The sequence below is a fragment of the Streptomyces sp. NPDC048295 genome, assembly GCF_040652135.1.
Classification (GTDB): Bacteria; Actinomycetota; Actinomycetes; order Streptomycetales; family Streptomycetaceae; genus Streptomyces.
In genome coordinates this window covers 171246-227407 of sequence record NZ_JBEZLL010000002.1, presented here as the reverse complement: position 1 = coordinate 227407, position 56162 = coordinate 171246, and the positions used below count along the sequence as shown (strand labels likewise).

General features: G+C 70.8%; 53 protein-coding genes, 1 tRNA gene and 2 pseudogenes (2 of these 56 cut by a window edge). 29 read left to right on the top strand and 27 right to left on the bottom strand.

The window, feature by feature from the left end; genetic code table 11:
* The 5 genes from AB0D53_RS03425 to AB0D53_RS03405 all read left to right on the top strand — a co-directional run.
* A protein-coding gene (locus tag AB0D53_RS03425) for an alpha/beta hydrolase (protein ID WP_362439400.1) crosses the window boundary here: on the top strand, nt 1–221 show its 3' portion. It extends 1360 nt beyond the left edge of the window; the window shows 221 of its 1581 coding nt (coding positions 1361–1581); its start codon lies beyond the left edge, outside the window; it ends in the stop codon at nt 219–221.
* Between the two features lie 119 nt (nt 222–340).
* Nucleotides 341–414 (top strand) — tRNA-Ala (locus AB0D53_RS03420).
* 286 nt (nt 415–700) lie between these two features.
* The gene (locus AB0D53_RS03415; RefSeq protein ID WP_362439397.1) at nt 701–1906 is read left to right on the top strand and encodes an FAD-dependent oxidoreductase; all 1206 of its coding nucleotides are present in this window, start codon (nt 701–703) and stop codon (nt 1904–1906) included.
* Between the two features lie 187 nt (nt 1907–2093).
* On the top strand, nt 2094–2990 hold the full coding sequence (locus tag AB0D53_RS03410; RefSeq protein WP_362439962.1) for an RNA polymerase sigma-70 factor: 897 nt from the start codon (nt 2094–2096) through the stop codon (nt 2988–2990).
* A 96-nt stretch (nt 2991–3086) separates the two neighbouring features.
* The gene (locus AB0D53_RS03405; RefSeq protein WP_362439394.1) at nt 3087–4283 is read left to right on the top strand and encodes a hypothetical protein; all 1197 of its coding nucleotides are present in this window, start codon (nt 3087–3089) and stop codon (nt 4281–4283) included.
* Between the two features lie 45 nt (nt 4284–4328).
* Here the strand turns inward: AB0D53_RS03405 and AB0D53_RS03400 are convergent, their stop codons facing one another.
* From AB0D53_RS03400 to AB0D53_RS03385, 4 genes are all read right to left on the bottom strand, one after another.
* On the bottom strand, nt 4329–5252 hold the full coding sequence (locus AB0D53_RS03400; protein WP_362439391.1) for a carbohydrate ABC transporter permease: 924 nt from the start codon (nt 5250–5252) through the stop codon (nt 4329–4331).
* On the bottom strand, nt 5249–6397 hold the full coding sequence (locus tag AB0D53_RS03395) for a sugar ABC transporter permease (protein WP_362439388.1): 1149 nt from the start codon (nt 6395–6397) through the stop codon (nt 5249–5251). Before AB0D53_RS03395 ends, AB0D53_RS03400 begins: the two co-directional genes overlap by 4 nt.
* Before the next feature lie 5 nt (nt 6398–6402).
* Complete coding sequence (locus AB0D53_RS03390) at nt 6403–7647, bottom strand: extracellular solute-binding protein (protein WP_362439385.1); 1245 nt, start codon at nt 7645–7647, stop codon at nt 6403–6405.
* Between the two features lie 150 nt (nt 7648–7797).
* The gene (locus AB0D53_RS03385; RefSeq protein WP_362439382.1) at nt 7798–8847 is read right to left on the bottom strand and encodes a LacI family DNA-binding transcriptional regulator; all 1050 of its coding nucleotides are present in this window, start codon (nt 8845–8847) and stop codon (nt 7798–7800) included.
* Between the two features lie 221 nt (nt 8848–9068).
* Here AB0D53_RS03385 and AB0D53_RS03380 point away from each other — a divergent pair, with 221 nt between their 5' ends.
* Complete coding sequence (locus tag AB0D53_RS03380) at nt 9069–11096, top strand: glycogen debranching N-terminal domain-containing protein (protein ID WP_362439379.1); 2028 nt, start codon at nt 9069–9071, stop codon at nt 11094–11096.
* A 79-nt stretch (nt 11097–11175) separates the two neighbouring features.
* Here AB0D53_RS03380 and AB0D53_RS03375 read toward each other — a convergent pair whose 3' ends face one another.
* A complete protein-coding gene (locus AB0D53_RS03375) occupies nt 11176–12396 on the bottom strand; it encodes an AI-2E family transporter (protein ID WP_362439376.1) in 1221 nt (406 codons plus the stop codon).
* Nucleotides 12397–12834: 438 nt separating this feature from the next.
* Here AB0D53_RS03375 and AB0D53_RS03370 point away from each other — a divergent pair, with 438 nt between their 5' ends.
* Nucleotides 12835–14118 carry a phosphatase PAP2 family protein gene (locus tag AB0D53_RS03370; protein WP_362439959.1) on the top strand — a complete coding sequence of 428 codons (1284 nt, stop codon included), beginning with the start codon at nt 12835–12837 and terminating at the stop codon, nt 14116–14118.
* 254 nt (nt 14119–14372) lie between these two features.
* Here the strand turns inward: AB0D53_RS03370 and AB0D53_RS03365 are convergent, their stop codons facing one another.
* On the bottom strand, nt 14373–14696 hold the full coding sequence (locus AB0D53_RS03365) for a hypothetical protein (protein ID WP_362439373.1): 324 nt from the start codon (nt 14694–14696) through the stop codon (nt 14373–14375).
* Nucleotides 14697–14862: 166 nt separating this feature from the next.
* On the bottom strand, nt 14863–15711 hold the full coding sequence (locus tag AB0D53_RS03360) for a MurR/RpiR family transcriptional regulator (protein WP_362439370.1): 849 nt from the start codon (nt 15709–15711) through the stop codon (nt 14863–14865).
* Between the two features lie 58 nt (nt 15712–15769).
* Here AB0D53_RS03360 and AB0D53_RS03355 point away from each other — a divergent pair, with 58 nt between their 5' ends.
* Nucleotides 15770–16618 (top strand): EamA family transporter, encoded by an 849-nt coding sequence (locus AB0D53_RS03355; RefSeq protein ID WP_362439367.1) that lies wholly within the window; start codon nt 15770–15772, stop codon nt 16616–16618.
* A 267-nt stretch (nt 16619–16885) separates the two neighbouring features.
* On the opposite strand, the gene AB0D53_RS03350 is transcribed toward AB0D53_RS03355, so the two are convergent.
* From AB0D53_RS03350 to AB0D53_RS03320, 7 genes are all read right to left on the bottom strand, one after another.
* On the bottom strand, nt 16886–17767 hold the full coding sequence (locus AB0D53_RS03350) for an alpha/beta hydrolase (protein ID WP_362439364.1): 882 nt from the start codon (nt 17765–17767) through the stop codon (nt 16886–16888).
* A 308-nt stretch (nt 17768–18075) separates the two neighbouring features.
* Nucleotides 18076–19158, bottom strand: a complete 1083-nt coding sequence (locus AB0D53_RS03345; RefSeq protein WP_329815769.1) for a response regulator — start codon at nt 19156–19158, stop codon at nt 18076–18078.
* Nucleotides 19151–19390, bottom strand: a complete 240-nt coding sequence (locus tag AB0D53_RS03340) for a hypothetical protein (protein ID WP_362439360.1) — start codon at nt 19388–19390, stop codon at nt 19151–19153. The genes AB0D53_RS03345 and AB0D53_RS03340 overlap by 8 nt, the downstream gene beginning before the upstream one ends.
* 302 nt (nt 19391–19692) lie before the next feature.
* On the bottom strand, nt 19693–20238 hold the full coding sequence (locus AB0D53_RS03335; RefSeq protein ID WP_362439357.1) for a TetR family transcriptional regulator: 546 nt from the start codon (nt 20236–20238) through the stop codon (nt 19693–19695).
* Nucleotides 20239–20248: 10 nt separating this feature from the next.
* Nucleotides 20249–20830: a sugar O-acetyltransferase gene (locus AB0D53_RS03330; RefSeq protein WP_362439353.1), complete on the bottom strand. Its 582-nt coding sequence runs from the start codon at nt 20828–20830 to the stop codon at nt 20249–20251.
* Between the two features lie 255 nt (nt 20831–21085).
* Entirely contained in the window at nt 21086–21610 is a 525-nt protein-coding gene (locus tag AB0D53_RS03325; protein WP_362439349.1) for a hypothetical protein, read from the bottom strand.
* A 201-nt stretch (nt 21611–21811) separates the two neighbouring features.
* Nucleotides 21812–22210 (bottom strand): hypothetical protein, encoded by a 399-nt coding sequence (locus tag AB0D53_RS03320; RefSeq protein WP_362439346.1) that lies wholly within the window; start codon nt 22208–22210, stop codon nt 21812–21814.
* On the opposite strand from AB0D53_RS03320, the pseudogene AB0D53_RS03315 reads away from it, so the two are divergent.
* The 3 genes and pseudogenes from AB0D53_RS03315 to AB0D53_RS03305 all read left to right on the top strand — a co-directional run.
* Nucleotides 22198–22476 (top strand): annotated as a pseudogene (locus AB0D53_RS03315) (nucleotide disphospho-sugar-binding domain-containing protein); the annotation flags it as partial. The gene AB0D53_RS03320 and the pseudogene AB0D53_RS03315 sit on opposite strands and share 13 nt — an antisense overlap.
* 191 nt (nt 22477–22667) lie before the next feature.
* Nucleotides 22668–22796, top strand: a complete 129-nt coding sequence (locus AB0D53_RS03310; RefSeq protein WP_362439343.1) for a hypothetical protein — start codon at nt 22668–22670, stop codon at nt 22794–22796.
* 11 nt (nt 22797–22807) lie between these two features.
* Nucleotides 22808–23758 (top strand): peptidoglycan recognition family protein, encoded by a 951-nt coding sequence (locus AB0D53_RS03305; protein ID WP_362439340.1) that lies wholly within the window; start codon nt 22808–22810, stop codon nt 23756–23758.
* Between the two features lie 106 nt (nt 23759–23864).
* On the opposite strand, the gene AB0D53_RS03300 is transcribed toward AB0D53_RS03305, so the two are convergent.
* Nucleotides 23865–24404, bottom strand: coding sequence for a CGNR zinc finger domain-containing protein (locus AB0D53_RS03300; protein ID WP_362439337.1), 540 nt, complete (start codon nt 24402–24404; stop codon nt 23865–23867).
* A gap of 182 nt (nt 24405–24586) precedes the next feature.
* Between AB0D53_RS03300 and AB0D53_RS03295 the strand changes: the two genes are divergently transcribed.
* Nucleotides 24587–26176: an FAD-dependent monooxygenase gene (locus AB0D53_RS03295; protein ID WP_362439334.1), complete on the top strand. Its 1590-nt coding sequence runs from the start codon at nt 24587–24589 to the stop codon at nt 26174–26176.
* A gap of 327 nt (nt 26177–26503) precedes the next feature.
* Here the strand turns inward: AB0D53_RS03295 and AB0D53_RS03290 are convergent, their stop codons facing one another.
* A complete protein-coding gene (locus AB0D53_RS03290) occupies nt 26504–28609 on the bottom strand; it encodes a PBS lyase (RefSeq protein WP_362439331.1) in 2106 nt (701 codons plus the stop codon).
* A 163-nt stretch (nt 28610–28772) separates the two neighbouring features.
* Between AB0D53_RS03290 and AB0D53_RS03285 the strand changes: the two genes are divergently transcribed.
* The 3 genes from AB0D53_RS03285 (at nt 28773) to AB0D53_RS03275 (ending at nt 32339) form a co-directional block, all read left to right on the top strand.
* Nucleotides 28773–29777 (top strand): helix-turn-helix domain-containing protein, encoded by a 1005-nt coding sequence (locus tag AB0D53_RS03285; RefSeq protein WP_362439956.1) that lies wholly within the window; start codon nt 28773–28775, stop codon nt 29775–29777.
* 199 nt (nt 29778–29976) lie between these two features.
* A complete protein-coding gene (locus AB0D53_RS03280) occupies nt 29977–30687 on the top strand; it encodes a C39 family peptidase (RefSeq protein WP_362439328.1) in 711 nt (236 codons plus the stop codon).
* A 563-nt stretch (nt 30688–31250) separates the two neighbouring features.
* Nucleotides 31251–32339: a protein kinase family protein gene (locus tag AB0D53_RS03275; protein ID WP_362439325.1), complete on the top strand. Its 1089-nt coding sequence runs from the start codon at nt 31251–31253 to the stop codon at nt 32337–32339.
* Between the two features lie 161 nt (nt 32340–32500).
* On the opposite strand, the gene AB0D53_RS03270 is transcribed toward AB0D53_RS03275, so the two are convergent.
* The 6 genes from AB0D53_RS03270 to AB0D53_RS03245 all read right to left on the bottom strand — a co-directional run bounded on the left by AB0D53_RS03270 (nt 32501) and on the right by AB0D53_RS03245 (nt 36960).
* Nucleotides 32501–32980, bottom strand: a complete 480-nt coding sequence (locus tag AB0D53_RS03270; protein WP_362439322.1) for a PaaI family thioesterase — start codon at nt 32978–32980, stop codon at nt 32501–32503.
* Between the two features lie 224 nt (nt 32981–33204).
* On the bottom strand, nt 33205–34464 hold the full coding sequence (locus AB0D53_RS03265; protein WP_362439319.1) for an MFS transporter: 1260 nt from the start codon (nt 34462–34464) through the stop codon (nt 33205–33207).
* A complete protein-coding gene (locus AB0D53_RS03260; RefSeq protein WP_362439316.1) occupies nt 34461–35069 on the bottom strand; it encodes a helix-turn-helix domain-containing protein in 609 nt (202 codons plus the stop codon). Before AB0D53_RS03260 ends, AB0D53_RS03265 begins: the two co-directional genes overlap by 4 nt.
* Nucleotides 35070–35186: 117 nt before the next feature.
* Nucleotides 35187–36317: a hypothetical protein gene (locus tag AB0D53_RS03255; protein ID WP_362439313.1), complete on the bottom strand. Its 1131-nt coding sequence runs from the start codon at nt 36315–36317 to the stop codon at nt 35187–35189.
* A 156-nt stretch (nt 36318–36473) separates the two neighbouring features.
* A complete protein-coding gene (locus tag AB0D53_RS03250; protein ID WP_362439310.1) occupies nt 36474–36665 on the bottom strand; it encodes a hypothetical protein in 192 nt (63 codons plus the stop codon).
* 19 nt (nt 36666–36684) lie between these two features.
* Complete coding sequence (locus AB0D53_RS03245; protein WP_362439307.1) at nt 36685–36960, bottom strand: hypothetical protein; 276 nt, start codon at nt 36958–36960, stop codon at nt 36685–36687.
* A gap of 364 nt (nt 36961–37324) precedes the next feature.
* Between AB0D53_RS03245 and AB0D53_RS03240 the strand changes: the two are divergent.
* The 3 genes and pseudogenes from AB0D53_RS03240 (at nt 37325) to AB0D53_RS03230 (ending at nt 39522) form a co-directional block, all read left to right on the top strand.
* A pseudogene (locus tag AB0D53_RS03240) lies at nt 37325–38358 on the top strand (hypothetical protein).
* A 68-nt stretch (nt 38359–38426) separates the two neighbouring features.
* On the top strand, nt 38427–38786 hold the full coding sequence (locus AB0D53_RS03235; RefSeq protein ID WP_362439304.1) for a nuclear transport factor 2 family protein: 360 nt from the start codon (nt 38427–38429) through the stop codon (nt 38784–38786).
* 115 nt (nt 38787–38901) lie between these two features.
* On the top strand, nt 38902–39522 hold the full coding sequence (locus AB0D53_RS03230; RefSeq protein WP_362439301.1) for a dihydrofolate reductase family protein: 621 nt from the start codon (nt 38902–38904) through the stop codon (nt 39520–39522).
* 217 nt (nt 39523–39739) lie between these two features.
* Here AB0D53_RS03230 and AB0D53_RS03225 read toward each other — a convergent pair whose 3' ends face one another.
* On the bottom strand, nt 39740–40663 hold the full coding sequence (locus tag AB0D53_RS03225; RefSeq protein ID WP_362439298.1) for a hypothetical protein: 924 nt from the start codon (nt 40661–40663) through the stop codon (nt 39740–39742).
* A gap of 293 nt (nt 40664–40956) precedes the next feature.
* Between AB0D53_RS03225 and AB0D53_RS03220 the strand changes: the two genes are divergently transcribed.
* Both AB0D53_RS03220 and AB0D53_RS03215 read left to right on the top strand, forming a co-directional pair.
* Entirely contained in the window at nt 40957–41316 is a 360-nt protein-coding gene (locus AB0D53_RS03220; RefSeq protein WP_362439295.1) for a hypothetical protein, read from the top strand.
* 81 nt (nt 41317–41397) lie between these two features.
* Nucleotides 41398–41934, top strand: a complete 537-nt coding sequence (locus AB0D53_RS03215) for a GNAT family N-acetyltransferase (RefSeq protein ID WP_362439292.1) — start codon at nt 41398–41400, stop codon at nt 41932–41934.
* A gap of 23 nt (nt 41935–41957) precedes the next feature.
* Here the strand turns inward: AB0D53_RS03215 and AB0D53_RS03210 are convergent, their stop codons facing one another.
* Nucleotides 41958–42536, bottom strand: a complete 579-nt coding sequence (locus tag AB0D53_RS03210; RefSeq protein ID WP_362439289.1) for a hypothetical protein — start codon at nt 42534–42536, stop codon at nt 41958–41960.
* 514 nt (nt 42537–43050) lie between these two features.
* Here AB0D53_RS03210 and AB0D53_RS03205 point away from each other — a divergent pair.
* Together AB0D53_RS03205 and AB0D53_RS03200 are read left to right on the top strand one after the other, a co-directional pair.
* The gene (locus AB0D53_RS03205; protein WP_362439285.1) at nt 43051–43857 is read left to right on the top strand and encodes an SDR family NAD(P)-dependent oxidoreductase; all 807 of its coding nucleotides are present in this window, start codon (nt 43051–43053) and stop codon (nt 43855–43857) included.
* Nucleotides 43858–43922: 65 nt separating this feature from the next.
* Nucleotides 43923–45005 carry a DUF4419 domain-containing protein gene (locus AB0D53_RS03200; RefSeq protein WP_362439282.1) on the top strand — a complete coding sequence of 361 codons (1083 nt, stop codon included), beginning with the start codon at nt 43923–43925 and terminating at the stop codon, nt 45003–45005.
* A 22-nt stretch (nt 45006–45027) separates the two neighbouring features.
* Here the strand turns inward: AB0D53_RS03200 and AB0D53_RS03195 are convergent, their stop codons facing one another.
* The gene (locus AB0D53_RS03195) at nt 45028–46920 is read right to left on the bottom strand and encodes an ABC transporter ATP-binding protein (protein ID WP_362439279.1); all 1893 of its coding nucleotides are present in this window, start codon (nt 46918–46920) and stop codon (nt 45028–45030) included.
* A gap of 388 nt (nt 46921–47308) precedes the next feature.
* On the opposite strand from AB0D53_RS03195, the gene AB0D53_RS03190 reads away from it, so the two are divergent.
* A complete protein-coding gene (locus AB0D53_RS03190) occupies nt 47309–47734 on the top strand; it encodes an ankyrin repeat domain-containing protein (protein WP_362439276.1) in 426 nt (141 codons plus the stop codon).
* A gap of 29 nt (nt 47735–47763) precedes the next feature.
* On the opposite strand, the gene AB0D53_RS03185 is transcribed toward AB0D53_RS03190, so the two are convergent.
* Both AB0D53_RS03185 and AB0D53_RS03180 read right to left on the bottom strand, forming a co-directional pair.
* A complete protein-coding gene (locus AB0D53_RS03185) occupies nt 47764–48285 on the bottom strand; it encodes a GNAT family N-acetyltransferase (protein WP_362439273.1) in 522 nt (173 codons plus the stop codon).
* Between the two features lie 120 nt (nt 48286–48405).
* A complete protein-coding gene (locus tag AB0D53_RS03180) occupies nt 48406–49413 on the bottom strand; it encodes a GNAT family N-acetyltransferase (RefSeq protein ID WP_362439270.1) in 1008 nt (335 codons plus the stop codon).
* Nucleotides 49414–49595: 182 nt separating this feature from the next.
* Between AB0D53_RS03180 and AB0D53_RS03175 the strand changes: the two genes are divergently transcribed.
* From AB0D53_RS03175 to AB0D53_RS03150, 6 genes are all read left to right on the top strand, one after another.
* Nucleotides 49596–50696: a helix-turn-helix domain-containing protein gene (locus AB0D53_RS03175; protein WP_362439267.1), complete on the top strand. Its 1101-nt coding sequence runs from the start codon at nt 49596–49598 to the stop codon at nt 50694–50696.
* A gap of 247 nt (nt 50697–50943) precedes the next feature.
* Nucleotides 50944–51897, top strand: coding sequence for an alpha/beta hydrolase (locus tag AB0D53_RS03170; protein WP_362439264.1), 954 nt, complete (start codon nt 50944–50946; stop codon nt 51895–51897).
* Between the two features lie 28 nt (nt 51898–51925).
* Nucleotides 51926–53560 carry an NAD(P)/FAD-dependent oxidoreductase gene (locus AB0D53_RS03165; protein ID WP_362439261.1) on the top strand — a complete coding sequence of 545 codons (1635 nt, stop codon included), beginning with the start codon at nt 51926–51928 and terminating at the stop codon, nt 53558–53560.
* On the top strand, nt 53557–54468 hold the full coding sequence (locus tag AB0D53_RS03160; protein ID WP_362439258.1) for an SDR family NAD(P)-dependent oxidoreductase: 912 nt from the start codon (nt 53557–53559) through the stop codon (nt 54466–54468). The genes AB0D53_RS03165 and AB0D53_RS03160 overlap by 4 nt, the downstream gene beginning before the upstream one ends.
* A gap of 92 nt (nt 54469–54560) precedes the next feature.
* Nucleotides 54561–55166, top strand: coding sequence for a TetR family transcriptional regulator (locus AB0D53_RS03155; protein WP_329815746.1), 606 nt, complete (start codon nt 54561–54563; stop codon nt 55164–55166).
* A 100-nt stretch (nt 55167–55266) separates the two neighbouring features.
* Nucleotides 55267–56162, top strand: the 5' portion of a protein-coding gene (locus AB0D53_RS03150; protein ID WP_362439254.1) for an MDR family MFS transporter. The gene runs 712 nt beyond the window's last position; the window shows 896 of its 1608 coding nt (coding positions 1–896); the start codon lies at nt 55267–55269; its stop codon lies beyond the right edge, outside the window.

The following is a 56162-nucleotide window of genomic DNA, read 5'->3' as shown; positions in this document are numbered from 1 at the left end:
TGATCGTGGCCGCCACGGGCGACCCGCGTACCCCGTACTCGGGCAGTGTGGCACTGCACGAGCTGCTGCCGAGCTCCAGGCTGCTCACCCTCAAGGGTGCCAACCGGCACGCGCTCTACGGCCAGTACGGCAACGCCTGCGTGGACGATGCGGTCAACCGGTACCTGGCCACCGGAAAGCTGCCCGCGCGGGACCAAACCTGTGTGAAGCGGAGCCGCTGACGCCCCTGCGCCGCATCGAAGGGTAGCGGCCCGGGGACGGGCCCGGACGGAGCCGTCGTTCCCCTTCGACAATTCAGGAGTGCTGGAATACGGGCGACTTGTAAGATCGTCAGTGGGATGGGGCTCGTAGCGCAGTGGTCGTCGCGCCTTCACGGCATGTAGGAGGACGCCGGTTCGAATCCGGTCGGCCCCATCCCGTTCCGGTCGCCGTACTTCGATGAGTCAGCCATGAGAAGTCTTCGGCCCCCGATGCGGCGAGTATGCCGAGCCTGGCCGAAGAGCCGCACCTGATCAGGTCGGTCAGCCGGTCAGGGCCTGCCGCCCGTCCTTCTTCACGGGGGTCGGCCTTCTGCGGTGCCGGACGCCGTCGCTCTCCGGGCGCCCCGGTCACACCCTCGAAGTGACCTGCCTCACACGCTGTCACAGGCGTCGACCAGCCGGTGTCTTGAGGCCGAACGCCCGGAACCGGAGGAGACATCATGGCCGAGAACACCGAAGTGATCGTCATCGGCGGCGGATACGCCGGCGTCATGGCGGCCAATCGCCTGACACAGCGCGACGACGTGACCGTCACCCTGATCAACCCTCGCCCGTCCTTCGTGCATCGGGTCCGCCTGCACCAACTGGTCGGCGGGACCGACGACGCGGTGGTCGACTACCGGGCCGTCCTGGGCGAGCGCGTCCGTCTGGTGGTCGACACCGTGACCCGGATCGGCGCGGCCGAGGGCAACGTGGCGCTGGCGGCCGGCGGAACCGTCGACTACGACTACCTGGTCTACGCGGTGGGCAGTGGCAGCGCCGAGCCGGGTGTGCCCGGTGCGGCCGAGTTCGCCTACCCCGTCGCCACCCTGGAGGAGGCGGGGCGGCTGCGGCCGGTCCTCGACGCCGCACCCGCGAGCGCCGCGGTGACGGTCGTCGGAGCCGGCCCGACCGGCATCGAGACCGCCGCCGAACTGGCGGAGGCGGGCCACGCCGTGACCCTGGTCTGCGGCGGGGTGCTCGGTCCGTACCTGCACGCGCGGGGCCGCCGCTCGGTCGCCGGGCACCTGGCCGGGCTCGGTGTGACCGTGCTCGACGGCCCCGGCACGAAGGTGACGGCGGTGACGCGCGATGCCGTGGAGCTCGGCGACGGCCGCCGGCTGCCGAGCGGCGTGACCATCTGGACCGCCGGATTCGGCGTGCCGGACCTGGCCGTACGGAGCGGGCTGAGCACCGACGCCCTGGGCCGCCTGCTCACGGACGAGACGTTGACCAGCGTGGACGACGTACGCATCGTCGCCGCCGGGGACTCGGCGGCGCCCTCCGGCCTGCCGCTGCGGATGAGCTGTCAGGCCGCGATGCCGCTGGGTGCGCGGGCCGCCGACACGGTCCTCAGCCGGATCGCCGGCGAGCGGCCCTCGCCCCTCAAGCAGGCGTTCACCGCCCAGTGCGTCAGCCTGGGCCGACGCGTCGGTATCTTCCAGTTCGCCCGCAACGACGTCGCGGTGTGGCTCCACATCGACGGCCGGCCGGGGGCAAGGCTCAAGGAGACCGTGTGCAAGGGCATCATCAAGCACATGGCCGACGAGGCCGGCAAGCCCGGTTCGTACAGCTTGCACCGGGTCGCGGGAAGGGCCAAGCGCCGACAGCAACTGCAGGACGGGCGCGGCGCGGAGCCGGCCACCGCCGGACGCACCGCCCAGTAGTCGCGCAGGGGCGGTTCCCGGCCCGGCATGTCACAGCCGTGTGCCGGGGACCGTCCCCGCTCTCGATCGCACAGAACAGGTGAGCCGGAGTCCAACGGCTCGCCAGGAGAGAGGACTTGCTGTGGATGCACAGGCGAAGGCCGCCGTCGGAGAGCAGGGACCGGACGAGGCGGAGAGGGGCCGGGGCATGAAAGGCCGGGCCACCGATCCGGCGACCGATGCCTTCGTCGCCCACCGCAATCTGCTTTTCACGGTCGCCTACGAGATGCTCGGATCGGCGGCCGACGCCGAGGACGTCCTCCAGGAGACCTGGCTGCGGTGGGCCGGGGTCGATCTGGCCCGGGTGCTCGACCACCGCGCCTATCTGGTGCGGATCACGACCCGGCAGGCGCTCAACCGGCTGCGCACCATGAAGCGCCGCAAGGAGGCGTACGTCGGCCCCTGGCTGCCCGAACCGCTGCTCACCACGCCGGACGTGGCCCAGGACGTCGACCTCGCCGAAAGCGTCTCGATGGCGATGATGCTCGTCCTCGAAACGCTTTCGCCGACCGAGCGCGCCGTCTTCGTGCTGCGCGAGGTCTTCGAGGTCGGCTACGACGAGATCGCGGCGGCCGTCGACAAGAGCCCCGCGGCCGTGCGCCAGATCGCGCACCGTGCCCAAAAGCACGTCGATTCCCGCCGCCCTCGCAAGATGGTCTCCCCGAGCGACGCCCGGGCGGCCGTGGAGTCGTTCCGGCGGGTACTCGAGACCGGGGACCTCCAGGGCCTCCTCGACGTGCTCGCCCCTGATGTCGTCCTGGTGGGCGACGGCGGAGGCATCAGGCGGGCCGCGCTGCGGCCGACCGTCGGCGCCGACAAGGTGGCGCGCTACATGCTCGGCGGCCTCAGGAAGAACAGGCTCGCGATGGCGTTCTCTCCCGCCGCGGTCAACGGCAGTCCGGCACTCCTGGTGCTCCTGGACGGCGAGATCGACGGTGTCCTGGCGATCCGTGTCGAGGACGACCGCATCAACGGCCTCTACTACGTACGCAACCCCGAGAAACTGAACCGCGTCGATTCCGAGACCCCGCTCGCCGTGCGATGAATACGGGTGGCGGAACGGCCACTTGGCCGGCCGCGCGTCGCACGGGAGCCGGCCGCTGATTACGTTCAGGGGCCGGGCAGCAGCTACCGTGCTGTTGTGGTGATCAACGGGGAGGACATCGGATCCGGGACCGCGCTGCTGATCGCGGCGGCCCCGGCCGGCAAGGGCTGTCTCATCGACGCGGCGGGGGTCCTGCCCACGCTCGCCGCAGTTCCGCCCAGCATTCTGGCGGGCGCGGCGGCGGCCACCATCGTCGAACTCGCCGACCCGACCGACCCGCAGACCGTCCTCACCCGCATCCGCGCGGCGGCGGCCGCGCCCGGCCCGCTCACGCTCTACATAGCCGGTCAGCTCCATCTCGACCACAAGCAGCGCCTGATCCACCTCGCACTCGCCCGGACGACCACGCCGGCCACCCTGCGCTACACCGCGCTGCCCTGGCACTGGCTGGCGAGCGAGCTCAAGCTGCGCCGACCGGGCTCCACCACTGTCGTCGTCGACATGGTCGCCGCCCCGGAAGCCTGGCAGCAACTCCGTGCCGAGGGTCTCGTTCTCGGCTACGGGATCCGCGTATACGGCCGGATCGTCCCGCCGCCGCCCCGCCGCCAGATCGCGGAACCGGCCTATCTGAAGGCCTTCGCCACCACCTGGCGCGGCGGCCTGAACCCGCCGCTCGCCCTGCTCCACGAACAGGCCGCCGCCCAGGTGGGCCCCGGCGACGCGCTCTTCCTGTCCATCGGTGACTCGTCCGTCCCCTCCCCCGCGGCGCCGGCTGTCCCGGTCCCGGTGCGGCCCCACCAGCCGCCTGCTCCGGCCGTGGAGAACGCCGGGGCGGCGGCCGAGGAGGATCCGCTGCCCGCGATTCTCGCCGCGGCCCACGCGGGGCGGCACGGCGAGGCCGCGTCGCTCGCAGCCATATGGGAGGGCTGGGCGCTGCGTACCCATGGCACGGGATCCGTGCCGGCCATCCACTGGCTGGAGGTCCGGGCCGACCTCGCTCGTCTGGCCGATGATCCGGCACGGAGCTGCGAGCTGTGGATGGCTGCGGCAGACGCCCGCCTCGCCCGGCAACAGCCGCCGGACGACCCGGCCGTGGAGAGCGCCGTGGACCGCGCCCACCACCAGTGGCAGCAGCTTCGCGACCCGCAGCGGGCCCGGGAACTCGGCCCGCCCCTGGACGCCTTGCGCCATCACGTGCCGGGCCGGCGCCCCGGAGCGGTCGAGGCTGTCCGGCACCGGCTGGAAATGCTGGACACCACGCCCCCGGCGGCAGCCCGAGGTGCGGCACCGTGATGGATCAGGGCCCTCGGACCGCCTCCGGGTGAACGCCGAGGGCTCTCACTCCTTCACCGCGCCCGCGTTGGCGCCGCTGACGAAGTAGCGCTGGAAGCAGAAGAAGAGCGCGGCCACCGGAAGGGTGGACAGCAGGGCCGCCGCGAGTTTCAGCGGATACTGTGTTCCGCCGCCGAGCCCGCCGGAGACGAAGCGTGCCAGGCCCGTGGTGAGCGTCTCGTACTGGCCGGACTGCGTGCTGACGAGGAAGTGCGTGAACTCGTTCCACGACCCCTGGAACGACAGGATCGTCAAGGTGATCAACGCCGGTCTGGCCATCGGCAGGACGACGGACCAGAAGATCCGGAACACACCCGCCCCGTCGACCCGTGCCGCTTCCTCGACCTCGCGCGGTACCGACTCGAAGAACTGCTTCATGATGAAGATGCCCGCCGCGTCCACCAGCAACGGCAGGATCATGCCGGTGTACGAGTCGAACAGACCGAAGGTGTTCAGCACCAGGAACTTCGGGATGAGCAGGGCCACACCAGGCACCGCCATCACCGCCAGCACGAAGCCGAACAGCATCGAGCGGCCCCGGAACCGCAGCCGCGCCAGCGCGTATCCCGCCATGGAGTCGAACAGCACCCGGCCCGCCGTCACCAGCACCGCGATCAGGGCCGAGTTGCCCAGCCAGCGAAGGAAGGGCACCCCGTCCGCGGCCTGGCTCAGCCCGAACAGCCGCTGGTACGCGGCCGTGGTCGGCGTGGTGGGCAGCAGGGCCAGCGGGTGCGCGGCGGCATCCGGGTCCGTCTTGAAGCCCGTCACCAACTGGAGGGCGAACGGCAGCAGATAGAGCAGTCCGAGCCCGAGCACCGCGGCGTACCCCACCACCCGCCACGGCAGGCGGAATCGGCTCAGGACGGGTCGGCCCCGATCCTGCGGGGTGCGACCGGTCCGGTCGCGTGCCGGTGTGGCGGCGACGGTCATCGGTTCCTCCCGGTACGTGCGCCGCGTTCCCGCAGCACCCAGCGCTGGAATGCGGTCAGGACGAGGATCAGGGCGAGCAGGATGAACGCGATCGCCGAGCCCTGCCCGAAGTCCGCGTTGTCGAAGCCCGCCGAGTACGACAGGAAGGCGGGTGTGAGCGTCGTATTGCCCGGAGCGCCCTGGCCCATCACGTACACCTGGTCGAACACCTGCCAGGTGGAGATCAGCCCGAGCGTCAGAACGAGGAACAGCACGGGGCGCAGGGCGGGCAACGTCACGTGCCGCAGCATCTGCCGGCGGTTGACCCCCTCCATCGCCGCCGACTCCTCCAGCTCGCGCGGAATGTTCTGGAGCGCCGCGAGGAAGATCAGCATGAAGGTGCCGGAGGTCGTCCACACGGCGAGCAGGATGAGTGTGCACATCGCGACCGAGGGGCCCGAGAGCCATTCGAACCACGACAGGCCCAGCGCGGAGTGGTCCGCCAGCATGCCGGTGGGCCGTTCGGGGTCGACGATCCCCAGGCCTCCCAGGATCAGGGAGAGCACCCCGCGCGGGTCCGCGAACCAGTTCGGTCCCTTGATCCCGATCCAGGACAGCAGGGAGTTGACGGCTCCGCTGCCCTGGAAGAGGAAGAGGAACACCGTGGATACGGCGATGGAGCTGGTGACCGACGGGAAGAAGAACGTCGTCCGGAGGGCGCCACGCCCCCGCAGCAGCCGCTGGTTGACGATCAGGGCCAGGCCCAGCGCCAGCAGGGTCTGCAGGGGAACGGTCAGCACCACGTAGTAGAGGTTGTTGCGCAGGGAGGTGGCGAAGAGGGTGCGGTCGAGGCCGTCCTGTGTGAGCAGCGACCGGTAGTTGTCCAGGCCGACGAAATCGGCCTGGCCGGAGAACGGGTTGGACTGGCCGTCCCAGTGCAGCAGGCTCACCCACAGCGCCATCAGGATGGGCAGCACCATGAACAGTCCGAGGACGAGCACCATGGGGCTGACGAACAGCCAGCCCCAGGCGCCCTCCCCGCGGAGGCCCGCGCGCCGGGCGCGGGCCTTCGCGGTCGTACCGGTCTCGCCGGGTGCGCTGTCAGGTGCGCCGGGCGAGCCGGTGGTACGGGAGACTCCGCGCACGCGCGTCGTGCGGATGGGCATGGGGCTCAGTTGCCCTTCGCGATCGCCTGTTCGCCGTTGCGCTGAAGGTCGGCGAGGATCTTCTTCGGGTCGGCGGTGCGCAGCGACTGCAGGTCGGTGTTGAACTGGCTCAGGACCTTGTCGAAGCCGGCGATCGTCACCGGGCCCTGGGCGTAGGCGCTGCCGTCCACCCAGGCCTTGGCGGCGGGCTGCTTCTCGGCGTACGTCTTGAGCGCGCTCGTCCGCGACGGCATGACGCCGAACGCGTCGGCGAAGGCGAGTTGCTGCTTGGCGGAGGTCAGGTACTTCACGAGGTCGACGCCCGCGTCCCGGTGCGCGCTGTCGGCGGCGACGCCCCAGCAGTTGCTGAAGGCGAGGGTGCCCTGGCCGGCCGGCCCCGCGGGCAGCGGCGCGATGGCGTACTTCACATCGGGGTAGTCGAGCTTCATGCCGCCTTCGAGCCAGTTGCCCTCGAAGGTCATCGCGGCCTTGCCCTTGCCGAGCGCCTCACCGCCCCAGCTGGTGTCCACCTGCTTGGCGAACTTCATCGAGCCCGACTTGAGGAGGGACTGGACGAAGGAGAGCCCCTTGGCGTTCTCCGCGGTGTCGGCGGTCATCTTCTTCTGGTCGGTGTCGGTGAGCCAGCCGCCCGCCTGCTTCATGAAGACGCCGAGCCGCTGGTACTCGTCGCTGGTGACCAGGCCGGTGACACCGTTCTTGGTGAGCTTGCCCGCGACGGTCCTCAGCTCGTCCCAGCTCTTGGGGTAGTCCTTCTCCGTCAGCCCGGCCTTCTTCCACAGGTCGGTGTTGATGGCCAGGCCGAGGGTGGAGGTGTCCTTCGGCAGACAGACCAGCTTCCCGTTGTACGAGAAGGAGTTCCGCAGCTGCTCGGAGAAGTCGTCGGCATCGGATATCCGGTCGCCGTACGGGTACAGCGAGCCGCCCTTCGCGTAGTTCGCGAACTGGTCGGAGTTGACGTAGAAGACGTCCGGCGGCTTGTGCCCGGCGAAGGACTGGGCGAGCTGCTGGTTCATGTCCTTGGCGATCTCGACGGAGACCGTGTTTCCCGACTGCTTCGCGTAAGCGGCGGCGGCGGCCTTGACCGCCTGGGTCTCGGCGTCCCCCGAGGTGGCGATCAGTACCGTCAGCTTCTGCTTGGCCGCCTTGTCCTGCTCCGGCTCCTTGTCACTGCCGAAGTCGGACGAACAGCCGGTCGCGGCCAGCAGCGCCGCGCAGGTGGCGAGCGCTGCGACGGCCGTACGGGTTCCCATGGTTTCCTCCAGGAGGGGTGGGGTTTGCGGCTCAGTGGCCCGGAATGGGCACGCTGTGAAGGGGGTTGCCCGTGGAACGGGCGTGCGGGGGGTGGTGGTTCGATGGGCCCGCGCGCGACGGGTGGTGGACCCGCGCGCGGGAAGGGTGGCTCAGTCCTCCGGCGCGGACGTGCTGTCGCGCACGACGAGGGACGGTTCGAGCAGGACGCGCTCGGGCGGGGCTCCGGCCCGTGACATCCGGGCCAGCAGGAGCCGGACGCATTCGCGGCCGACGGCCTCCAGCGGCTGGGCCACGGTGGAGAGTCCGGGGGACAGAAGCGCTGCCATGGGATTGTCGTCGAAGCCGACCACGGCGACGTCGGCGCCCGGCACGGCCCGCCGCTCGCGCAGGGCGTGGTAGCAGCCCAGCGCGAGCATGTCACTGGCGGCGACCACGGCCGTCGCGCCCGCGTCCAGCAGGGGTCCGACAGCGGCCTGTGCCGAGCTGATGTCGTCGACGCTCTGTGCCCGCCGGCCGCGCACCGGAAGGCCGTGCCGTCGCATGGCGCGCTGCCAGCCCGCGGCGCGGTCGTCACCGGCGCCGGAACCGCGCGGCCAGCCGAGGAACGCGATCCTGCGGTGTCCCAGGCCCACCAGGTGTTCGACCGCGGCATCCGTTCCGGAGGCGCCGTCGACATCGACCCAGTCGCCGATCGGCCGGCCGGACCACATGCGGCCGAAGGCGACGAACGGGATACCGCGCTTCTCCAGCCAGGCCTGGCGCTGGTCGCCCCGTTCGGTGCCGCTGAGCACGAAGCCGTCCACGTTGTGAAGGTCGAGGAGTTCCTCGTACCCGTCGAGGCCCGCGCTGCCCGGGGGTGAGGCGAAGAGCAGGATCCGGTAGCCGGCCTCGTCCGCGGTCTGGGACAGGGCGTGCAGGAACCGGTCCATGACCGGGGCCGAGACGCCCGGGGCGGTGGGGCGGATGCCGTAGCCGATGAGTTTGCTGGAGCGGGTGCGCAGGGTCTGTGCCGCTCGGTGCGGGCGGTAGCCCAGCTCGTCGATGGTACGCAGGACGCGGTCCAGGGTCTCCGGACGCAGCAGTTCGGGCGAGTTCAGCGCGTTCGACACCGTCTGCGGAGACACTCCGGCCCGCTGCGCGACCGTGGCCAGGGTCACCGAAGCGGCCTTGGTCGTGGAGGTGTTGGTGGAGCGGGGCATGAAGGTCTCCGGAACCGGTTGTGCGAACGGACGAGTTCATTGGAGCGTTCCAAAACCGTTGTCAACGCCCTGAGGTCGTCGTTAGGGTTCTTGGAACGCTCCAATGCCTGAGAGGTTCTGCTCTGTTGCACACCACTGTCAAGACCCAAGACGTAACGAACTCCGAGACGGGGGCAGGCCCGTCGGCCGAAGGTCTCCAGCCGTTCCTGCATGACGCCTGTGTGACGCTCTACGCGCCGAGCTTCGTGATCTCGCGCGCGGACGGGCAGCTCGACGGTGCCGCCGACGGCTTCTACCACGGCGACAGCAGAGCTCTTTCCCGGCTGACCGTCGCGGCGGACGGCATTGTCCTCGCCCCGGTGGGCGGAGGGCTGGAAGGGGCGGACCGGGCGGCCTTCCGCAGTGTGCTGCGCGGTCTCGGCGAGGACACTCCGGACCCGGCGGTCACGCTGCACCGGCGCCGACGCGTCACTTCCGGGCACCTGGAGGAGACCCTCGACGTCACCAACGCGGGGCGGCAGCATGTCCGTGTCCGGCTGATCGTCACGGCGGGGACGGACCTCGCGCCGATCGAGCGCGTCAAGTCCGGGCATACGCAGGCCCTGGTCGCCGCCAATGCCGCCGAGGGCGGTCTCGGCTGGTCCAAGGACACCTTCGCCGTCCGTCTCACCGGTTCCCCGGAGCCGTCGGCCGTCGACCCGGCAGCCGGACGGCTGGAGTACGGGATCGAGCTCGCGCCGGGAGCCTCGTGGAGCGGCGTGCTGCGCTGCGACGCGGTGCACGAGGACGGCGACCAGTTCCCCGCGCCTCCTGCGGACAGCCTGCCCTGGCGCACGCCTCGGCTGCGCAGCGCGGACCGCCGTTTCGACCACTGGCTGAGCCGGTCCGCGGCCGACCTCGACCGGTTGCGGCTCACCGATCCGGAGAATCCGGCCGACCAGTTCCTGGCGGCAGGCGCCCCGTGGTTCCTCACCCTCTTCGGCCGCGACTCCCTCTGGGCGGCCCGCATGCTGCTGCCGCTGGGCACCGGCCTCGCCGCGGGTACGCTGCGTACCCTGGCCCGCCGGCAGGGCACGAAGTCCGACCAGGGCACCGAGGAACAGCCGGGCAAGATCCTGCACGAAGTCCGCCGCGCCACCCAGGACTTCCACGAGAACTTCTCCCTGCCGCCCTGCTACTACGGCACGGTCGACGCCACCCCGCTCTGGGTCACCCTGCTGCACGACTCCTGGCGCTGGGGCCTCGCGCCCGAGCAGGTCGAGCAGCTCCTGCCGCACGCGGAGTCCGCCCTCGCCTGGATGCGCGACCAGGGCGACGCGGACGGGGACGGGTTCCTGAAGTACATCGACCACACCGGCCGGGGCCTGGCCAACCAGGGCTGGAAGGACTCGGGCGACTCCATCCGCTACAGCGACGGACGCATCGCGACTTCCCCGATCTCGCTCTGCGAGGTCCAGGCGTACGCCTACGAGGCGGCCCGGGGCGGTGCGGACCTGCTGCGGGCCTTCGGCCGCCCCGGCGCCGACCGGTGGGAGGAGTGGGCCGAGCGGCTCCGTGACCGTTTCCGCCGCCACTTCTGGGTGGAGGACGAGCGGGGCCCGTACCCGGCGGTGGCTCTCGACGGGGACAAGAGGCCGGTGGACTCGGTCACCTCGGGCTTCGGCCATCTGCTGGGCACGGGCCTGCTCGACCACGAGGAGAGCGCCCTGCTGGCCGCCAGGCTCGGCGCGCCCGACCTGGACTCGGGCCATGGCCTGCGGACGCTGAGCAGCGACTCCGTGGCGTACAACCCGTACGGCTACCACATCGGTTCCATCTGGCCGCACGACACGGCCATCGCCGTGCACGGACTGGCCAGGGCCGGTTTCCCGCAGGAGGCCGCGTCGCTCTCCGAGGGCCTGCTGAATGCGTCGGCGGCCTTCGACGGCAGGCTTCCCGAACTGTTCGCCGGCCATGGATCGGCGACCGACGCCCGCCCCTCGCCCTATCCCGCTTCGTGCCGCCCGCAGGCCTGGGCGGCGGCCTCGTCCGTGATGGTCCTCCAGTCGGTGCTGGGGCTCTCGGCCGATGTCCCCGGCGGAACGCTCACGGTCGCGCCCGGCTTCGCGGAGGCGTACCGGCCGCTGAAGGTCGAGGGGCTCGACGTCGCGGGCGGGCGGCTGGACATCACCGTCGATGCCGACGGTACGGCGCACATCGATGCGCCGGAGGGCCTGGCGGTGAGGAGGCAGTACCCGGCACCCCGCTGACGCGAGCCGGTGCGCCCGCCCCGCGGTACGACATGGCGGGGCGGGGCGGCGCCGCGTCTCCTCCCCCGGCGCACGCCGCTCAGCCCTGCGCGGGCGTGGTTTCGCCCTCCCGGCGCAGCGCCTGACGGACCGACCAGAGGACCGACACCAGCGGCACGGCCACCACCGCTCCGAGCACTCCCGCCGCGATGGCACCACCGATCACCGAGAGTGCGACCACGACCGGGTGGAGCCGGACCGCCCAGCTCATCACGAGCGGGTGGAGCAGGTGGCCCTCGATCTGGCCGATCACCACGATCAGGACGAGGACGACGGCCGCCACGATCGGGCCCTTCGACGCGAGCGCCACCACGGCCGCGATCGCGAGGGCGATCGGTGAACCGATCAACGGGACGAAGGCGGCGAAGAACTCCAGCAACGCCAGGGGCAGAGCCAGTGGCACTCCGAGGGCGAACAGGGCCAGTCCCACGAACACGGCGTTGGTCCCCGCCACCAGGATGATGCCGTGGGTGTAGCCGGTGAACGTACGCCAGGCGGCCCGGCCCGCGACCGCCACCCGGTCCCGGGTCCTGACCGGAAGCTGATCGCAGAACCAGTCCCACTGCCGGTCGCCGGAGTGAATGAAGAAGACCGAGCAGAACAGCGCCAGGACGAACACCGTCACCACCTCGACCAGTCGGCCCACACCGCTGACGGCCGTGCTGATGAGGGTGGAGCGATGACTGGACAGATACTGCCCGATCCGTGTCTGGAGATCGTCGAGCGTGCCCGGATTCACCCGGAACGGCGGCCCCTCCAGCCAGTGCTCGATCCTGCCCAGGCCGTCGCCGAACTCCTTCTCCAGCCCGACGCGTTCTCCGGCGACCGCCTCGCCGACGAGCGTCAGGACGCCGAGGACGAGGACGATGCTGCCGAGCAGCGCCACGGTGACGGCGACCGGCCGCGGCATCGGACGGGCCAGCAGATCCGCGACGGGGCGCAGCACCGCGGTCACGACCAGGCCGAGGAAGACGGCTGCCGCCACCTCGTGGAACCGCCCCAGCACGGCGAAGACCGCGTACACGACGGCGCCCACCACGAGGATCCGCCAGGCGTAGGCGGCGGCCGTCTGGAGCACGGGGTTCACGCGTGGCGAATACCGCGGGCCGGGCAACGCCTGTGGCGCGTCGGGGTTCCGGGCCGCGGGGCCGGTCATGCCGCGCAGTGCCCGGCGTGAGGCGGCGCGGATCCGGTGCCGTCGCCCTTCGGACGGTGCGCCGGGGTCCGTGTGGTCGGGCTGCGGGTTCGAGGGCTTGGGCATGCCCTGCTGGTACCAGGAGAATCCATGCCTTTTCGGGCCCTCGGACCGACATGCCCAGGATGTCACCCCAGGGGCGGAGTCACCGGCCGCCGGAGGCCCCGCGCGCCGGAGCCGACTTCCGTATTGCCGTCGCTCGCCGCGCATTCGAGAGCGCGACCGCCATGACCGAAGCGCCGAATCGCCGGCCCGGGATCAACGGTCGGCCGCACCATCCATGACCCGCAAACCCACCCACACCACTCCGATAGCATGTTCGAACTCACGACGAGCGCCCTGATCGCCCGTCATTCACCGGAAATCCATGCTGTCCGGCACGAAGAGTGACCCATCCAGCCAATATCTAACAAATCGGCCAAACAATTGATACCTAGAGCATCGCGGGTGTTTTCGCGAATAGACCGCAAAACCATCTTCGCCGCGTGGCGTCAACCGCGGGCGATACTGTGGACCGCGGCGGCGGTGGTCACCCTCGGATTCCTGATCGCACTGGAGATCGCCGCGCGTCACTACGGCCTACCGGGGCCGATGACCACTCAAGTACAAGAGGTGATAGTCGCCCCCAAATCGGGATTCCTGCTGTACGCGAGCATGGGCCTGATGATGGTGGTGCTCACCTGGCGGCAACGGTTCATCGCGACCGGTGTCGCGATCGGCATCGACCTCGTCATCTTCCTGGTGCGGTGGGCGGCCGACGCCAGGGTGACCGAAGGCCACCCCTTCGGCAACGGTGCGCTGTGGGTGATTCTGGGCTGGGCGGTCATCGCCGTCACGCGCCGCACGGGCTCGGAACGTCTCCTTCTGCTCAAGGGTGTCGGGCTGGGCCTGCTGCTGGTGACCGGCCGCAAGACCGGCGACACCTGGCTCCTCATCACATCCAAGACCCGCACGCAGGTGCTCGACCAGTACGTGGCGACCGCCGATCACGCGCTGGGCAATCCGTCGTGGCTGGTGGGCCGCCTCGTCGAATCCACCGGTCCGATCGGCGCCCGTTTCCTCGACTCCGTGTACGCCCAGCTCGCGGTGGCCGCGGTCGTCGTCGCCGTCTACCAGCTGCGCAAAGTGGCGGTCGAGCGCCGCTTCCCGGGCCACCATCTGGTGCGCACCTTCCTGGTCATCGGCCTGCTCGGTCCGGGCATCTACATGATCTTCCCGGTGGTCGGGCCGATCTTCGCCTACGGCGCCGACGGCGGGCACTGGGCGCTGGCGAACCTGTGGCCGGACACACCGCCGCCCATCGGTACCCCGCACCACATGCCGTTCGACGAGATCACTCCGCGCAACTGCATGCCCAGCCTGCACACCGCATGGGCCACCGCGATCTTCATCCACTCCCGCAAGGGGCCGCGGTTCCTGCAATACGCCGGCGCGTTCTGGCTGATCGCCACGCTCGCCGCGACGCTGGGCTTCGGCTACCACTACGGCGCGGACATCGTCGCCGGCGTGGTGTTCACGCTCACCATCGAGGTGGCGCTGCGGGCGCTCGACCGCGGCTGGGACCGGGCGGGAATCCAGCTGGTCGCCTACGGCACGGTGGTCTTCGCCGCACTCCTGGTGTCCTTCCGGTATCTGTCGACGCAGATGGCCGCATATCCATGGGTGTTCGGACCGCTGGTCATCCTTTCGATGGTCTCGGTGATCTACGGCTATGTACGGACCACCAGGCTGTGGGAACCGAAGGCCGCACAGGCACGGCAGCCGGAGCTGCAACCCGAGCTGGTCTGATCCCTGTCGCGTCACGGGGCACGCATGTCCCGGGCGCGAACATGTCCACGCCGGAGCGTCCCCGGACCGGGGGATCCCGCACCTCGTGCGGGGTCCCGCGGTCCTGGGACGCTCCGGCACCTCGTGCAAGGTCCCGCGGTCCGGGGTGGTCCGGTTCCGTCTCCATTGATCCAGTCCGCATGCCGGGCCGCGGCCCGGCTGCCCGGATCCATGAAGACGCCGCGATGCACGGCGCCGGCCCCGTTGCCCCGGGCTCAGTCGGGCAGATCTTCGTCGCCGCCGAGGCCGGCGACCATACGACGCAGAACGCCGACCATCGTGACGAAGGCGGTTCCGGGGATGCCTTCGTACGTTTGGTGATGCACCCGCAGATTGCGCACCCCGGACCGACCGCGGCCGGCTTCACCTGCCGCGGTCGGGGTCATGGTCCCGTTCTCTTCGGCCGTCCACGGGCGACGCGGATCGTCGAACGCCCCGTCGAAGTCGGCACCGAGGTCCGCGTACTCGGCCAGTCGCCCGACCAGCGCGGCACGGGTCCATCTGCCCGGCTCACCGGCGACATGGTCCAGCGTCACCATTGAGGCCGCGTGAGTGCCTCCACCGCCAACTGGGCGCGCAGCGCGCCGACGACCAGCCAGTACGCCTCATCGCTCCACGCGCCGATGGGCCGGTCCGCGGCTCTTCCAGCGAGTACCCCTGGACGACCGCCGCTCGGAGGTGGCCACGCCCTTCGGGATCTCGCACTCAGTAGGCATGGTCGGCCGTGATGTCGGCGGAGAGGTCGAGATGGCGCCGGGCCGTCTCGGGACGCAGGGCCATCAAGGTATGGACGAGGGCGTCCACCGCGGCGAGGTGGGCGATGCGGCTGGCGGAGGTCTCCAGCCCGAAGACGAGGTCCTGGCCTCCCGCGACGAGGACATGAGAACTGGTCTCGCTGAGCGGCGAGCGGGCGTAGCTGGTGATGGTGATGACCGTGGCCCCGGCACGCCGGGCGTGGCGGGCCGTGTCGACCGTGGTGCGGGTCGCTCCGGTGTGGCTGATGGTGAGACAGACACCGTCCGGAGGGAGTTGGGCGGCGGCAAGGCCGGCGGTGAGGGGGTCGGCCGGGGCGTCGACGACGCAGCCCAGGGCACGCAGCCGGTACGCCGCGTCGAGGGCGACGGCGGCCGACAGCCCGGCTGCCGCGACGACGACGCGCGGTGCGGCCTGGAGCGCGTCGGCCGCCGCGGAGAGTGCGGTGATGTCGAGGGTCGAGGCCACGCCGTCCAAGGCGTCGCGGGAGGCACGGACCGTTTCGGCGAGTGCATGGGAAGCGGGGTCGTCCGACGGCAACGAGGGCGGTTCCACCACCTGCCGGGCGGCTTCGATCTTGAGCTCCTGAAAGCCCCGGAAGCCGAGTCGCTGACAGGCACGCACGACCGAGGAGGGTGCGGTGCCCGCCATCGCAGCCACGTCGCTGACGCTGAGGTGTACCAACGCGGCGCCCTGGTCGAGCACCACCTGTGCCACCCGGGCCTCGGTTTCACGGAGTTCCGGAAGTCGGGCCCTGACCTGCGCGGAGAGCCGGCCTCCGGCATCGGAATTTCGTTCCATGCGCATAGCCTATCGTGGAATTCTGTTCCACACCTCCCTCGGCAGGAGTCACTCCGTCATGCCCGCATCAGCTTTCCCCGCCGTAACCGTTGCCGTTCTCGCGGCCGCGGTCCTGCACGCGGTCTGGAACGCCATGGCCCACCGGATCCCGGACAAACTCGTGGGATTCGCGCTCATCAACTGTGCCTACACCGCGTGTGCGGGTCTCCTGGTGTGCCTGACTCCGTTCCCCCCGGCGGAGGCCTGGCCGTTCCTGGTGGCCTCCGCGGTGCTGGAGGTCGCCTCGCAACTGTTCCTGCTGCGCGCCTACCAGTTGGGGGACTTCGGGCAGATGTACCCCCTGGCCCGCGGTGTCGCCCCACTGCTCGTGGCCGTCGTCTCGGTCACCGTGCTCGGCGGCGCGCTCACGCCGGTCCAGGGCGCGGGCGTGCTGCTGGTGTCCGGCGGCCTCGCCGCACTGGCCCTGGCGAACGGCCGCCTCGGCCGCGCCCAGCTTCCGGCGCTGGCCGCCGCGATCGGAACGGGAATGATCATCGCCGCCTACACCCTCGTCGACAGCACGGGCGTACGGCAGGCCGACGACATCCTGTCGTACATCGCCTGGCTCTTCCTGTGCCAGGGCCCGGTCCTGCCGCTGATCGCACTGGCGCGACGCCGCAGGGCGCTGTTCGCGCAGCTCCGCCCGGTCCTCGGCACCGGTCTGCTCGGCGGGGTGCTCTCCATGGCCGCGTACGGCCTGGTCATCTGGGCCCAGGCCCATGGCGATGTCACCGCCGTCGCCGCACTGCGCGAAACCGGCATCCTCGTCGCCGCGGTCATCGCCACGTTGTTCTTCCGCGAACCCTTCGGGCGCCTGAGGCTGGTGGCCGGAGCGGTGGTGCTGGCCGGGATCGGTCTCATGCATTAGGAGGTGCGCCGGTCCACCCGGGCGGCGCGATGACGACCGCCGCACCCGGGACAGCGTCTCCCCACTCCGGACGAGCGAGCCGGACACATGAGAGGGACGCCGTGCTGATTCGGACACGTGGGTGCGAAGCCCACTGGACCACATTCGCGGTGATCGCGTTCGGAACGCCGTTCCTCGTCAGCGGGTTGGTCCTGGCGGGACTGTCCGCCGTGTTCCCGGCGGACGCGGAACACTCCCCGGGCACGGTATGACTCGGGGCCGGCCACGTCAGCCGGTGTGCGAGTCCAAGGCGTCGAGGATCTCGCCCCAGACTTCGCGGGGGCGGTCGTGCCCCATGTCCGGGATCAGCAAAAGCTTCGCTCCGGGCACCAGTTGGGCGGTGCGCTCCCCGCCACTGGGGTCGGTCAGGACGTCGTCCAGGCCATGAATCACCAGGGTCGGCACTCGCAGCTCGCGGAGCGCGTCGGCGCGTGATCCGCTGAGGATCATTGCAGCGAGCTGCCGCCCGGCTCCTGCCGGGTAGTAGGCGCGGTCGTAACTCGCGGCAGCCAGCTCACGCAGGAGCGCCGGACTGCCGTACCGCTTCGAGGCCCACACCAGGTCCTTCTCCGCTGCTGCGACGTACCCTTCGCGATCCGTCGGCTTCGGACTGAGGAGGACTGCTTGGGCCTCGGGACTGGTCCGGCCGTAGTCGGGCTCGCCGGTCGACGACATCATCGACGTCAGCGTCAGGACTCGCTCCGGATGGCTGATGGCCATCGTCTGGGCGATCATGCCGCCCATCGAGGATCCGACCACATGAGCCCGTTCGATCCCGAGCGCGGTGAGCAGACCGAGGCCGTCGTCGGCCATGTCCTGTAGGGCGTAGGGCGCCATCGCGAGAGCGGAGGAGATGTCTCCCGAACTCACGGCGCCGGTGAACCGGCCCATGTCGACGGGGCGATCGTCGAACTTGGTGGACAGCCCGCAGTCGCGGTTGTCGTACCGGATCACATGGCGTCCACGATCTGCGAGCGCACGGCAGAAGTCCTCGTGCCAGGCGATCATCTGAGCGCTGAAACCCATCACGAGCAGGACAGCAGGATCAGCGGGATCACCGAACGTCTCGTACGCGATGGACACTCCGGGCGAGGCTTCAACAGTCGGCATGGTGAGAGTGTCCCAGCATCGCCCGTCTTCGCGCATCGGGAATTCACCCCGCTCGACCTGCGCGTTCGGCAGCGGCAGGTGCGACCCGTCACTGATGCCCCCTGATCCCGACACGCTGCAAGGAGTACGCACCTCAGCCGGACCGTTGGCGCACGGCCGCCTCCAGTCGGGCGATGTCCTTGGTCCGTCGGGGCTCGGACGGACCCCGGACGCAATCGGGCAGCCCATCCAACAGACAGGCGTCGCAGCAGCCAGGCCGGTCGCCGGCAGATGCGGGCCACGACGCCCTCGACCGGGCCTCCGGGCAGTCACTGCTGGGTACGGCGTTCCAGATAGATGGAGGTGAACACGGCGACCTTGGCACGCAGGGCCCAGGGGTCGAACGGCTTGCTGATGTAGTCCACGGCGCCGGCCGCGTATCCGCGGGCGGAGTGCTCCGAGTCCACGCCCATCGCCGTGAGGAAGATGATGGGGACGTCACGGGTCCGAGGGCGGCGCTTGATGTGCGCGCACGTCTCGTAGCCGTCCATCTCCGGCATCTGGACGTCCATGATGATGACCGCGAAGTCGTCGTGATCGAGCAGTGCTTTGAGCGCTTCCCGCCCGGAAGAGACGGTGACGAGCTCCTGATCGAGCGTCGACAGCACCGCGGTCATCGCCAGCAGGTTGCCCGGCTGGTCGTCCACGATGAGGATCTTGGGCATGTCCTGGGGCTGCGGCGCGGCAGGCAGCGCGGCCGTGGACTTCTCGACGGCGTCCAGCTGACGTTCGAGCAGACTGCAGCGGTCCTCGGCTGCTGCACGCTGTGCGCGTGCCTCACGGAGCTCCGCCGCCAGCCGCTCCACATCGAGCTGCAGCGAGTCGCGTTCCTGCAGCAGGCCGGAGACATCGGGGTGGGCGGCCGCGAGCTCGTCCGCCCGCTTCCGTTCGGCACTTCGGTCGGCCTCCAGTTGGCTGAGGCGCACTTCCAGGTCGGCGATGCGGTGGGTACGGTCCAGCAGGGCGTCGCCCAGAACGTCGCCTCGGACGCTCGACCGCCGGGAAACCCGGTCGGCGTCTGCCAGCTGCTGCTCCAGGATCTCCACCGCGTGCTTGGGAGAGGACGCGGCGTCGACAGCCGACCCGTACAGCCCCCGTACGAACTCGATGGCCTCGGTCGTGACCGCGGAACCGCGGTGCTGGGCGAGATCCGTGAAGAGGTCGGTGATCACCTGCCACGGAGGCAGGCGGGTGCCGTTCAGGTAACGGGAGAAGGTGCCGGGATCGCGCCGGCGCCGGGCCGCGTAGCGCCGCACGGACACCTCCATCCCCTCGAACAGCTCCCGCAGAGCCTGGGCGAGAGCACGGGAAGCCTCGGTGAGGTCGTCGCCCAGCGGCCGCAGTTCACCCATTTCTCTCCCCCTCCCGGGTGCCGGCGTCCGCGCGCTGCCGACGACCGCTGTCCTCGGTGTCGATGAGACGGTTGAAGAAGGGGACTGCCAGTCCTGCGGCGGCAAGCCCCGCGAGCAGGCTTCGCGGCGCCCCTTCACCGGCGAGTGCGGTCAGCCCGCCCGCCGCTGCGCCGGCGAGTAATGCGAGCAGCAACACCAAGGTCGCTCTCAGCGACAACAGCGGCCGGTCCATCAAGACCTCTATCCGTTCAGCCCGCCGCGGAGCGACAGGACCTTTCACTCGTCCGGCGGATTGCAGGACGGAGAGTCACAGGATGGCGGAGCTCCGGGCCGTTGCAGTCCGCAGTCGGGGAACAGGCGCAACGCAGTCTCCTGTTGCCACCGCGCCGACCCGCCCGACCACGGGCATTCCGGCTGGTCGAAGGGGCGGCGGACCCGATTGTTGCCAGGCCGTTGCGTTGCAACGTTGCTGAAGCCCGAACGGCCCGTGGGGCACGGTGTCAGGTCCGTGCCCCACGGGCTGTCGAAGAGCGGCTATGCCGCGGTGGTGATACGGGCGACGGCCAGACGTGTCAGCTCGCGATCCGGGGGGGTTTCGTCCAGCGCCCGATGCAGCGTCAACCCCTCGATCAGCGCGTCCACTTGGCGCGCGGTGGTGGCGTCGAAGTGCCGTTCGAGGATGCGGCGGCTTCGCCGCATCCAGGTCTGGCACAGCTGCCGGTACTCCGGGCGGCGGGCCGCGAGGGTGTAGAGCTCCTGGGTGAGGATCAGGTCGCGGCGGGGTCCCTCGGAGAGCGTATGGATGACGTCGGTGACGGCTTCACGGGCTTCTTCGAGGCCGACGGCGCGGCCGAGGTGCATGTCGAAAGCGGCCACGATCCGTTCCGCGAACAGGGTGAAGGCCTCGTGCAGCAGCTCGTCGATGCCGGAGAAGTGGTACGTCATCGACCCGAGCGGCACTCCGGCACGGACGGCGATCTTGCGGTGGGAGACGCCTGCGACGCCTTCGTCGGCGATGAGGTCGAGCGTGGCGGCGAGAATCCGTTCGCGGCGCTGCGGGTCGGTACGTCCGGTTGCCATGCGGGCGCCGTCAGATCTCGCGGACGACGCGGGCCGGATTGCCGACGGCGACGACGTTCGCGGGGATGTCCTTGACGACCACCGCGCCGGCGCCGATCACCGAGTTGTCGCCGATCGTCACCCCTGGGCACACGATGACGCCGCCGCCGAGCCAGACGTTGTCGCCGATGGTGATGGGGAGCGCGGCCTCCAGCTTGTCCCGGCGCGGCTGAGGCTCGACGGGATGGGTGGGCGTGAGCAGCTGGACGTTGGGGCCGATCTGGCAGTGCTCACCGATGACGATCTGCGCGACGTCCAGCGCGGTCAGGTTGAAGTTGATGAACGTGTGGGCGCCGATGGTGATGTTGCTGCCGTAGTCGACGGAGAGCGGCGGCCGCACATCGACCCCCTCCCCCACGGAGCCGAGCAGCTCGGCGAGGAGCGGCCGGGCCGTGCCGGCGTCCTCGATGCAGGCAGCCTGGTAGCGGGCGGCCAGTCTCATCGCCTGCTGCTGGCGCCGGGCGATCTCCGGGTCATCGGCGATGTAGAGGTCACCTGCGAGCATCCGTTCCAGGTTGGTGCGCGGGTCGTCAGCGAAGTGGCGTGTTTCCATGCGTACGATCGTACACCTTGAAGCGTACGATCGTACGCTCGTGGGCCGACGGCACGGCCCCGGCGACCGGTGACCTCGCGCCGTCCGGAACCGTCCCGGAACGGAACGCGACGGGGCGGGGCGGTCGCGGCGGGCAGACGAGGGGTCCCTTCCGTCGGGCCTTCCATGGGAACGGCGGGCGGGTCTCTCCCGATCGGCGGACCGGAGCGACAGCTCCGCGGGTTCACCGGCAGACCGGGCCACCGCGCGGCGCTCTCAGCACTCCACGCCCCAGCGTCGCGCGACTGCCTTCAGGCGTTCGAGTTCGCGTCGCGCTGCTGTCGGGTCGGCGAGGTCGAGCGCCATCCCGGCGCGTGCGGTGATGTAGATGATGTCCTGGCGGGTGGCGGCATCGAGGCCGGGGGCGGCCTGGAGACGGCGGCCCGTGACCCGCAGATAGATCGCGACGCTGTCCAGATCCTCGCGCAGTTCCAGCGGCAGCACCTGCCGCAGTTCGTCCTTGGCGTAGTCGCGCGCCTGGCTGTCGGCCTCGCAGGGGCGAGGCGGCCGGGGCGCCCAACGGAGGCCGGCTTCCCGGGCGTCGTCGTACATGTCCGCCACCAGGGCACGGGCGAACGAGCGGTCCTCCTCCGCGGCGGCCGCGCGGGCCGACTCCAATGTCGAGCGCAGCCGCGTACGGACGTGCGGGTCCTCCCCCGTGTCGGCGTCCACGTACCCGGACCAGACGTCGAACGCCTTGCTCAACTCGGCGTCCAGCATGATCTCGTACGCGTCCTGCACTACGCGGCCTCTCCCCTGGGGCCGACCCGGCATGGACGGCGGTGGTACACGATAGGACGGGCCTGGGGCACAGTGCCCGTGGATTTCCGGGGCGGGCGGCCGGGCTCAGCGCTGCTCGGACGCCATCCGAACCGGGACGGGAGGACCGCACCAGTAGCAGCTCTCGGCGAGCGGCGCCGAGGCGTGGAGTCGTTGACCGACTCACGGCTCATACAGAGGAAGGAAGTGGATGACCGCTTCCTCGTACGGATGGGCTTCGCGGACCGCCTCCTGGACGGCTCGGGCCTGCCCCACCTCACAGACCGACTCGATCCTGCACTCCTCGCTGCGCTGGACAACGCCCACCTCGCCGTCGAAAGGCTGCGCGCCCGGCAGTGCCTGCCAACTGCCGGTCACCCGCCAGACGCTGGAGCACCGCGCATAGTCGCCGACCCGGCCTGCGCCGACGGCGTGAAGCGCCTCGATCACCGCCTCCGCATGGCTCTCCGGGACGGATATCTCAATCTTCAACCGTGCCATGCCCGAACCCTGGATGATCTGTTCCAGGGGTTCGTGCTGGTCACCGGCAGGAGAGAGCGCTTCTGACAGTGCGGCATACAAGGCTCGGACCCGTTTCGTGCGCCGAGCGGTCTCGCTCGATACGCATCCTGTTCGTCCTGCTTCTCCTGGGTGCGGACCAGCCGTACAACGCGCGGCGATGCGTCGAACTCGGTACCACCCAGGTTCCGGGCCCTGTCACCGCCACCCCGGAGGAGGAGCGCACGACGGTATCGGCCGTGCTCTCCGACGCCGGCCACCACCGCAACGACGAGCGGGTCCGAGAGGAGATCAACGCGCTCCCGGGACCAGAAGAGACGATTCCCCTGCTCGAAGCGCTCCGCCGGCCACCGGGCAAGAGATCGACATCGGCTTGTGCGCTGCTCGCAGGTCGTACACACTGCTGGGCACTCGGCCGAGTCCGGGTGCAGCTGCGGGGGTATGCAACCCCTGTGAACCGTACGTCACCGCGACCCGCAGCACCCTCGTGCGGAAGGTGGCGAACGGTACGAAGTACAAGGTGTCTGCGGCGAACAGCACGCGGCACGGTCCGGAGTTGTGGGTGGAAGCGGTCGAATCGGTCGACGGCAGCACGAACAACGGTCTCACCGGCCAGGGCCGCCGCAACGTCTCGTACACCTCGGGCTGAAAGGGAGACGAATGGCTACTCCTCTGTCCGCCTCTGCGGTCCTCAAGGCGCTGCGCGCCGAGGGCGTGCGTGTGGTCGAGGTCGGCAACTGGCGTACCCACAACCGCAACTCGAAGGGCCCCTGGGGTCCGGTCAACGGCAGCATCGTGCATCACACCGTGACCAAGGGAACCGCAGCGACGGTCCGGATGGTCCGCGACGGCTATCCCGACCTGCCCGGTCCGCTGTGCCACGGGATGATCGCGAAGAACGGCCAGGTGCACATGGTCGGCTGGGGCCGCGCGAATCACGCCGGAGGCGGTGACCCCAAGGTGCTGGCTCAGGTCATAGCCGAGTCGTACGGCACCCGGCCGACTCCGCCCACCCGTGGCAACAGCGACGGGGTCGACGGCAACGCGCGGTTCTACGGATGGGAGTGCGAGAACCTCGGCGACGGCAAGGACCCCTGGCCCAAGGCCCAGTACGACGCGATCGTCCGCGTGCAGGCCGCGCTGTGCCGGGCGCACAAATGGTCGGCGAAATCCGTGATCGGCCACCTGGAGTGGTCGAACGACAAGGTCGACCCCCGTGGTTTCACCATGGCCAAGCTCCGCACCGACGTCTCCGAGCGACTCAAGCACCCCGCGAGCTGGAACCCCGGCTCCGACCCCGAGGAGGACCCCATGGCTGGAATCACCAAGCGCGACATCTTCGACGCCGTGTGGAAGACCGACGCGATCGGCGGCCCGACGGACGCGGCGGACCATTCGACGAACCCGACATGGCAGCCGCAGTCCATCCTGAAGGACATGCAGGCCCGCATCCGGTCCATGGACAAGCGGATGGCCGCCCAGACCGCCGCGATCACCGCGCTCGCCGGTCACGTCGGCACGGGCGCCGATTCGGAGACCATCGTCGCCGCGGTCAATGCAGCGATCGAGCGGGCCGTCGTCGACGTCGACGGCGACAGGACAGGAGCCTGAATCCCACAACAGTGCTTCGGCCGGGCCTCTGTTCGACGGACCACCGTCGAACAGGGGCCCGCGGCGTGTCCGGCACCCCTGGGCCGGCACCCGCGTCGAGTGGGTGCTACCTGCCCTGCCGGGCTCGGTGCGAGGCCACCCGGACCCTGGTTGCGCAGCGGGGGGAGCAGTAGCGCTGAGGGGCGCGGCGGCCGGTGTCGATGAAGTAGTGGTTGCAGTCGGGTGCGGCGCACTGCCCCCAGGCGCACCGGCCTCGTTCGCTGAGCCAGAGCCCGAGGGCCAGGGCGGTGGTGGACAGGAGCCAGTGGGTGGGGTCGGCGCTGTCGGACGCCTTGTTGTGCAGGGACCAGGGGCGGCCGGGGAGCCGAACCAGGTGGGGCCGGGCGGGGTACTCGTCGAGGAGGGTGTTGATCGCCTCGGCCGCACGGTCCTCGTCACTCATCGCCAGGATGTCGATCAGGCGGGCGGTGTCTTCGCGCATCCGCCGGGCATCGGACTCGGTGAGCACGAACGGCGGGCCGCCGTGACGGTCCAGGAGGGCTCGGAGCGCCGCCGCGCCCGCCTCGGTGCCGTCCTGGACGGTGTTGGCCAGTTCGGCGATGAAGTGCAGGCCACGGGGGTTGGCCCCGGCCAGGTCCTCGGTCATGGGTTCGCCTTCTCCAGGTGGAATCGTCCAGCGGGCAGCACTCCTCCATGGTAACGTCAAAATGAAGATATGAGCGTTACCCCTGATGGTTGCCGGCCGGCCGCTCCTGGTCCACCTAGTGGCCGGCCGCTCCGGCCCCGGCCCTGTTCAGCCGTGAACCGCCCGCCCCTCATGGAGAGCACATGCATTTTCCGACGACGACTCCCGTGCTCATCGTGGGTGGCGGCCCGGTGGGTCTGACCCTGTCGAACCTGCTGTCCCGGTACGGCGCGGACCACCTGCTGGTCGAAGCCCGTCCGGACGTCTCCCGTCACCCCAAGGCCCGCGGGGTATCCGCCCGCTCGATGGAGATCTTCCGGCGCTGCGGACTCGAAGGCGAGGTCCGCGCCGCCGGCCTTCCGGCCTCCCAGGTCTTCTTCTACCGGGGCAGGGATCTGGTCGACCCGGACTTCGTGCGCAGCGGCGTTGCCCACGATGCGGCGGACGGTGACGAGAACACGCCTTCGCCGGGGATGATCTGCTCCCAGGACGCGCTGGAGCCGGTCCTGTTGCGGCGGGCCCGCGAGTCGGCGGCCGACCGGATCCGGTTCGGTGTGCGTCTGCTGTCCTTCGCCGAGGACGAGGACGGCGTGCGCGCCGTGCTGGAGGACCGCGCCGACGGCGAGCAGCACACCGTGCGTGCCGGATGGCTCGTCGGCTGCGACGGTGCTGCCAGTACGGTGCGAACCGGTGCGGGCGTCGGAATGGACGGTCCGACGGGGCTGGGCCACTTCCTCAGTGTCCGCTTCGAGGCGCCGCTCGGCGACGTGGTGGCCGACCGGGCGAGCGCGTCGTACTTCCTCACCCCGCCCGGCCGGGGCGGCTTCATGGCGGTGGACAACGACCGCCACTGGATCTACCAGTACCCCTTCGACCCCGCTCACCGGCTCGGGGACGAGGACCCCACCGCCCCGAAGCGCCTCAAGGACCTCGTCCGGGCCGCGGCCGGCATCCCGGACCTGGAGGTGACCGTCCGCGACACCATGGTCTGGCGGATGGACGCCCAGCTGGCGTCCGCCTATCGCAGCGGCCGCGTCCTGCTGGCCGGAGACGCGGCCCATGTCATTCCTCCGACCGGCGGGCACGGCATGAACACCGGGATCGGTGACGCGGACAACCTCGCCTGGAAACTCGCCGCCGTCACGGCCGGCCGCGCCGCCCCGGGACTGCTGGACAGCTACCAGGCCGAACGACGCCCGGTGGCCCGGCAGATCATCGACGTGTCCACCGAGAACGCCCGTGCTCGCACCGGCTACCGCATCGACGACGAACTGCTGCTCACCGCCGCCTACCGCTCCGCCGCCGTCATCCGCGACGCCGAAGACCCCGCAACGGCGCCCCGGCCACCGTTGGACGTCTCCGGCTACCACCCGAGCGGTGGCCCCGGACACCGCGCCCCGCACACACGGATCAGCGGGCCTCCCGGAGTCATCTCCACACTGGACCTCATCGGCCCCGGCTTCACCTTGATCACCGCAGCGGACACCCCGGACTGGCAGCCGCAGGCCGACGCCGCCGCAGCGGTGGCCCGCACCTCCGTCACCGTCCACCGACTCGACGGCGGCCGACTGCATCAGGAAAGCCCCGGGGCCTTCAACCGGTTGTGCGCCCTGCCCGCCACCGGAGCCGTACTGGTCCGCCCCGACGGCCACATCGCCTGGCGCGCCGCCTCCCCGTCCGCCGAACCTGACCTCCTTCACGCCCTTCGGCGCATCCTCACCGGCGTCCGGTAGCTTCGGTCGCACGAGGCAAGCCGGGGCGAGGCGGCGCGGGCCGGGCCGGACAGGCGTGATGCGTCAATCCCGCGAAAGGCGCGCCGCGTCCCCGTACGCGTCCAGCCGGCCGCCCGTCCAAGCGGACAAGGGCTGGCCGACGGAAACGGGGCAACCGGAACAGGCCGGTCAGGCAATACTCTCGGCCAACTCGGCACCGCGGTACGCCGGCACCCCGTCACGGGTGACCACGGCGCGGACCGTCGCCCAGCCGGAAGTACCGCCCGGCTTCGATGCGAGCCGTACGCTGCCGTCGGCGTCCGTGTGGCCGTGGGCCCCGCGTGCGCCCTATCGGTCTCCGCACTCCGCGAGCACGGCACGGCCGTGTCGCAGGAGTTGTTCGTCGTTGGCGCACCGGTAGCGGATCCGGCCCCTGCCGCCCGTGTTGTCGTAGCGCCGGGCGGCAGCCAGCTCCTGACGGAGCAGCGGGACGGCGGGGGTGGCCGACGGTCCCATCTGCGCCCATGCCCCGGCCACGTCGGGGCGGTTGTCCCGATGCTCCGCCCAGGCGTGCAGCAGCGCGGGCATGGACTCCTCCGGGTCCCCGCCCACCCGCCACAGCGCCACCGCGAGGGTGCCCGCGACCCAGCCGCCGTTGTCCTCGGGCGACTCCCGGAGTCTGCGCAGGTCGGGCAGCAGCTCGGCCGCCTCGGCACCCATGCGGGCGATCGTCCGGAGCGCGTCGTACCGCTGGAACCAGCGCTCGGCCGCGAGACCCTTGGACAGCGCGGACAACACCACGTCCGGCTCGCCTCCTGCCGACCACAGCGCGCCGGCCACGTCGACGCGGTGGCCCGGATCGCTTTCCCTGGCGAGTTCCCGCAGCTCCGGAAGTGCCTCCCGCGCCGTCGCGCCGAGCCGTGGCAGTGCCCGTGCCACCGCACTCCGCACTCCGGTCCCTCCGCTCCCGGGGGCCCGCAGGAGGCGGAGGACCGGCTCCATCGCCTCGGCCGGGCCGACGGCGGCCACGGCATCCAGCAGGAACCCGGTGCGCTCGGGCTGCTTCTCGGGGTCGATCAGGGACAGCCGCCGGACCAGCACGGGCAGCAGCGCCGCAGCCTCGTCCGGGCCCATCCGGTCGATCCAGCCGCCCAGTTCCTCCGGCACGTGGCCAAAGCGCAGCGCTTCGACGAGCCCGGGTACGGCGCGTGCGTCCCCCTGCGCCGCGAGCGCGCCGAGCGCCGCCCCGTAGGTGGTCTCGTTCCACTGCGCCTGGGCGGGGTGGTTCGGTCCGGCCGCCACCCGGTCGGCCAGGGCATCGGCCGCCGGGGCGCCGATGGCGTACAGCCACTCCAGCTCTCCAGCCGCCCACCGGACGATGCGGGGTTCGGCTTCCCGGAGCTGCTCGCCCAGGAGCCGTACGGACTCCTCGTGCGGACCCCGCCATCCGGACAGCAGCAGGCCGCTCATGTCGATCGCCTCGCGTCGCTGGCCCCAGTCGGGGCTGCGCAATTGGTCCTCCAGCAGCGCGAAACGTTCGGCGACCCGGTCGTCCAGGGCGTAGTGCAGTTCCATGAGCAGGTCGGTCGCCCAGGGGGCCTTCACCGAGCCCCGGTGCGATGCTCCGAGCCGACGCAGATACGAGATCATCGTCGGTGTCTCCGGGGCGGGCGCCGTGTCCTCGCGCGCCGTGCCCTCCTCCTCCGCCTCCCGTGCCTTCCGCATCACGCCGGTGGCCATCTCCACGGTGCGCTCCGGCAGCCGGCCGGGGGCGCAACGCGCCAGCTGAGCCAGGGCCGCCAGCAGCAATCCCGGGTCATCGGTCCGGTCGGTGGCGGGAAGGGTGAGAGCGGTCAGGGCCTCCGCCACCTCCTGTGCGAGCTCCTGATTGCGGACGGCCAGGTCTCCCAGTGCCGTCGCCATCGCCCGCAGCACACGAGGGTCCGGTTCGGTCCTGCTGCGCCGGCGCAGCACCGCGAACACCGCTTCCGGGTCGTCGTGCAACTGCACCAGCGCGCCGGGGAGTTCCTTCCTCAGACCGGCGTCCGGGTCGTCGAAGAGGTCCAGCAGCAGGCCGCTGCGCGCCCGGGTTTCCGACTCCGCCCCGGCGAGGTTCCGGGCCCAGGCCTCGTACTCCTCCTCGTCGTCGGACCAGAATTCCATCTCCTCCACGTCACGGCCGTCGCCGTCGATGCTGCGGAGAAGGTCGACTATCCCGCCCCGTCCAGGCAGACCGGCTGTCGTGACCAGTTCGAACAGGAACGGGATGCACGCGACCGTGCTGTCGTACACGTCCCCCTGATGGTGCACCGCACCGTGCATGCCGTCGAGCGCGATCTCCCGCTCGGCCTCGTCCTCGGAGGCCAGTGCCCGCAGCATCCGCGGCACATCGGACGCGTCGCCGTATGCGTGGTTCATGGACGCCCAGTCGAGGTCGTCGATCCCTGTGAACATGATCGTGAGTCTGCCCGATGCCACTGACAACGGCGTCCGGGCCCGGGACGGCCCGCGCGTGCGCACGAGCGTCTTGACAACGACTGCCGTGCGGGGATCGTCTGGAAAGCGGCTCCGCGCCGGCCGGGGCGCCGAGTCGTTCGGGTACGGGGGTGAACTGGTCATGCTGCGGGTGTACTTCACGCCCGAGGACCTGGGGCGGGTACGCGTCGCCTCGGGGCCGGATCATCTGTGGGAGATCAGCAACAGTGTGCAGACGCTTCAACGGCGCGACGGAGAGGCCGTGTTCGGTGAGTGGCGGCGTTGGGTGCGGCCTCGTCTCTCGGACAGCTGCCGGTTCCTCTCGCCGCTGCTGCCGGCTCAAGGCTGCTCTCCGGATTTCCTCACTCCTACCTGTGGCGGCGGCGAGACGTTCGAGTCGGCGGTCGACGCCCTGGTACGTACGCCTGGTCCGCGCCTGCGCGGGGATCTGGCACGGGTCGCCGCCTCGCGCCGGCTTCCGGGCTGGACGGACGCGTTGGCGGGCGGGGACGGTGACGTCCTGCTGCGACTGGGGCGCGCACTGCGCACGTACCACCAGGAGGCGGTCGCGCCGTTCTGGCCACGCGTCCATGCCCACATCGACGCCGACCGCATCGTCCGTCTGCACAGACTCCTCGACGGCGGTACGGAGGGCCTGCTGGCCGGTCTCGGCCCGCGGCTGCGCTGGCGGCCGCCGGTGCTCGAGGCCGACTACCCCGTGGACCACCACCTGCACCTCGACGGCCGCGGGCTCACCCTTCAGCCTTCGTTCTTCTGCTGGCCCACGCCCATCACGCTCGCCGACGGCGAACTGCCTCCCGTCCTGGTGTATCCGATCGAGCACGCCGTGGACTGGATCCGTCCCGCGTCCCTGGAACGACCCGCCGGCGACGCGCTGGGGGCACTGCTCGGGCATACGCGTGCCGCCGTCCTCCGGGCGGTCCGGACCGGGGCCTCCACGGTCGGGCTGGCCCGTCTCCTCGGCGTGACCCACCCGGCGATCAGCCAGCACATGAAGGTGTTACGGGCGGCCGGTCTGGTGACCACGGTCCGCCGGGACGGGAGGTCCCTGCACGTCGCGACCGCGGACGGGCGTGCGCTGCTGCGCAGTTGTGAGCGCGGCGCGACGCCCGGTGCGGAGCGGTAAGTCTGGGCTTCCGGGACTTGCACCCGTGATGGGCGCACAAGGAAGCTGAGGCGAGTTGTCCCGCACCCGTCCTCCACCCCCACCGTCCCGCCCCTCTCCTGATCCCGCATCGCCCAGGGCTTCCCGCGCCCCGGGCCGCGGTCGCGCACGCCCTGCGCGTCTCCCTCCCCCCACTGCACCTCTCCCACCAGGAGCCCCTATGCGCACAAGACTTCTCGCCGCGGCAGTCGTCCTCGCCGCCGCCGGCACACTCGTCGTCCCGGCGACGGCCCAGGCCGGTCCCGCCCGCCCGGGCACGGTGTCGGTACTGGCCCACGGCTCGAAGGCCGGGACCCCGGTCGTCGGTGGACACAACGATCCGGGCACCCGTCTACGGGTCGGCGGTGCGGAAACGGCGAGCGCGCACACACTGTCGATCGACTATCAGGTGCAGGAGACGGGGTACTGGTGCGGTCCGGCCGCGACCCGTATCGCCCTGTCGGCACGCATCGCACCGCCCGGTCAGGCGGATCTGGCCCGGCAGCTCGGCACGACCGAGGCAGGCACCGATCACATCAGCCAGGTGACGGGCGTGCTCAACGCGAATCTCGGGACCGGCTGGTACGAGACCAAGGAGATGCCGAACGATCCGCCCACCCAGGCCCAGCGGGACCTGCTGTGGAACGACATCGTCCTGGACATCGACAACAACTACCCGCTGGTGACGAACATCGTCGCGCCGCCGGGCAACCAGCCGCCCGGCTATCCGTCGGACCAGACGATCTACCACTACTTCACGGTCATCGGATACGACGACGCGAACCGCACCGTCCTCATAGCCGACCCGGCCTCCTTCAGCGGCAACCAGATCTACTGGCTCTCCTTCGATCAACTCGCCACCCTGATACCGCCGAAGGGCTACTCCGCCTGATCCTGCGGCCACTGGGCACCCGTCGGGCGACAGCGGCAGCGGGCCGCTGTCGCCCCTGTGTCCGGGACTCCGCCGAACGCGAGGCCGACGCACCGGGGACGCCCTGCACCGGCGCGCATGGAACAGGAAATGGAACTGGAGATTCCGTTGACCGGGGGGCCGGATCGCCGAGAGGGTCGTCCGTGTCGGGGAGACCGTACGGCGGCCGGTCGGGCCGCACCCCCTGTTCGTGCACCGACTGGCTCCGGCACCTGGAGGACGTCGGCTGCCAGGCGGCACCGAGGCCGCCCGGAACCGATGTCAGGGGCCGCGAGATCCTCAGCTTCCGGCGCGGTGGGACCACCTCGGAATTCCGGGCCCGCGACTGGTCGGCCACCCAGGTCGTCGCCGCGGCACAGCTGCTGCGCAGGCGCCGTCGACCGGGATCCGGAACGAGACGGTCGGCGTTTCCGGGCGTACGCCTTCCAGAGCCGCGAGATCGCTCGCCGTGACAGACCCCCTCTAGGATCGATCGCGTTCACAGAATCACCGGTGTCGGCGGTCGGGCATCAGAGGAGTCGTTCATGAACCATTCGGGCCCGCAGCATGCCGCGCGCCTGGCCACCTACGGATCCGTCTCCACGCACCTGTCGTTGCTGAGCGATCGTGGGCTCGGCGAAGTCGTGGCCGGGGCCGCCCCTCTCGCGTCCGGCATCGGAGGCAGGTCCGCCGAGCTGGAGGCCGGTGGGGCCCGGGTCTTCGTCAAACGAATCCCGCTGACGGACGTCGAGCTGCGGCCGGAGAACGTACGGTCGACGGCGAACGTCTTCGGGCTGCCGACGTTCTACCAGTACGGGGCGGGCTCCACCGGGTTCGGAGCCTGGCGCGAGCTGGCCGCGCACACCATGACCACGGGCTGGGTCCTCGGCGGCGCGTGCGAGAGTTTTCCGTTGATGTACCACTGGCGAGTCCTGCCGGACTCGCCCCTCTCGGGATTCGCCGACGAATTCGGAGGCACCGACGGGGCGGTCGCGTACTGGGACGGCTCGTCAGCCGTGCGTGAGCGGCTGGAGGCCATCAGCCGCTCCTCCTTCAGTCTTGTGGTCTTCCTGGAACACGTGCCGCAGACACTCGCCGCGTGGCTCGGCGGCCAGAGAGCGGCCGAGCCGGGCGGCGGCTACGGCCCGGCGTATGCGTGGGCGGAGGAAACCCTGCTGCACGGGGCCGACTTCATGAGATCCCGCGGACTCGTCCACTTCGACGCCCACTTCAGCAACGTGCTGACCGACGGCCGGCTGGTCTACTTCACGGACTTCGGTCTCGCCGTGAGTTCGGAGTTCGAACTCTCCCGGGCCGAGGCCGCGTTCCTCTCCGGCCATCTCACGTACGACCGCCACTACATCGCGAACCATCTGATCCGCCACCATCTGCCCGACGCTCTGCGCGGCGACGTGGATCACGAGGCGTTCCTGGGCAACTGGATCGCGGGCGAAAGACCCGAGGGGATTCCGCCGGCGATCGCCGCGATCATCGACCGGCATGCCCGGACCTCTGTTGTCCTGGCCGGGTTCCACCGCCGTCTGCTCTCCGAGAGCAAGCGGACACCGTATCCGACCGCCGAGATCGAGGAGGCCGGACGAGGCGGCCCGGGGCACGACGCACGCACTCGCTGATCACTGCCGTCACCGGCAACGGGGGCCGTCCGCCTCCTGGACCGGCCGGGCGACCTCGGCCACAACCACGATCTCGGCCACCATGCCGAGAATGTCCACCTCATGTCAGGCGCGGCGCTGAAGGGCTTCGCGGGCCACCCCCAGGACCCGTCCGGCGTCGGTCAGCGAGGCTCGGGCGTGCAGGTGTCTGCGGGCCTGTTCACACGGATCAGAGTCTGCTGCCCGTTGGCGACGAGCCTCCGCTCGCCGTCGGCCCGGACTCCGTACACCTCCAACTGGCATACGGTCAGGGTACGTCCGGGCTTCAGGACGGTCCCGATCGCTTCGGCGTGGTCGCCGACGGCGGGTGCCAGGAGGTTGATCTTGTACTCGACGGTGAGGACATCGGACTCCTCGGGGAACAGCGTGAGCGCCGCGTAGCCGCCCGCGGTGTCCGCGACGGCGCTGGTGGCACCCGCGTGGATGTAGCCGTGCTGCTGGGTGACTTCGGGGCGGGCCGGGAGTTCGATGTGTACCCGGCCGGGGCCGATGTGGGTCATGCGTGCGCCGAGGTGGGCCATGAGGCCCTGGCGGTCGAAGCTCTCCCGGATGCGCTTCCGGACCTCGGAGCTCGCCTGCTCCAGCTGCGTCCGGTCTCCCATGTGCTCTCCTTCGTATGCGTACGGGGTGCAGCGGTTCGTCAGCCGGCCAGGGGCTCCGCCGGCAGGAACCCGCCGATGGCGATCATCATGGCACCGGAGGCCCGGAGGTGGCGGTCCCCCGAGCATGATCCGCAGACGGGGGAAACCCACGGCCCCGGAGGCGAAGCACCGTGGAACGTTCCTGCCGACGCTGTGGTGTTCGGACGCGCCGGGCCGCAGGACGGTCATCCTCCGGCCCGCGTGTGGGGCCCGGCCGGCCGGAGTTCGGCGCGTCGCAGCACGGGGACGGACAGGCCGACCGCTGCGGCGAGCAGGCAGATCGCACCGCATCCGGCGAAGAACACGTCCGCTCCCCACAGAGCCACCGTGAGGCCGACGACCGGGAAGAGCGCGGGTGCCAGGCCGAGTGTGCACAGGGTCGTGACCGCGGTGACCCGGCCCAGATATCGGGGAGCGGTCTCCGTCTGGATCAGGGCACCGGTCACGGTGGTGGTGAACCCGCTGGTCAGGCCGATCAAGGCACCGAACATCACAGCGGCGGGCAGTGAGGGGGCGTGCCCCAGGGCGACCGCGCCCGCAGCGGTGACGAGCAGGGCGCCGGACATCGCCGGTCCGGCGCGCGGTATCCGGGACGCCACGGTGAGCAGCAGCGCCGCAGCCGCGGCTCCGGCACTGAACGCGCTCGCCACCCATCCCATGCCCGAAGCGCCCCAGCCTCGTTCGTCCGCGAGGAGCACCAGGCCGGTGGCGACCGGACCGCTGAAGCACATCTCGCTCAGCCCGATCACCACGACCAGCGGCGCTAGCATCCGGTGGCCGCGGACATGACGCAAGCCGTCCCCCAACTCACGCCAGGCGGAGGTGCGCCGGGACTCCTCCCCGGCCGGATCGGTGGTCCGTACGGTGAGCAGGACGACGAGCGAGACGGCGAAAAGAACACCCGCGACCGTGAACGCACCGGCCGCGCCGCCGATCACCAGCACCGATCCCGCCAGAACGGGGCCGGCGGCGTTGCTCAGCCGGATCGACAGACCACGCAGTCCCTGGACCCTGGCCAGTTGTCCGGATGCCGTCAGGCGCGGCGGGAGCGCCCCCACAGCCGGCATGAACACCGCGTCGACCACACCGAAGACCAATGCGACGGCGACCAGCAGCCACACGCTCGGTGACCTCGGCACAACTGCCGCAGCCACCGCGAGAATCACCGCACAGCGGATCGCGTCGCTGACGACGGCGACCCGGCGCGGCCCGAACCGGTCGGCCACCACGCCCCCACCGAGCATGAGCACCGCCCGGGGAAGCGCCCCCGCCGCGACCACCAGGCCCACCTGCGACGGCCCGCCGACGCGGGTGGCGGCCCAGGACAGCGCGAGGAAGTACACGACGTCGCCCGTGACCGAAGCCGTGTACGCGGTGAGCCAGCGCAGGACGTTGGCATCCCGGTACGCGGGCCGTGCGGACAGGGCGATGTCGTGAGCACTCACGCCTCACCGGCCGGCGACAGGGCCGCACCGGGCACCGGAAACGCCTGCACCTGCAGCACCACCGGAGCGGACCCCTCGGGCGCTTCGCTCGCTCCGTGCCGGTAGCGGCAGACCACCTCGAAGATCTCGGTCCTCATCCGGTCCACGTCGTCGGGAGTCAGATGCAGCAGGAAGTCGCTGTAGGCGGTGGCGTCCAGCCACTCCTGCGGAAGCAGGGCCACCTCCTGCGCCGCTCTGCGCAGTCGGTCCGCGGCTGCCACGGCGACTGCCTGCGTGTACGCACGTCCGGCCTCGCGCTGCTCATCGGGCGCGGCAGCAGGGTCGTGGATCGACTGACGATGGACGGACTTCCACCATCGCTCCCGTCCGGTGCCCCGGCCCGGCTCGTCCACGATGAGTCCGCCGGATGCGAGGCGTCGCAGGTGGTAGCTGGCGGCGCCGGGGTTGATGCCCAGTTCCTCGGCGACGCGGGTGGCGGTGGAGGGGCCGCGTTCGCGCAGCAGGGTGAGCACGTTCAAGCGCAGTGGGTGGGCCAGTACGCGCAGGGCGGCGGTGTCCAGTTCGATGTCCCGTTCCGAGGACCCGTCGGATGAGAAAGCGGCCATGCGCCGAAGATAGACCTACAACAGTTGTTTCGAAAGAGATGTTGTGAGAAATGGCGCGGACACGCTGCCCCTTCCCGGCCATCGGACCTTCTGGAGGCGGTGTGGGCTGCCGGGCCGTCAGGATCGCGCTGCGGCCAGGGAGATCATGCGGTGCATGATGGCCACCGGAATCGACGGGTTCCGGGCGGCGTCCTCCGCGCTGTGCTCATCGAGGAGCACCGCGATCAGGACGTCCGGCGGCAGGGCAGGGTTCAGCCATGCCTTGCTGTGGACACGGTATTCGGCGTCACCGGCCAGCCTGGCAGCGGACTCGGGCGACAAACGCGGGTCACCGGCGGCACTGCCACGCACTTCGGCGTCGGGGTCGCGGCTGAACCGTTCGACGAGGGCCGGGCCCGATGCGGGGTCGTCGAGCGCCAGAAGGCGGATCCGGGGCTGCGGGTCCTCGGCGAAGCGCAACAGGTCGTGACGGGGAAAGTTGGGGTGATTGCGGGGACGCCCGGGGAACGAGAAGCTGCCTGACCACCAGCTCCACACCTCCAGGAGCAGCTCCGCCGGGGCGTCTTCGCAGGACTCGGTGAGGAAGAGGCGGACGATGCGGTCCTCGTCGTGGGCGAGCAGGTCGACGACGTCCGGCGGAAGGTGCGGGGCGCGGGCCACACTGCGGCGGATCCGGAGGTTCGGCGACACTGCGAGCCGGCGCATCGCGTCGGCATCGTCGTGCAGTGCGGCGATCCACCACAGCGCGTAGGTGCGGTCCTCGGGCGTGATGTCGGGAACGGTGGCCGCCATCGCCTCGATCTCGGCGGGGCCCGAAGGCGGCCGGGCCCCGGAGTCCGGGGCCGGGTAGACCCCCCTGCGTACACCGGCCCCCGGGCGCTCGCCCTGCGACGCCGCCTGCTCCGCCGCCACCTCCTGCAGAGCCTCACGGAACGTCAGGTCCGTGGTGGCGGCGAGGAGGCTGCTCCACTGCTCGGGCGAGAGCCTCCCAGATTCCGCCGCCGTGCCGCGGACGATCCTGGAGTGGTGGACGACCGCCGCGTCCCGGACACCGTCGGGAAGGTCATCGCGGTAGAGGAAGTGCACGAGGGGCTTCTTCCTCGCGTCGAAGAGGCTGATCAGTACCTCCGCCGGGGCGGCCCGGTTGGCTCCCAGACCGCGCAGCCACGCGTCGGTGAGGCGCTCGGAGGGCTGGAAGTCCTCGGGCAGCGCGGCACAGGCCCACGGGTCGGGATCGGTCTCGGTCATCCGCCGATTGAACAGGTGGGGAACCGGAAGGATCAAGGCGTCCGGTGCAGGACGGGGGCGCGAAGCGCGGTGCGGACCGGTCTGCCTCCGACTCCCGGTCCCAGCCCCCTCCCTCCCGAGGACTGGGACCTGCGACCCCGGGCAGGGCAATGCGCGTCAGCCGGCGTCGGCCACCTCGTCGAAGAAGCGGACGATGCGCGCAAGGGCCCGCCCCACCGAGTCGCCGAGGTCGTGGTCGCCCACGTCCGTGAGCCGGTATCGGGCGTCGTGTCGGGTCAGTTGTTGTGCGCAGGGTGCGGAGTGGCAGTCGTCGACATCCTTGTCGCCATGGGCGTGGAAGAGGCTCACGGGTACGTTCGGTTTCCAGTCACAGGTGATACGCGGCGCGGCGGTCGGCGGCGTCAGGGTTCTCCGAGGCGATGGCCTTGCGGTAGGCGATGGTTCCGTGCAGCCAGGAGACGGTCGGCAGGCGGCGGGCGGTGGTCCTGGGCAGCACGAGGAGCTGGCCGGCCGTGGTGGGCTCGCGCGTCCTGTTCGTGGGGCGGTTGACGGCCTGGTACACCGTCACCCCGCAACGGACCCAAGAGGCGTCGGTCTTTTTCCGAAGCTTCAGGATCACTTGTTGTGCCGTCAGGTCGGCCACCTGGCGACTGGAGACGACGGCGCCGGCCTTCTCAGGCCGGATGCGGGTGTCGCCGGCCGGCGCGGTCAGAGCCGGTCGGGCGGGGGTTCCGGCTGTCGAGGCCGAGGCAGGCACGGCCATGGCCGCACCACTGCCGTGGACAGCCGCTCCGACGAGGAGACGGGTGCGGAAGCTTGGTGAAGTCAGGTGCTGATCCGCTCGATTGACGGTTACTCAGAATCTCAGACCACCTGCCCTTCTGGCGTGGGCCAGCCCTACAGGGCTTCCTCAGGGGCAGCGGCCGCGCTGCCGATGAACAGCGGGAGCGGCAAAGCCGCATGGGGTGCCACATCGGCAAATCCGTCGGGTGTTTAAGGTCGAGCCCATGACGAGGACCACACCGGCGCGGCCACTGGACGTCGAAGAGCTCTTCCCGGAGCTCGCCGCGTACCGGGGCACCACCACCCGGCTGCACCCGAGGCCGGGGGATCCGGAGGTGTCGGACAGTTCCGTGGGTGGGCCGATGCTGTGGCCGGCGGACGAGCCGTGGCCGGTGTGCACCGAGGCCCACGGTCGCGGGCGGGGCCGCCGTCCCGCGGACGTGCACCGGGAGCGAGAACTGCTGGCCCGCGCATGGGCCCGCGACCCGCTCCCGGGCCCCGCGGAGGAGGATCTGCGTCTCCTGGACGGGCTGGGGCGCAAGCACCGGATCCCGGACGTCCGCGAGACCGATCCGCTGCCGTTGATCGGACTTGCGCAGCTCTACCGGCGGGATGTCCCGGATCTTCCGGCCGGCCCGGCCGGCTGTGACCTCCTCCAGGTGTTCTGGTGTCCGTTCGACGCGCACGGCCCGAGCGGGCACGGCCTGTCGCTCCACCTGCGCTGGCGTAGGTCGGCGGAGGTCGGCGAGGTGCTGGAGTCGCCGCCTCAGCCACGGGTCGTCGGCTTCGTGGGCTATGTGCCCGAGCCCTGTGTGCTGCGACCGGAGCGGGTGGTCACGTACCCGTTCGCCGGTCTCCTGCCCGAGAAGCTGTGCGCGCGGATCGGCGCCTGGGAGGAAGCCCTTGAGGAGGCTGCCGAGCGGCGGGAGGGCGACGAGGGCGCTGACACCCCGATCGGCTACCAGTACGACCTGTCGATCCCGCCCGGCTGGCGCGTCGGCGGATTCGCGTCGTGGCACACGACCGACCCGTTCCCCATGGACTGCCGGGCCTGTTCGACGCCCATGCGGCTGCTGCTGACCATCGACAGCTCCGAGTGGGACGGCGGCAGCGGAGCTGGCAGCCGCTGGAGGAAGAAGGGCTGCCCGCGTTCCTGTCCGCCACGCCCACCAAGGTCGTCGTGGGCCGTGCCGGCGAACTCAACGTCTTCGCATGCCCCACCGATCCCGGACACCCGCACCGCTGGAGCATCCAGTAACCCGCCGCATCGGTCCGGACCCGGTCGGGTTCCGGAGAATCCGAGTCCCGAGAACAGGGGAAACCGTTGTGACAGATGACGCCCGAGCTGTTGGCCGGCGCATGTACGCGGCCTTCAACGCACGTGACCTCACGGCTCTCGGAGCGATCCTCGCGGAGGACTTCGTGAGCCATCCGCTGGGGACGACGGGCGTCGCTCCCGTCTCCCGTGCCTGGTCCGGGCTCTTCGCGGCGTACCCCGAGGTCCGTATCACCGTCGAGGACATGCTCGTGGACGGCGACAAGGTCGCCGTTCGCTCGGTGATGCACGGAGTTCCGGGCGGCGCCGCACCGGACGCGGGCCCGACCATGATGGAGATCTTCCGCGTGGACGGCGGACGGATCACGGAGCTGTGGGGGGTCTCCGGCCTCCCCCGCCGGGGAGAGTAACCCCACTCGCCCGGCCGACCACCCGCCGGTTGCCGGTTGCCGATTGCCGGTTGCCGGTTGCCGGTTGCCGGTTGCCGGTTGCCACCACTGTCGTTCGATCAATGAAAGGTCATCCATGCGCAAGCTCGTGTACTACATCGCATCCACCCTCGACGGGTTCATCGCCGGACCGGACGGATCCGACCCCACCGGCCCGGACGGCTTCTGGCCGGTCCCCGAGGAGTACGTCCGGCACCTCATCACCGAGTACCCGGAGACCCTGCCCGGCCCGGCTCGTGCCGCGCTGTCCATCACTGCCGACGGTACGCACTTCGACACCGTCCTCGAAGGACGGCGCTCCTACGAGATCGGCCTCCGGGCCGGAGTGACCGATGCCTACCCGCACCTGCGGCACCTGGTCTTCTCCCGCACGCTGGGCACGAGTCCCGACCCGGCCGTTGAACTGGTTGCCGACGATCCGGTGGCGACCGTACGGGAGTTGAAGCAGCAGGACGGCAAGGACATCTGGCTGATCGGCGGTGCGGAGCTCGCCGGTGCGCTCTACTCCGAGATCGACGCACTGGTCATCAAGCTGAGCCCGATGACCATCGGCACCGGTATACCGCTCTTCTCCGACAAGGCGGCGTTCGATCCGCGCGGCTGGGACCTCACCGACCACACCGTCCTGAAGTGCGGGGCGGCCTTTCTCACGTACGCGCGCAAGGCCCCGGAGACGTCTCGGCCCAGTACGACGTGACGGAGTCCCTCGCTGCGGCGTTGGCCTCCGAGACCTCGGCGGGCGGTGCGAACCGGCGGATCGCGACCGCCGTGCCCCGCACCGCCGGGCAGGTCTTCGGTCTGTTGGGACCGCCCCAGGCCCACTGCGCGGGACCCGCCCCGGGCGGTGACCTCGATCGCGCGTCACGCGAAGGACAGCGGTCCGCCGCCCGGGCCCGCAGCACGTGGCCGCGGTGTCAGGTTCTGCAGAACGGCATGGTCCGTACGTAACCGCCGCGGTTCTCGTCGTCGGTCCCCAGGAGGGCATCGGCCGAGCCGGGCAGGCACTCAACGGCTTCGATCTTGTACTGCGGGAAGGTGCCGAGCACGGTCGGCTGCGCCGCGAGCGTGACCCGTACCCGGCCGGCGGCCGACACGGTCACACGGCCCGCTTCACTGACCGCGGAGTCGAACGGGCCGTCGTCACCGGCGTCCGAGGCCGAACTCACAAGGATCCGGCCCGAGTCGGTCACCGAGATGTCGGAGATGTGCCGTGTGCCCTCGCCGGTCGGGTACGGCGCCAGGTAGGCCCGACGCGTCACGGCGGCGAACTGTGGCTGCCCCCACGGCGCGAACGACAGCTGTGCCGTGTAGAGCGTGGCGGGACGGTCCGCGCCGGCTCCCCGGTCCGCCCACAGGGCGGCGAGTTTCCCGTTCCGGGCGACGAGTGCGAAGCTCTCGAAGTCGTCGCCCTCACCGATGCCCGGCAGCGGCGAGTAGTCGACGACCGTCGCCGTGGCACCACCGGCCTTCAGGCGGTAGACGATGCCGCGACTGCCGAGTGCCAGATACTCCCCCGGCATCCCGGGAATGGCCTCGATGGCCTCCAGGTCGACGGGTTCCGGCCCGTCCCAGGTGACCGGGGAGACGCCGTCGGAGCCCTCACGGTGGGTGATCCGCGACAGTCGCCGCTGCCCGGACTGCTTGTTGTCGTGCACGACCAGGGCGTGCACCCCGGCTCCGTCCGCGGTCCGGCCCTCGTACGCGAGGCCGCTGACCCCGCTGCGGGCGTCGTCACCGACCTTCTGCCATGCGTCGGCCGCACCGTCCGCACCGTCCGCACCGGCCGGAGCGCCGCCGAGCGCTGTCAGCAGCGCGGCCGCCGCAGTGATCCAAGCCATGCGCTGCACCATCGGGAGTTCCACTGGGAGTCGCTCGCCTTCTCTGTCCGACAGGCGCGAGGTCACGCGCCGGGCGTCAGGTTATTGATCATGGAGTGCGTGGCCCAGCGGCGCTTACGCCATTCGCCGGAGCGCGAAGGCGGACTCGGCGTGCACCCGACGAGTCCGTCCCGTCGGTCCGCACCTCCCTTCCCGGGGACGGAAACGTCGTGGCCCGCAGGCCTACGGTGCCGGTATCGTCCGGTCCTCCGACCAGCCGCTTCGGCGGCCCCGCCCTTCAGAGAGCGATTCCGATGACCACCCGGCGAACGACGACGACCCTGTGGCGCCCGACCGGTCCCAAGGAGCTGGATCTGGTCCGGGAACTGAACTGGCGTGCGTGGCCGCCCCGTCTTCCCGAGCAGCCCATCTTCTACCCGGTCCTCGACGAGGACTATGCGATCCGGATCGCGAGGGACTGGAACGTGAAGCACGACGGGGCCGGCTTCGTCACGCGTTTCGAGGTCGAGACGGAGTTCCTGCGCCGCTATCCCGTCCAGCAGGCCGGTGGGCGAACGATTCTCGAACTGTGGGTTCCCGCCGAGGAACTCGACGATTTCAACGCCCATATCGTCGGCGGGATCCAGCTGGTCCACGAATTCCGCTCCCGCTGAGCGGCACCGGCCCGAGTGCGGGGGTTCCTGCACGGTTTCGGCAAGTCCGTGACAGCGCATGGGCCGTGCGAGGATCGCGGCGTGAACGACCAGAACGATCTGTGCTTCCGCCTCGCCGACGAGACCGACCTTTCCGCTCTCGTCCGCCTGCGCGACGGCGCCGCCCGCTGGATGCTCGCCCAGGGCGTCACGGGCCAGTGGCAGCCCGGCGAGCTGGACGAGGACCACTTCCGCCGGATCATGGCGAGTGGCGAGGTCTGGATGGCCGAGGCCCACGGCCGCGTGGCCGGGGCCTGGGAGCTGTGGTGGGCGGACGATGACGCCTGGGGCCCGCAGCCACCGGTGGCCGGATATGTGCACCGGCTGATGGTGGACCGCGACACCGCCCGGCCGGGGACGGGCCGGCGGCTGCTCCGGGCTGCGGAACGCCGTGTGGCCGCGGTGGGGCGGACGTTCGTCCGGCTGGACTGCCTGGCCGGGAACGCGCGGCTGAACGCCTACTACGTGAAGGACGGCTACCGGCCCGTCGGCCGCAAGGCGGGCAAGCCGCAGCCGGGCGGCGTACCCAAGTCGTTCACGCTCCTCGAGAAGACCTTGCGGACCGGTCGCGAGAGCTGAGCAATCGTGCTCCGGCCCGCCGGTCAGCGACGGAGTGCGTAGCGGGTCAGGCGGGAGCGGGCGGTCTGCCTACTGACGCCGAGCGCCTGGGCGATGGCGTCCCACTGGGGCCCGTCCACACCGTCGACATGGCACACGGCATCCGCCGCCATGCGCTGGGTCAGGCGCTCCAGGGTCGCGGCGGCCCGGAGCGCGGCCAGTGGTTCGTCCGCGGCCAGGACGGTGAGACGTGTTTCGAGCCGGTCGAGCAGGGCGCTGAGGTCTTCGGGTACCGCAGCGGCGCGGTCCTCGACATCGGCCATATGGACGTCCCAGTCGCCCTCCGGACCGCTGGTGTCGAACAGATACGGGCGCCGCCGGTCGACGGCCTCCCAGTTCAGCGGGTACCGGGGCGTGCCGCGCCAGCCGCAGGAGCACACGCCACGCATCTCGGTGGCGAGCGGCGCCCTGAGGGTGCCGTCGTAGATCCACCAGTCGGTCCTCCGGTGGACCGTCGGGCCGCTCCCGGCGTCGAAGTACACCGGGCCGGGCTCGGTGCCGTCGGCCAGGAGGAAACCGGGCCGGCCCTCGTGGTCGGCGCCGAACTCCTCGAACTCCCACATGGCGAACTCCTCCCCCCACCGCGACTCCGGTGAGTCTCGAAGGCCGGCCCGGACGACAGACCCGAGGCGCCGCTCCGTTCGCGGCCCGACCAATCGCCACAACCCTGCCGGACGGCGGTGAGGCCCGGCGGGCGAATATCCGAACCGGTGAATAGCCCCTCCGGAGTTGACGCCGGCCGGGCAGGCGCGCCCCGCGCCGGCCCGGGGCCGGGAGGCCGCAGAAGGCTTTGTGTATCGTGCATATAGTATGTATGGTGAATATTGCATGCATGGACCACATTGCATGCTGTGCGCAATCTCGACAACCACGTCGGGAAAAGGGCATGGATCCGACGACGACGCCCTGCGGGCCGAGGGCGGAATCCGCAGACCCCCGTCACCGCAGCGTGCGCCACGGTCCTCGGGCTCCCTCGCCCCGGCCGTCCCGCGCTCCGCCACGGGGCAGGACGCCGGGGCGGATCCGGCACGCCCCCGCAGCGCACTGAACCACCAGGCACGACGAAAGGACATGACCATGGAACGCCTCAAGGACAAGGTCGCGGTCATCACCGGCGCAGGCAGCGGAATCGGAAGGTCCGCCGCCGAACTGATGAGCCGGGAAGGCGCCCGGGTCGTGGTCGCCGATCACCACACCGAAGGCGCCGAGGAAACCGCCGGGCTGATCGAGGCCGCGGGCGGCCGGGCGCTGCCGGTCACCGTGGACGTCACCGACGAGGAGTCGGTCGCCGGCATGGTCGCCGCGGCCGTCGGTGAGTTCGGCGCCCTGCACGTCCTGTGCAACCACGTCGGCGGCACGAACCCGCGCAAGGACCTGGACCTGCTGCGCATGGACATGGACGAATTCGACCGGGCCGTCGCCCTCAATATGCGCAGCACCCTCCTGGGCGCCCGGCACGCGGTGCCCCACATGATCCGCGCGGGCGGCGGCTCCATCATCAACACGGCGTCCGTGGCCGCACTCGTCGGCGACGTCCTGCAGACCTCCTACGGCGCCGTCAAGGCCGCGGTGGTCAGCATCACCAAGTCGATCGCCGTCCAGTACGGGCCGCAGAACGTGCGCTGCAACGCCGTCGCGCCCGGTGCGGTGATGACGCCCGCCCTGGAGACCAATCTGCCCGAGGACGTCATCGAAGCGCTCAAGCAGGGCAACGCCCTCCCGTACCTCGGCTCTCCCGAGGACATCGGGCACACCATGGTGTTTCTCGCCTCCGACGAGTCCCGCTATCTCACCGGCCAACTCCTGGTAGTCGACGGCGGCATGAGCATGCAGTCCTCCGCGGCCCCCGGGCGACGCGCCATGCTCCCCGGAGCGACTCGATAGAATCGCAGCCGGTCGTTGCTGTTGTGGCCGGTCGTTGCTGCCGAGGGATGCTGCCGGGGATCGGGATGGCTGTCGAGATGGATCTGCCGCTCGGCGAGAGCGCCGATGCCGGCCCCGGTGCCGATTCCGATGCCCATGCCGCCCGGCTCGCCGCCGAGCTCACCGAGCTGGGGAACGAACGCTTCCTGCGTGCGGCGCTGCCCGGTGCGGTACGCCTCCACCACCGCAGCACCGACCGGCTCATCGGCTGGCCGCCGGTCTCCGAGGAGGCCGGCGAACCCACGTCCAGCCTCCTGTTGCGCGCCATCCACCTGTGCTTCACGGCCCACTTGCCCCTCAGCCTGTCGCCCGACCTGCTCTGGTACGCCGTCGTGCACGAGACAGCCGTACACATCCGCCTCAACTCCCGCACATACGAAGGGCTGTTCACCGAAACGCCGGGGCAGCAGCAGCTCATCGACGTCCGCGACGACCTCGCGGCGCTGGACTGGGAACGCTCGATCCATCTCGTCCAGCAGCCGCTGCGCGCGCGGATCGGCGACGACGTGGCCGACATGTTCCAGCCCACGTTCTCCACCACCACCCCCGCCGACGCCACGGCCGCTCTGGTGGCGCTGATGGACGTGGTCAGTCCGTACTACCGCTTCCAGTGGGTCTCGCTCTGCGGAATCCCCCGGATCAGGCTGGAGGGATCGAGCCGGGACTGGCGCCTGCTGGCCGCCCGCGTACGTGAGCTGGAGGGGTGGTTCGAAGGCCTGCGGCCGTGGTTCAAGGCCCTGTACCCCGTGCTGGACGCGATCTGCGCGACGGCCTCGGGGTGGGGAGCGGACCCGGACTTCTGGCGTTCGCTGTACAAGTGGGAGTCGGCGTCCGGCGGCGATCGTGTCACCGGCTGGATCACCGCCTTCTTCGCCCACCGGTACACCGACGAGGGACCTGTTCCCAAGCGTTCGTTCGGTCCCGGGGCCACTGTGGAGGAGGACTTCCCCTCGCATCTCTCGCGTGTCCCGTTCCGATGGGAGACGCCGGCCGGCACTTTCCCGATGGCCTTTCTGGGGGGTGTGCTCGGCATCACCCGCGACGGCGGGTGGATCCGCCCACGGCTCGGTCATGCGGTGGTGGAACTGGTCTCGGACCACACGGCGTGATCCGCGGTGCGGTGCGGGCCGGTCAGCGGTCCTGCGAAAGCTGCAGGAGTTCGGCGAAGGTGCCTCCGGCGTGGACCAGGTCCTCGTACCGGCCCTGTTCGGTGATGCGGCCGTGCTCCATCACCACGATGTGATCGGCGATCCTGGTGTTCTCCAGCCGGTGGGTGACGACGACCGTGATGCGGTCGCCCGCAATGGCCTTGATCCCCTCGAAGATGCCGTGCTCGCCGCGCGGGTCCATCTGTGAGGTGGGCTCGTCGAGGATCAGCAGCGACGGCCGGCGGTACAGCGCGCGGGAACAGGCCAGCCGCTGCCACTGTCCGCCGGACAGCTCCGCCCCGCCGAAGAGCTCACGGGCGAGGAGGGCGTCCAGGCGGTCCGGCAGTTCCTCGACCGCCTCGCGCATCCCGACCGCGTCGATGGCCTCCCAGACTGGTCCGTCGTCGACGGTACGGGGCTGGCCGAGGGTGACGTTCTCCCGCACACGCAGCGGCCACTGGGCGAAGATCTGCGGGACCAGTCCCGTATGCCGCCAGACGGTGGCCGGGTCGACCTGGGCGAGATCCGATCCGTTCCAGGTCACCTTGCCCTTGTCGGGCAGGTTGATGCCGGTGAGCAGCCGGGTCAGGGTCGATTTCCCGGAGCCGTTCGTCCCGACGATCGCGAGGATCTGACCGCGCCGCAGTGTCAGGGAGACGCCCGCGACGGCCGGTTCCTTCTTTCCCGGGTACCGATAGAAGACTTCGTCGAGCCGGATCTCGTCGACCGGACCGGTGACGGCGCGTTTCCCGCGCTTGGGCGCCCGTTCGGCCGCGGCGTCGAGGAAGGCCTGCATGTCACCGAGGTAGAGGCTGGTGTGGAAGACCGCGGCGCCGTTGACGACGACCTGCGACAGGGAGGCCAGCATGGTCTGTACGGCCAGGACCGCGGTCGCGGCGATCGCGAGCCCGATCCTCCCGGTCACGGCGAGCCAGGCCAGGACCGCCCAGGTGAGGACGAGGAAGGCGCCGCCGGCCAGTGAGCAGAGCAGTGCGATGCGCAGGGTGCGCGGGGCGGCGGCCAGGGTCCGCCGGTCGCACCGCTCGGACAGTGACCTGTACCAGAAGAGCAGGTAGTCGGTCATTCCGTTGGCGCGGACCTCGTCACCGTACTTCGGTGTGGTGGACCACCACCGCATCATGCCCCGTACGTTGCGGTCGGAGACGTTGGCGTAGTGGATCTCGTAGTCCACGCGCGCGGTGAGGACGGCTCCGATCCCGGCGGGCAGGACAGCGAGCAGGAGCAGCGGCAGCATCGCCGGGTTCAGTACCGACAGCACGCCGCCGGCGGTGGCCATGCGGATCAGTGCGGACATGAGTCTTTGGGCATCGGTGACCATCACCTGGGTGCGCAGCACGCCCATCTCCGCGGCCTCCTGGCGGTCCGCGAAGCCGTGTTCCGAATAGGCCGAGGCCTCGACCCGGCAGACCGCCTCGACCAGGGCGGTGTCCGTCTCGGTGGTCAGCCTCGGGGTGATCCGCCGCTCGGCGTACGTGGCCGTCGCGCCCGCCGCTCGCGCGAGAGCCGCCGCTCCTGCCACGAGGAGGAGCGCCGGCAGGGCGTCGCGCAGCCGTTCGGACACTGCGCCGGTCCCGAGGATGGGCTTCATCGCCCGCGCCGTCGCCGTCAGGAGGACGGCTGCGGACAGGCCGGTCAGCAGCTGGCACCCGATCAGCAGCCGCACCGCGCGGCGGTCGGTCCGCCAGGACAGACGGGCGATCCGGTGCAGGACCTTCGGGATCTGCCCGCACATCTTCCGGAAGGAGACCTCGGCGAGCGGATTGACCGCGTACTGCCCGCCGTAGCTGAACTCCGCCGGAGGCGGTGGTGACGGTACCGCCGTGAGCTGCTGTTTCTCTGTGTCGGTCGAGGTCAACTGGGCTCCCTGGAAGGTCGTTCCGGCTTGTCATGGAGCACAACGACCGGACAGACCTCTCGAACACATGTATTTGAGACGTGGTGGAATCCGCATGGCAGAGCGAGAAGCGGAGCATGCGGGATGCACCGACCGTTGCCGCGTACGGAGACCATTCGGAGCGATCTTGGCCGAAACGCCGCTGACTTCCCCACCCTTGCCTCGGCCGACCAGCACGGTCGGCCGCGCCCGGTCCCGGCCGGGTGCCGTCGCGGGGGTGACTTCACTGTCACTGTCGCGGTGCGGAATCAAGTCCCGCACGGCTCGCGGTGCGGCTCTCACGGGCAGTGCGCCATCGGCACAGGCCGGTTCCGGGCCCTTCACCCGGTCCTGGTTAGTCTGGGCGATCGTGAACAGACGACGGCAAAAGAAACTGTCAAAGAGTCTCGTCAGGGCGGCCGCATTCGGCGACCGCACTGAGATCAACGCCCTGCTGGGAGCCGGGGCCTGCCCGGAGGCCTGCGATGCCGAGGGCACCACACCGCTGTACGCCGCATCGGTCCATGGAGCCGCCGACAACGTCCGCTGCCTACTGGCAGCCGGGGCCCTGCCCGACACGGAAAGCGGACACGGCACGGAAGGCACTCCCCTGTGCGCGGCCGCATGCTGGGGCCATGCCGAAACGGTGCGCGCCCTCCTCGCCCACGGCGCCGATCCCGATCTCCGCGAAGATCACGGCACGGGCCATTCACCGCTCCACTGGGCGAGGACCGGGCCCCACCCCGAGACGATCGCTGTGCTTCTCGCGGCAGGCGCCCGCAACGACCACAGCTGAGGCGCCCGATCTCCCGCTCGGCGGTGAGGCTACTGAATCCTGATCCAGTAGCGTCGCGCGGCCCCGGACCCGGTGTTTCCGACGCCTTCCAGGACGCCGCCGTGACGCTCGATCGTCTTTGCCGAGGCGGTGTTGTCCTTCTCGCAGATCAGCAGTACCCGGTCCAGCCCGAGCACCCGAGCCTCGTCGAGCATTCGGCCCAGCGCCCAGGTGCCCAGTCCGCGTCGGCGCGCAGAGGGCCGGATGCCGTAGCCGATGTGGCCGATCTCCGACACGATGTCGAGCCCATGCCTCAGGGCGATCCCCCCGAGCACCCTGTCGTCCTCGACGATCCATCGGTACGTGCAGCTCAGCCGGGGGGCCTCCAGCGGCCCCGCTGGATTCGACTGGGCAGCCAGCCGTGCCACCCAGGCCGCGAAGCCCGCCGGCGAGTCGACCTCGTCGGAGGCCATCAGTCCGAACCCGTCCTCGTGCACACCGGGCCCCCATTCCTCGTGTGCCTCCAGCCAGGCGGAATGGAGAAGGAATGTCGGCGCTGTCAGTTCAGGCACACGACGACATTACCTGTGCGGACCATCAGGATCTACATCTGGTTTCGGGCTCCGAAGACCGCTACCACGCCTCGCGCCGACCTTCCGGAGAACCCGGAGAACAAGGGCCCTGCGCCGGTGTCACGGGCCGGCCTGTCCGGCCGATACCGGCGCTTCCACCAGCAGTCTTCCGGAGAGCGGCCGGTATCCCAGCGATCGGTTGACCGCTGTCATGGGCAGGTTCTCCTGGTTCACGGTCGAGGTGACGGCGCGGACTTCGGGGAAGTGCTCGTGGAGCCGGACGGCTTGTTCAGCCTTGATCCATCGGGCCAGTCCCCGTCGTCGATGTCCGGGGAGGACGGCGGTGTCGTGCTGGTCGGCCACGGGCCCACCGCTCGCCGGAACGGTGGCCACTGTGGCAGCGACGGCCTCGCCGGAGGCCGAGTGCACGGCAGCGCTCACCATCAGCCGCTCACCGCTCGCGGTCGTCGTCGCCTCCCACGCGCGTACCGCAGCGGCGTCCCACCTCCGGGGCGACATCTGCAGCGCGGCGCCGGGGGCATCCAGCACATGGCCCATCACCTGACCGAAAGAGGCAGCCAGCCGCTCTGGGGCCGGTCCGGTCCACTGCACCGGCCGGTAGGCGGAAGGCCGGCTCGCCACCAGGTCCCGGCAGCGTGCCAGCACCCGCTCCTGGTCGAGCCGCTGTTCTTGCAGTTCCAGGCTCAGCACGACGCGCAGGCCAGGAACGGTACGGGTGAAGGCATCTCCGGCTGCACCGGCCAGTACCGTGCTCTGCAACCGGTCCACCCCGGCCCGGTCGGCAGCCCGCACGGCTTCGAGGAGCAGCGCGGTGCCGATGCCGTTGCGGCGGGCCTGCGGCGCAACGAACAGGCGGAGGAAGCCAGTACCCGGCCGGTGCGGCTGCGACCGCAGCTCCGCCACCCCGCTGACCGCATCGCCGGATCCGCCGCGAGCGGCCCAGCGCATCGCCGGTGACTCCTCGCCCAGGAGCCGCCCGGCCAGAGCGGACCGCGGCACCGAGCTTCCGGACGACTCCCTGTAGCCGTCGCTGAACACCCCACACCAGGCGGCGAGATCAGCTGCGGCCGCGTGCCGCGGCAGGAAGGGCTCCACCGTCACCGTCATCACCCCAGCACTTTGCCACGGAGCAGGTCCGTTCACAGAGGCATCCGACAACACAACGGCTCCGTGCCCGGCCGAGGTCCATGCGCGGAGCCCGGCCGCGCCTCTTCCTCGGCCCGCCGCGGTGGACGACACTCGTCGCAAGATCACAGCACCTCTGCGACGGGGGAGATCGGGGTAGGCATATGCGAGGTCTCGTGCTGCGGCTGGCCGGGCTCAATGCCGGGGCGGAGAGCGCCATGCGGCTCATCGGCTTCTTCGACACCCTCGTCGAGCAACGGCTCGGCCTCGACGGGGTACTGGGCATGGCTGCCCGGGTCGCCGAGTGTCCGGTCGGTCTGGCCGGGGCCGGTACCGACGGTGTCACGGCCCGGCCGGACGGGAGTACGCGGCCGGGCGGGCCTCCCCCGGCCGCGGCCGTCCGGGAACTGCGCGGCGGGCAGCGGGCCTGGCTGGCGCGGGAGGGTGCCCCGCAGCCCTTCGACGAACTGCTCCTGGAGCGGCTCGCACTCGCCTGCGACGCCGTGCTGAGCCGTCGCGGCGGCGAGGCGGTACCGCTCGACCCGGCGCTGCTGGAGACCTCCATCAGCTCCACCGCTCCGCTGCCCGAACGGGCGCGCGCACTGCGGCTGCTGGGTTTCGCGCCCTCGGGCACGCTCACGCTCCTGGCCGTCGACGGCGGGCGGGGCCCGCAGGGGATGGCGCCGGTCCTGGACCGGATCCCGCCCGCCTCGGCGGGCCGGCGCCGGACGGCCGCGCTCGGCTCCGTGCACGCGGTGGCCGTGGCGGGTCCGCTGCCGGAGCGGCTGCTCGCCCCGGCGGGTTTCCGGATCGGGGTCGGGCCCGAGATCACCGCGACCGAGGCGCCACGCTCCTGGGAGGGCGCGTTGCGGGCGCTCCGGTTCGCGGGGACCTCGCGCTCGGACGTGGGCCTGGCGCCGGTGGTGGAGGAGCCCGCGATCTACCACTCCTCGCTCGGCGCCTTCGAATTGCTCGCGAGGGAACTGTCCGGCCCGGCGATCGCCGGCATCGGCGACCTGGACGTGCTGGACGCGCTCGCGGCGGAGCCGGGCAGCGGTACGGAGCTGCTGACCACGCTGGAGGTTTTGGTGCAGGCGGGGTCGTTGCGCGCTGCGGCGCGGGAGCTGCACCTGCACCACAACTCGGTGGCGGTGCGGGTCGCGCGGGCGGAGGCGGCGCTCGGCTACGGGCTGGGCGAGACCGTGGGCCGCTTCAGACTGGCGCTGGCCCTCGCCCTGCGCCGCCTGCGGGACAACCCTGCGTAGGGCCCGCCGGCGCGGGAGGCGACGGGGAGGCGACCAGGCATGACCGGCGACCTCGGGTGGACCGTCCCTGTCCGGGCCGTGCGCCGGGCGCAAGGCGCCAAGCGGCGCGGACGGGGGCCGTTCCCGAGCCACCCGGCGCATGCCTCGCGTGCGGCCGCGGACACAGACTGACGGACGTCAGCAGCGGCGATCCCGGGCGGCCTGCGCTCCGTCCGGGGCCGCTCCGTGTCGTCCGCCGGAGGCCCCCGTGCCCCTTCCTCTGCCCGTCGATCCCGAACTCGCCCCGTGGCTGCCCCTGTTGCCCGCCCTCGATGTCGGCGACGCCGCCGCCGCGCGCGCCACCGTGGAGGCCATGGGCGCCGCCGCGCCGCCCTTCACCGTCCCCGGGGGCATCAAGCTGAGCGAGCACCGCGTTCCGGGGGCCGAGGGCGCTCCCGAGGTGCCGGTGGCGGTCTTCCGCCCGGCGGGGGCCGGCACCACGCTGCCCGCCGTGCTCTATGTGCACGGCGGCGGGTTCGTCCTGGAGGAGGGGGACGGGGACCGGGCGCTCGCGGCGCGCTGGGCGGCCGAGCTCGGTGCCGTCGTCGTCTGTGTGCGCTATCGGCTGGCCCCCGAGCACCCCTATCCTGCCGCCACCGACGACTGCTACGCGGCCCTGGAGTGGCTCGCCTCGAACGCCGCCGGCCTCGGGGCGGACCCGGCGCGGATCGCCATCGCCGGGATCAGCGCCGGGGGCGGTCTCGCCGCCGCCCTCGCCCTGCTCGCCAGGGACCGGGGCGGCCCGGCGCTGTGCTTCCAGCTGCTCGACATCCCGGAGCTGGACGACCGCCTGGAGACCCCCTCGATGCGGGAGTTCACCGACACCCCGGTGTGGAACCGCCCCAACGCCGTACACAGCTGGCGGGCCTACCTCGGGGCGGACCGCGACCCGGCCGCGCCGGTCCCCGCCTATGCCGCTCCCGCCCGCGCCGAGGACCTGTCCCGGCTGCCGCCCGCGTATGTCGCCGTCAGCGACCTCGACCCGCTGCGCGACGAGGGACTGGACTACGCCCAGCGTCTCGTACAGGCCGGTGTTCCCACGGAACTGCACCTCTTCCCCGGCACCTTCCACGGCGCGGCGGGGTTCGTGCCCGACACGGCCGTGACCCGCCGTATGAGCGAGAGCGCGCTGGACGCGCTGCGCCGCGGCCTCTCCGTCTGAAGACCCACTCCCCCGCAAGGAGCCGCACATGACCGGTCAATCAACCTCCGTACCGGAGTACCCGGAGTACGACGCACTCGTCGTCGGCGCCGGATTCGGTGGCCTCTACGCCCTGTACCAGCTGCGCGCGCACGGATTCAGCTGCCATGCCTTCGAGACGGGCGACGACGTCGGCGGCACGTGGTACTGGAACCGGTATCCGGGAGCCCGCTGCGACGTCGAGAGCCTGGACTACTGCTACTCCTTCTCCCCCGAGCTGCACGCCGAGTGGGACTGGACCGAGCGCTTCGCCACCCAGCCCGAGATCCTGCGTTACGCCGGGCATGTCGCGGACCGCTTCGACCTGCGGCCGATGATCTCCTTCGGGACTCGGGTGGTCTCCGCCGTCTGGGAGGAGGGGAGCAGGACATGGCTGCTGACGACCGGGGACGGCCGCCGCGCACGCGCGCGGTTCCTCGTCACCGCCGTGGGCTGCCTTTCCGCATCCCGCGTCCCCGACCTGCCCGGTCTCGACGCCTTCCGTGGCGAGGTGCACCACACCGGCCGCTGGCCGCACGCGGGCGTGGACCTGGCGGACAAGCGTGTCGCCGTCATAGGCACCGGCTCCTCCGGAATCCAGGCGATTCCGGAACTCGCCGCACACGCACGTCATCTGACGGTCTTTCAACGAACCCCCAACTACAGTCTCCCGGCCCGCAACCGGCCGCTCTCGGGGCGGGAGAGCTGGCGTGCCAAGACGGAACTGGAGGAACTGCGCAGTTATGCCCGTACCGGCTTCTCCGGCTTCTACATCGCCTCCACGGGCAGTTCGGCCCTCGACGTGGGCGAGGAGGAGCGCCGGGCCGCCTTCGAGCGCAAGTGGGCCATCGGCGGGACCGAGATCATGTCGGTCTTCACCGATGTACTGACGGACGGGAAGGCCAACGAGCACCTCGCGGAGTTCGTCCGCGAGAAGATCCGGGACGCCGTGGACGACCCTGCGACGGCGCGGAAGCTCGTCCCGCTGGACTACCCCATCGGCACCAAGCGCATCTGTGTCGACTCGGGCTACTTCACCACGTACAACCGGGAGAACGTCGACCTGGTCGACCTGCGGGCCGAACCGCTCGTGGAGATCACCGAGGACGGCATCCGCACCGAAGGCGGTACGTACCCGGCCGAGGTGCTGGTGCTGGCCACCGGCTACGACGCCATGACCGGGCCGCTCACCCGGATCGATGTCCGCGGGACGGACGGCCGGTCCCTGAAGCAGCAGTGGTCCTCGGGACCGCGCACGTACCTCGGCCTCGCCGTGGCCGGCTTCCCCAATCTGCTGACGGTCACCGGGCCGGGCAGCCCCTCGGTGCTGGTCAACATGGTGCGGGCGGTCGAGCAGCACGTCGACTGGATCGTGGACTGTCTGCGACGGCTTCGCGAGGACGGGGTGGACCGGATCGAGGCGAGGCCCGAGGCGCAGGACTCCTGGGTCGCCCATGTCAACGAGGTCGCCGACACGACCCTCTACCCGCGCGCCGACTCCTGGTACGTGGGTGCCAACGTGGAAGGAAAGGCGCGGGTGTTCATGCCGTACGCGGGCGGCCTCAGCCATTACCGGGAACGGTGCGAGGAGGTCGCGCGCTCGGGCTACCGGGGCTTCGCGCTGGGCCCGGAGGTGTCGGCATGACGCGGGACACCCTGAGGCTGGACGGGCGCTCCGTCGTCGTCACCGGCGCGGGCCGGGGCCTCGGCCGGGCCTACGCCCTCGATCTGGCCGGGCGCGGTGCCCGGGTCGTGGTGAACGACCTCGGAACGGCGACGGACGGCTCCGGGAGCCGGGACTCGGGCCCGGCGGCGCGGGTGGTCGAGGAGATCCGGGCGGGAGGCGGGACGGCGGTGGCCAGCACCGCGGACGCGAGCAGTGCCGAGGGGACCCGGTCCCTGATCGACCTGGCGTGCGCCGAGTTCGGTTCGGTCGACGGGGTCGCGGCGAACGCCGGGATCTACCGGCCGGGGCTGGCCTTCCCCGAGATCGACGAGGGCCTGCTGGAGCGGATGACGGCCGTCCACGCCTTCGGCGCCTGGCGGCTGGTGCACGCGGCCTGGCCCCGCTTCACGGAGCGCGGCCGGGGCCGGGTCGTCCTGGTCACCTCGGCGGCCGGTCTGTACGGGATGGCGGGGAACGCCGCGTACTCCCTGCTCAAGGCGGGGATCGTGGGTCTGACGCGGACGCTGGCCGCCGAGGGGGCCGCGCACGGCATCCGGGTCAACGCCGTGGCTCCGGTCGCGTGGTCGCGGATGTCGGCGGCGACCGAGGGCGTGGAGCCCGAGGTGCTGGAGCGGATGCGGGAGGAGGCGCCGCCCGAGGCGGTCGCGCCGGTGGTGGCCGCACTGCTCGCCGACGATGTGCCGGTCACGGGCGAGGTGCTGAGCGTGGGGCGCGGCCGCGTGGGCCGGGTGCTGACGGGTGAGACCCCGGGCATCCGCTCGGCGGACGGCGGGCCGCTGCTCGGGCAGGACCTCACCGAGCGGATCACCGAACTCCTCTCCGTGGAGGGGATGGTGTACCCGGCCTCGGCGCACGAGACACCCTGAGCGGCCCGCGGGGCCGGAGCGGGCGGCGGGGGTGGTCTCCCCGCCGCCCGCAGAATTTTGCACTACACGCAAACTTGCATACCATGCACTTCATGAGTGCCGCCGACCTGCCCCTCGGGCTGCGTGAACGCAAGAAGCGCGCGACGCGTGACGCCCTGGCCGACGCGGCGCTGCGCATGGCCGCGGACCGCGGTATCGAGAACGTGACCGTGGAAGCGGTCACCGACGCGGTCGGCGTATCCGTGCGCACCTTCTTCAACTACTTCCCGTGCCTTGAGGACGCGATCACCCGTCCCGCCCAGGACAACGCCGAGCGGACCCGCCGGGCGGTACTCGACGCGCCGGACGAACTCACGGCGCTCATCGCCCTGCGCGAGGCGATCGGCCAGGAACTGGCCCACATCGAGGAGGACCACGAACGCTGGGAACTCCAGATGGCGGTGCTCAGGACGAGCCCCTCGCTGCTGTCCGGCTTCCTGGCCGCCCAGGGCGCGGACGAGAGGGCACTGATCGCTGCCGTGGCCGAGCGCCTCGGCCAGGATCCCGAGTCCGACCTCTACCCGAGGCTGCTCGCGCATGTGGCGATCGCCGCCGTGCGCGCCGCCGTCGAGCTCTGGGTGGCCTCCGGCCGTACCCGTACGTTCCAGAGCATCTATCACGAGGCGTTCGCCTCGCTGGCCGCCGGCCTGAACGACTGAAGCCCGTCCAGGGCCTCCACCGGGTGCCCGCACCCGGTCACCCGAATCACCCCGACCATCCTGATCCACCGAGAATCCAGAAAATGAGGAACGCCAGCCGATGAGCGCTGCCGTCACACCCGAAACCGGTACCGCCGGTGCGCCCGAGGGGGCCGCACCAGCCATGACGCGTCGTCAGATACTCCAGGCCATGTCGGGCCTGATGGCCGGCATGTTCGTGGCCATCCTGGCGTCCACCGTGGTCTCCAACGCACTTCCCAGGATCATCGCCGACCTGCACGGCAGCCAGTCCTCCTACACCTGGGTGGTCACCGCCGAGCTGCTGGCGATGACGGCGACCGTCCCGATCTGGGGCAAGCTGTCCGACCTCTACGACAAGAAGCTGCTCATCCAGCTGTCGCTGTCGATGTTCATCGTCGGCTCGCTCGTCGCCGGCTTCTCGCACAGCGTCGGTCTGCTCATCCTGAGCCGTGTCGTGCAGGGCATCGGCGCGGGCGGTCTCACGGCGCTCGCCCAGGTCGTGATGGCGGCGATCATTCCGCCGCGTGAACTCGGCCGGTACTCCGGCATCTTCGGCGCCGTGTTCGCCGTCGGCACCGTCGCGGGACCGCTCATCGGCGGTGTACTCGTGGACACCTCCTGGCTGGGGTGGCGCTGGTGCTTCTTCATCGGTGTGCCGTTCGCACTGCTCGCGATCGTGCTGCTCCAGCTGACCCTGAAGCTGCCCACGGTCCGCAGGGAGGTGAAGATCGACTATCTCGGCGCCCTCCTCATCATGAGCGGAGTCAGCGCACTGCTGCTGTGGGTGACCCTCGCGGGCAACCGCTTCGACTGGGCGTCGTGGCAGACCGCCGCCCTGGTGACCGCCGGTGTGGTCCTGCTGGCCGTCGCGGTGCTGGTCGAGTCCAGGGTGCAGGAACCGATCATCCCGCTGGACATCTTCCGCAACCGCACCGTGACGCTGACGACCGTGGCGAGCCTCCTGGTCGGCGTGGC

Excerpts from the sequence above, each read along its gene's own strand:
- AB0D53_RS03165 (WP_362439261.1), top strand. The coding sequence starts at position 51,926 with ATGACCGGTCAATCAACCTCCGTACCGGAGTACCCGGAGTACGACGCA.
- AB0D53_RS03360 (WP_362439370.1), bottom strand. The coding sequence starts at position 15,711 with ATGGAACGAAATTCCGATGCCGGAGGCCGGCTCTCCGCGCAGGTCAGG.
- AB0D53_RS03295 (WP_362439334.1), top strand. The coding sequence starts at position 24,587 with ATGCATTTTCCGACGACGACTCCCGTGCTCATCGTGGGTGGCGGCCCG.
- AB0D53_RS03300 (WP_362439337.1), bottom strand. The coding sequence starts at position 24,404 with ATGACCGAGGACCTGGCCGGGGCCAACCCCCGTGGCCTGCACTTCATC.
- AB0D53_RS03305 (WP_362439340.1), top strand. The coding sequence starts at position 22,808 with ATGGCTACTCCTCTGTCCGCCTCTGCGGTCCTCAAGGCGCTGCGCGCC.
- AB0D53_RS03410 (WP_362439962.1), top strand. The coding sequence starts at position 2,094 with ATGAAAGGCCGGGCCACCGATCCGGCGACCGATGCCTTCGTCGCCCAC.
- AB0D53_RS03270 (WP_362439322.1), bottom strand. The coding sequence starts at position 32,980 with ATGGGAGACCGGACGCAGCTGGAGCAGGCGAGCTCCGAGGTCCGGAAG.
- AB0D53_RS03205 (WP_362439285.1), top strand. The coding sequence starts at position 43,051 with ATGGAACGCCTCAAGGACAAGGTCGCGGTCATCACCGGCGCAGGCAGC.
- AB0D53_RS03415 (WP_362439397.1), top strand. The coding sequence starts at position 701 with ATGGCCGAGAACACCGAAGTGATCGTCATCGGCGGCGGATACGCCGGC.
- AB0D53_RS03345 (WP_329815769.1), bottom strand. The coding sequence starts at position 19,158 with ATGGGTGAACTGCGGCCGCTGGGCGACGACCTCACCGAGGCTTCCCGT.
- AB0D53_RS03355 (WP_362439367.1), top strand. The coding sequence starts at position 15,770 with ATGCCCGCATCAGCTTTCCCCGCCGTAACCGTTGCCGTTCTCGCGGCC.
- AB0D53_RS03375 (WP_362439376.1), bottom strand. The coding sequence starts at position 12,396 with ATGCCCAAGCCCTCGAACCCGCAGCCCGACCACACGGACCCCGGCGCA.
- AB0D53_RS03155 (WP_329815746.1), top strand. The coding sequence starts at position 54,561 with ATGAGTGCCGCCGACCTGCCCCTCGGGCTGCGTGAACGCAAGAAGCGC.
- AB0D53_RS03290 (WP_362439331.1), bottom strand. The coding sequence starts at position 28,609 with ATGTTCACAGGGATCGACGACCTCGACTGGGCGTCCATGAACCACGCA.
- AB0D53_RS03225 (WP_362439298.1), bottom strand. The coding sequence starts at position 40,663 with ATGGCTTGGATCACTGCGGCGGCCGCGCTGCTGACAGCGCTCGGCGGC.
- AB0D53_RS03160 (WP_362439258.1), top strand. The coding sequence starts at position 53,557 with ATGACGCGGGACACCCTGAGGCTGGACGGGCGCTCCGTCGTCGTCACC.
- AB0D53_RS03350 (WP_362439364.1), bottom strand. The coding sequence starts at position 17,767 with ATGCCGACTGTTGAAGCCTCGCCCGGAGTGTCCATCGCGTACGAGACG.
- AB0D53_RS03385 (WP_362439382.1), bottom strand. The coding sequence starts at position 8,847 with ATGCCCCGCTCCACCAACACCTCCACGACCAAGGCCGCTTCGGTGACC.
- AB0D53_RS03390 (WP_362439385.1), bottom strand. The coding sequence starts at position 7,647 with ATGGGAACCCGTACGGCCGTCGCAGCGCTCGCCACCTGCGCGGCGCTG.
- AB0D53_RS03280 (WP_362439328.1), top strand. The coding sequence starts at position 29,977 with ATGCGCACAAGACTTCTCGCCGCGGCAGTCGTCCTCGCCGCCGCCGGC.
- AB0D53_RS03400 (WP_362439391.1), bottom strand. The coding sequence starts at position 5,252 with ATGACCGTCGCCGCCACACCGGCACGCGACCGGACCGGTCGCACCCCG.
- AB0D53_RS03200 (WP_362439282.1), top strand. The coding sequence starts at position 43,923 with ATGGCTGTCGAGATGGATCTGCCGCTCGGCGAGAGCGCCGATGCCGGC.
- AB0D53_RS03330 (WP_362439353.1), bottom strand. The coding sequence starts at position 20,830 with ATGGAAACACGCCACTTCGCTGACGACCCGCGCACCAACCTGGAACGG.
- AB0D53_RS03230 (WP_362439301.1), top strand. The coding sequence starts at position 38,902 with ATGCGCAAGCTCGTGTACTACATCGCATCCACCCTCGACGGGTTCATC.
- AB0D53_RS03255 (WP_362439313.1), bottom strand. The coding sequence starts at position 36,317 with ATGACCGAGACCGATCCCGACCCGTGGGCCTGTGCCGCGCTGCCCGAG.
- AB0D53_RS03395 (WP_362439388.1), bottom strand. The coding sequence starts at position 6,397 with ATGCCCATCCGCACGACGCGCGTGCGCGGAGTCTCCCGTACCACCGGC.
- AB0D53_RS03335 (WP_362439357.1), bottom strand. The coding sequence starts at position 20,238 with ATGGCAACCGGACGTACCGACCCGCAGCGCCGCGAACGGATTCTCGCC.
- AB0D53_RS03285 (WP_362439956.1), top strand. The coding sequence starts at position 28,773 with ATGCTGCGGGTGTACTTCACGCCCGAGGACCTGGGGCGGGTACGCGTC.
- AB0D53_RS03175 (WP_362439267.1), top strand. The coding sequence starts at position 49,596 with ATGCGAGGTCTCGTGCTGCGGCTGGCCGGGCTCAATGCCGGGGCGGAG.
- AB0D53_RS03340 (WP_362439360.1), bottom strand. The coding sequence starts at position 19,390 with ATGGACCGGCCGCTGTTGTCGCTGAGAGCGACCTTGGTGTTGCTGCTC.
- AB0D53_RS03260 (WP_362439316.1), bottom strand. The coding sequence starts at position 35,069 with ATGGCCGCTTTCTCATCCGACGGGTCCTCGGAACGGGACATCGAACTG.
- AB0D53_RS03365 (WP_362439373.1), bottom strand. The coding sequence starts at position 14,696 with ATGGTGACGCTGGACCATGTCGCCGGTGAGCCGGGCAGATGGACCCGT.
- AB0D53_RS03210 (WP_362439289.1), bottom strand. The coding sequence starts at position 42,536 with ATGTGGGAGTTCGAGGAGTTCGGCGCCGACCACGAGGGCCGGCCCGGT.
- AB0D53_RS03275 (WP_362439325.1), top strand. The coding sequence starts at position 31,251 with ATGAACCATTCGGGCCCGCAGCATGCCGCGCGCCTGGCCACCTACGGA.
- AB0D53_RS03180 (WP_362439270.1), bottom strand. The coding sequence starts at position 49,413 with ATGACGGTGACGGTGGAGCCCTTCCTGCCGCGGCACGCGGCCGCAGCT.
- AB0D53_RS03220 (WP_362439295.1), top strand. The coding sequence starts at position 40,957 with ATGACCACCCGGCGAACGACGACGACCCTGTGGCGCCCGACCGGTCCC.